Raw genomic sequence first — 53,454 nt, 5'->3', positions numbered from 1 at the left:
CGGGTACTTCGGTTTGTTCATCGAGTTCAAGGCGACCCCGCCGCATGATGCTGCCGTGTCGGCGAGCCAGAAAGAGATGGTTCAGCTGCTGACTGCTGAGGGTTATCTGGCAGTGGTATGCAAAGGAATGGCGGCTGCAATGGAGCAGATCACGGCTTATCTGGCTCTGCCACCGACGGAGGTGGTGCGTGCCGCGTGATTTCTTTGGGCTGGTTGAGTGCACGGGGTGCAATGGGCAGGGCTACACGCTCGGGATCTTTCACCAGTTCCAGTGCCCTGGGTGCTTCGGCAGTGGGTACCAGCTTGAGCGGGGTGGTGACGGGTGCGGGGTAGAGGTTCTGACGGCGGCGCTAGGAAGGGCGCTCACGCTGGCTCGCCGTGAGCTGGCCAGGCGGCCGGCTCCAGCAAGCGGAGCAGCTGCAGACTATCAGGGCCCGGCAGGTAGCCGGACTGGCGATTAGAAGTAGGGGCAGAGGGAAGCATGGTCTATCAGAATGTGTTGAGTGCAGTGGTTTCGGCATTAGCAGCGGAGTGCATCGATAACACGGCCAAGCAGGCCTGGCAGCGTTTGTATGCCGCCGGCGATGCTCGTCCGGCTGGCCCGAGCGTTTCACCAGCGGACCGGTTGAATGCGGACTGCTGGGTGTTTGCTCGGCTCCACAGCCAGCTCAAGGCTCGCCACTGGGCTGCGCTGGTGGCTCGGTACAGTACGCACAAGCTACGAAAGGTCTCGGCGATCCATGCACTGGTTCCGCTGATCGCAAGCCATGCGCCGACGCTCTTTGTTGATCGTGCGGTGACGACTTGGGCAATACCGCAGCTCAAGGGCGCGGAAGGCAAGCGCTCCACGTGTGATTGGATCGTGCTGCCTGCGGGCTGGTACGACATGAACAATTGGGACGAGACGGCCAGCCCGGAGCGTACCCGACGGCACTGGAGGGGCCTGATCATCAAGACGTTGGAGGGCATGGTCAGCGAGGCGCTGATCGAGGCTGAGCAGATATTGATAGCGGAAGGAGTGCTGCGCGCCGAAGCCGCTTGACATCCTTTGCCGGATTGCCGAGTATTTGCCCATCCTGTCATTCCTGCGCCCGTGTAGGAGTGACGCCAAGAACCCCGGCCATCGTGTCGGGGTTTTTTGTTTCCGAGCCCAGCCACTGCGCTGGGCTTTTTCGTTTTCGGCTCCCGCGCCTGCCTCTTTGCTCTGGCGGACCGCATAGCGCTGGTGAGCCGACCTAACACGACACACCAGGCAAAAGCCGGGAGTGCCTTATGAAATCAACAGGAATCACCATGTCCGAACCAGGCCCCCTGACTGCAGCTGGTGGCATTGCTCTTTATAAGCTCGGGGCGTTTGGCTTCGTGTCCGGGTTCGCAATGGTGCTGGTTGCTGCTGTTGTAATGGCAATGACGCTGCCCAGAACGGTTCGTGAATTCTGCGTTGCACTGATAAGCACACTCGCGTTCAGCGCTGGAGGCGGCGCATTTGTAGTTCGCTGGCTGGAGATAGGTCATTGGGCGCAGGACGACGTGGGCATGATCGCGCTGTCTGGGGTGGTGTTCATTTGCGGCCTACCGGGTTGGCTGCTGGTTCGCTCGTTGTTCGCCTGGAGCGAGGCAAAGAAGGACCGGCAGATCACTGAGATTGTAGATGCGGTGCTTGAGGCAAAGCGCAGGGCAGGCGTATGAGAGCAGTCAGGGTGTTATTGCAGCTCATGGCGCTCTTGGTTGGCTGGGTGATTCATCTGATTGGCTGCGCGCTTATTCTATGGGTCGTTGCTATCACTGCAAGCGGGGAAGGGTGCGTGAGGCTGCACACGAAGCTCGGCGGGTATGAGTCGTCCGGGTGCGCAGCCTCAATCGCCTCGGGAAAGTGAAACGGGAGCAACTACCAAATGGTTAGCGAGCCATGAAGCACAGCTGATCATTTTTGATGCGGCCAGTCCCTGGGCTCACAAAGAGCCTCAATTGGCCCTCTGGATGTTCAATGCGAATCTGCTCTGCCTTCTCCCATGCCTGGAACTGGTCCGTGGCTAGCAATAGCTCTCCAGGCTTGCGTAACTCATTTACAACGCCTGCTGTCTGAGTGCGGTTGATAACGGGGTAGAAGCTGCCAGCCACATCATTTGCGACATGAGCCTCTTCGAAGTGGCAGGACATAAAGATCACTGTTGCGTTCTTGAATTCCATTTGCCGTCTCCTCAGTAATGAAGGCCGTAAGCTCGCAGTAACACATTGCCAGCACAACCCCTACGAAAGCAAAACAACCCCATGTAACCCTGTGAGGTCGATATGGCCGAATGCGGCGCCAAAACCCGTGAGGGTTGTGAGGTGAAGTCGCGGGGCCACCGGACCATAGATGCTGTCCAGCTAGGCCGGGGCCCCTGGGGCTATTGATGCACTGCGGGTACGAAGGGGCGCGATCCTTCACTACATACGAGCTTTTTCCAGATGAACCGCTTCCGGTTCCGTCAGCGGTGAACTATGGCCACTCAAGTCGAAGTCGCTGCGCATCTCGATCTGAGTGATAGGCAGGTGCGCAATCTGCTCAAAGACGGCGTCATGCCTGGCTCCAAGGGGATCGGTGGACTTGATGTTGACGCATGCCGGATTGCCTATATCGGCTATCTGCGAGGCCTAGCCAGCGGTCAGGTGAAACGCCCGGAAGCGAGCGACACTCCTGACGACATTGACCCTCTTGCCGAGATGAAGCTGCTGCAAGAGCGCCTGCGGCTCACTGCAGCCCAGGCTGAAGGTCAGGAGCTAAAGAACGACATCACGCGCCGCCAGTCGGTGCCGACCGAATTTGCAACTTTCGTCATGTCGAAGCTGGCCGCCGAAGTGGCCTCAATACTCGACACCCTGCCGCTCACCCTGAAGCGCCGTCACCCCGACCTCGAAGTGCGACATATCGAATCCGTCCAGCGCGAGCTGGCCAAGGCACGCAACCGGGCATCGGAGCTGGATGAGCGCCTGCCCGGACTGCTGAATGAATATCTCGATACCGCAGATTGACGAGCTAGCAAAGGCGTTGCGTCAGGGGCTGCGCCCACTGTACCGGCCAGTTCCGCAGACGCCTGTCGAGTGGGCAGACGAAAATTTCTACCTGTCCAGCGAGTCGAGCTATCAGGAAGGCCGCTGGGAGACCCTGCCGTTCCAGGTCGCCATTCTCAACAGCATGGGCAATGACGAGATCCGCACCGTCAATGTCATCAAGTCGGCGCGAGTCGGCTATTCCAAAATGCTGCTGGCCGCCGCCGCGTACCAGGTCGAACACAAGCGCCGTAACATCCTGATTTTGGTACCCACCGACGGCAGCGCCTCCGGTTTTATGAAATCGCAGATCGAAACCATGATCCGCGACGTACCGTCGGTGCGTGACCTTGCGCCCTGGTACGGCAGCAAACACCGCGACAACACGTTGGACACCAAGCGCTTCACCCACGGCAAGCAGCTCTGGTGCCGTGGCGGAGCGGCGGCGAAAAACTACCGCGAGCTGTCTGCCGACACCGTCATTTATGACGAACTGGCCGCGTTCGACCAGGACGTCGAGAAAGAGGGCAGCCCGACATTCCTCGGCGACAAGCGCATCGAAGGTTCAACGTTCCCTAAGAGCATCCGGGGCTCGACACCCAAGATCAAAGGCCAGTGCCAGATAGAAGCGGCGGCCAGCGAGTCGCCGCATTTCTTCCGGCTGCATGTCCCGTGCCCGCACTGTGGAACCGAACAGGCACTCAAGTGGGGTGGAAAGGATTGCGACTTCGGTATCAAGTGGGACCGCGACAGACCTCAGGCCGCCTGGTACGTCTGCGAGCACCACGGCTGCATTGTCCAGCAGCATGAAATGCAGGCACAGCAGTCATCCGGCCGCTGGATCTGCGACAGAACGAGTTTTTGGACCCTGGATGGTATCGACTACCACGATGACGCCGGCGAACCGATTCCGGCGCCTGAGTCTGTCACCTGGCACATTTGGACGGCCTATTCCCCGTTTACCACATGGGGACGGATTGTTATCGACTTTCTCAAGGCCAAGGACGACCGCAACAAGCTCAAGACCTTCTGTAATACCACTCTGGGCGAGACCTTCGAGGAAGATGAAGGCGAGAAGGTCGAATGGGAACATCTGCACGCCCGACGCGAAGTCTGGCAGCAGTTGCCTGAGCGCGTCGTTGTGCTTACGGGTTTCATCGATACCCAAGACGACCGCTTCGAGGGTCGCGTCTGGGCTTGGGCTCCTGGCGAGGAAAGCTGGCTGGTGGATCGCTGGATTCTTTATGGCGACCCAGGCGGCGAGGAACTGCGCCGCAAGGTGGGACAACGTCTGCATGACCTGTACCCGCGGGAAGACGGACAGCGGCTGCGCGTCGCTTTGTGGGGCTGGGACTCGGGTGGCCACTACACCGACGAGGTGTATGCCGAGAGCCGCAAGCATGGCGTGCATTGGGTTATCCCCACCAAAGGCCACAGCATCTACGGCAAGCCCATCGCGGACTTCCCGAAGACCAAGCACAAGGCAGGGGTGTACTTGACCATGATCGGCACCGATAACGCCAAGGAGCTGATCTACAGCCGCCTGCGTCTGCAACCGCAGCCCGGCGCGATCATCCCCGGCGTCATCCACCTTCCTGCAGACGACGCCGTCTGTGACGAATCCGAGCTCAAGCAGCTCACCGCTGAGAGCAAAGTGCTCAAGATCGAAAAGGGCCAGCGCGTCTACCGCTGGGATGCCAGAGGCCGGCGCAACGAAGCACTCGACTGCGCCGTCGGCGCCTTGGCCATGTTGCGTATTGCCCAGCAGCACTTTGGCCTCGATCTCGACGGACCGACCGCGAGTCGCGCGTCACGCCGCGAAACGCGCAGTTCACGCAGCAGTTACCTGACCCGACGCTAATCCAAAACGAGGCCACCATGAGCACAGCGCAGCAACGCTTGAACGAAGTTCGGGCGTCGATCAAGGACATCCTCGAAACCGGGCAGTCCGTTCGCAAGGGCGACCGCCAGGTTGACCGTGCCGCCTTGGCCAGCCTCCGCGTTCTGGAAGCCGAGTACGCCAAGGCGGCGGCCATCGAGGCTGCCGCACAATCCCGGCGGCCTCGGGTTACGCGGCTCTATAGCAGGGGCAAGGGCATCTGATGACTCGCATTCGAAATACGCCCACGCGCATCCGCAACAGCTACGAGGCTGCGGGTACCGGTCGCCGCGCCAAGGATTGGGACGCACCGCAAGCGGCCCTCAATGCGGTGGCCATCCCAGCGCTGCCGGCCCTACGCAAGCGTTCGCGGGCGGCGGTGCGCAACGACCCCTACGCTTTCAACGCCATCGACCGGCGCGTCAGTAGCCTGATAGGCAGCGGCATTACGCCTCGCGCACGAATCAAGGATGCTGACTTGCGCTCAGCGCTGAATCAGCTCTGGGAGGACTGGGTTGACGAGTCCGACGCCGATAGCCTGACCGACTTCTACGGCCAGCAGGCGGTGATCGCCCGCATGGTGGAAGAGAGCGGCGAATGCTTTGTGCGGTTGCGCCATCGCAAGGCTGATGATGGGCTGGCGGTGCCGCTGCAACTGCAGGTGCTGGCACCGGAGTTCGTGCCCACTGAAAAGAATTTCAAGACCCGCGCTGGCAACATTGTTCGGGCCGGCATTGAGTTCAACGGCATCGGTCAGCGTATCGCCTACTGGATGTACAAAACCCACCCAGGCGACGCCACGGCCAATGGCTACAGCTACAACGAACTGCACCGCATCCCGGCCGACCAGGTACTGCACATCTTCGAGCCGCTGGAAGGTGGCCAACTGCGCGGCATCCCGCGCTTGGCCCCGGTGTTGTTGCGGCTCAAGTCGCTGGACAACTACGACGATGCCGTACTGTTTCGCCAGGAGGTTTCCAACCTGTTCGCGGGTTTCATCACCAAACAGGGGATGGACGGGCCACCGCCGCTGGACCCGCTGACTGGTCAGCCGATCGAAGCTGACGACGATGGCGCGCCGATGGTCGGCCTGGAGCCGGGCTCCATGCAGGAACTGATGCCGGGCGAAGAGGTGAAATTCTCCGACCCGCCGGATGCCGGCAACACCTACGTCGATTTTATGCGGCAACAACTGCAAGCCGTTGCTGCGGGTGTTGGGCTGCCTTACGAGCTGCTTACGGGCGACATGGCCGATATCAGCGACCGGGTGCTGCGCGTTCTGCTCAACGAGTTCCGCCGGCGCATCGAACAGCTGCAGTTTTCCGTGTACGTGTTTCAGCTCTGCCGCCCGGTGCGCACCGCCTGGATGGATACGGCGGTGCTCGCCGGTGCCATCCATTTGCCGGACTACACCGCCAAACGCCGCGATTATCTGCGCACGCGTTGGGTACCGCAGGGCTGGGCCTACATCCACCCCGTGCAGGACGTGCAGGGCAAGCTGCTGGAAATCAAAGGCGGCCTCGCCAGCCGCAGCGAGCACGTACTACGTACCGGCTACGACGCGGAAGTCATCGACGACGAAAACGCCCAGGACAACGCCCGCGCTCGCACGCTCGGGCTCAACTATTCCACCGACACCCTCGCCGAGGCGGTCGACAAAGAGGATCAGCAATGAACCGCAAACGACACTACGCCCTGGCGTTGGCCGTCTCGCTGGCGGCCATGGGCATTTGCACTGCCGCCCAACCGCGCATTCTGAACAAGGCCGGTGTGCCGGACCTGAAAGCCGAGCACTGGTACAGCATTCGTGCGGTTGGCGAGGCCGAGCAGCAGGTGATCGAGATCTACGTCTATGGCGAGATCGGTTATTGGGGGATCACCTCCGGCGATTTTATCCGCGACCTTAAGGCCAAGGATGACGGCACATCTCCGGTGCATGTGTACTTCGACAGCATTGGCGGCGACCTCTTCGACGGCATTGCCATCCACAACACTTTGCTTGGCCTGGGCGAGCGCTGCACGGCCAAGATCGTTGGCGCCTGCTTCAGCTCGGCCAGCATCGCCGCCTGCGGCGCGCACCGCGTGGAAATGGCCGACAACGCCCTGTTCATGATCCACAACCCTTGGACCTTCGCCGCCGGTAACGCCGCCGAACTGCGCCAGGTGGCGGACATGATGGACAAGGCGCTGGAAGGCATCGTCGCCAGTTACCAGCGCCGCCCGCTGGCCATCGATGACACCGAATTGCGCCGTCTGATCGACGAAGAAACCTGGCTGACACCCAGCGAGGCCAAGGCCCACGGTTTCGTCGACGAGATCCTCGCGGGTGAACAGGCCAAGGTCAGCAACCACGCCCACGGCAAGATCCTCAACCGCTACCGCAATACCCCGCAAGCGGCCTTGGACCTACTGGCGAATAGCGACCCGGAACCTGATCCCGATCCGACCCCAGCCGAGCCGGAGCCCGAGCCTGACGCCGCCACCCTGGCCGTCGAGCTGGCCGCCGCCTGTAAAGATGCCGGTCTGAGCAACTACACCGACGTGTTGATCAAGGCCAGTGGCCTCAAGAATCGTGCCGCTGTCCAGGCCGAGGTGGTACGCGCCAAGGCGGTTCGCGACCTCTGCGTCATGGCCAAGCTGCCAGCCGAAGCCGAGCAGCTGATCAAGGACGGCCTCGATGCCGACGGCGCCAAGCTCAAGCTGTACGACAAGATCGTGGTCAACAGCAGTCAGGTGCAGATCAACAACCAACCCCCGCTGGACGATCACCAACCGGTGGTCGCCAACAAAGCCGCAGACCCTGGCGCCATCTACGCCAGCCGTAAGCCCAACGCCTCGAAAGGAGCGCATAAATGAGCATCAAAACCGAAGGCGTCCACGCCGGCGAATTTCTCCTTTCGGAGGCCAACGGCACGCGCAGCCGCGAAGAGATTATCGTGGTCGCCACAGCGGGCACCCTGCCTGCCGGGCAAGTGCTGGGCAAGCTCACCGCAACCGGCGAGTACGCACCCTACAACCCGGCCGCTGAGCCGATAGACGGTAGTGAAACCGCAGCCGCCATTCTTTACGCGCCGGTCGGCGCCTCGACCGAGGCGCAGCGCAGCGTCGGGGTTGTTCGTGATGCCGAGGTTATCGAACGGCTGCTGACCGACCTGGACGCTGACGGCGCCGCCGATTTGCTGGCCCAAGGCATCGTCATTCGCCCCTAACCGCCACAGCCAACCCGACACCTAAACCCCGCTTCTGCGGGGTTTGTCATTTTTAGGAGCCCACCATGGCCGAGATTTCCATTTTTGAAGACGAGGCGTTCAGCGTCCCGAACCTGGTTGCCACCATCAACGAAGAGCACGCGGTGCCGGGGCAAATCGCCGCCTTGGGCCTGTACAACGAAGAAGGCAGCCTCAGCGTTACTCAGCAAATCGAAAAGGACGGCGACGTGCTGGCCCTGGTTCCGGCAGCTCCGCGCAGCGCGCCTGGTCATGTGGTCATCGGTAGCAAGCGTGAACTGATCCCGTTCAACACCGTGCACCTGCCGCAGCAGTTCACCATCCTGGCGGATGAGATTCAGGGTATCCGTGCTTACGGCTCGCGCACCGAGCTGCAAGGTGTGCAGGACGTGGTAAACACCCGCATCGAGAAGGCCCGCAAGCAACTGGAACTGACCCACGAATTCCAGCGGATCGGCGGCATCAAGGGGCTGATCGTCGACGCCGACGGCACCACTCCGCTGGTCAACTTGTTCCAGCGCTTCGGTATCACCCAGCAGAAGCTGCCCATGCAGTTTGGCACTGCGGATGTCAGCGCGACGGCGGGCGAAGCGCTGGACATGCAAGACGATGCATTGGGTAACGCCACCGGCACCGGCGCCATTGCCCTGTGCGGCAAGACGTTCTGGACCAAGCTGGTCAGCGACGACACGGTCAAGGAGGTCTACCTGCAGTCCACCAAGGCCGATGCGTTGCTCGGCGATCGCCGTCAGGCCTTCACCTTCGGCGGGGTGCTCTGGGTTCGCTATCGCGGCAAGGTCGGCGACAAGGCGTTCATCGGCGACAACGAAGCCTACCTGGTACCGGAAGGCGTCGAGGATCTGTTCATGTCGATCTACGCCCCGGCCAACTACATGGAAACGGTCAACACCCTGGGCGTGCCGCATTACGCCAAGCTGGATCGTCTGCCGTTCGACAAAGGTGTAATCGGCGAGGCGCAGTCCAACCCGCTGCACATCTGCACGCGCCCGCGCGCTGTCATCAAGCTGACCGCCTGATGAACTGGCGGCGCAGCGTAGAAGCCATCGACGAGGCGGTATTCGCCGTCCTCGGCGATGCCGCCATTTTGGACGGTGTGCCTGTTAACGGGATGTTCGAACTCAGCGGCGACCAGCCGCAGCTCGGGCGTCTCAACACGGGTCTTGCCGAACCCACCCTGCTGCTGCGCACCCGCGATGCTGGGGACGCAGTACGCGGCTCCGTTGTCATCATCGATCTACCCGCGCCTGATGGCGGCGAATACGAAGTCGTCGATGTCGAAGCGCCGGAGGCCGGCATGACGCTGCTCAAGCTGAGACCGACTGAATGAGCGTAGGCACCCACTTCAAGTCCCGCCGCAGCGATGCCAGCCTCTTCGTCCAGGTGGGTGAAGAGGCTCTCAAGCCATGGCGAGAACTGGCCAAGCTTTCACCGAAAGCGCTGCAGGCCGCACAACGCAGCGCTATCAACAAGACGCTCGGCTGGCTGCGCACGCATGTCAGCCGGGCGGTCAGTCGCGAGGAACAAATTGCGGTGCGCGCGGTGCGTGAGCGCTTGCGCATTCGTGGTGCCAAGGGTGCTGCCGCAAAGGGCGAGCTGTGGTTCGGCATCAACGCGTTGCCGGCCAGCAAGACAGGACGCCCACGTCAAACTGCGGCAGGCGTTACCGTCGGCAAGCGTAGCTACCGGGGGGCGTTTTACCAGCGTGTTTATGGCGCTGATCCAGATATCTGGATTCGCACGCATAGCCCCCACTTTCGAGCCCAGAACTACCCGGACCTTCAGCGCGGCGGGGGCAACCTTGACGGCAGCATGGTAGGCCGCTTTCCGGTGGCCAAAGCCAAGATCAGCCTTGAGGGCGTGCGGCCGCATTTCCAGCGCTGGGTCGCCCAGGCCGAGCAGCGCTTGCTTGAACTGCTGCGTCAGGAAGCCACTTACGAGCTTCACAAATTAATGGGTAACGCTCGATGACCGAACTCAACCTGGAGCAGATGTATAGCGCAATTGGCGCGACCATCCTCGCTGAGATGCCCGCCATTCGTTTTGCCGAAGCTTGGCCCGACATCAAGCGTCGTGTGACCCTGCCGGCCGTGCTGATCGAACTGGATGAGCTGGAACCGGGCGTCGAGCCCGGCACCGGCGAAACGGCGCTGATCGGCCGCTTTCAGGCGCGCATCGTCGTGGACAGCCGCCCCGAAGTCGGGAACCTCGCGGCATCAATGCTCGCGTCACAGCTGGCAGTTCTGCTGCATGACCAGCAATGGGATCTGCCTATTGGCACAGCCCAGTTCATCCGAGCTTCGCCCGACTTCATGAAGCCTGAACTGGACAGCTACTGCGTCTGGCTGGTCGAGTGGACCCACGAATTCAGCCTTGGCCAATTCGAATGGGTCTGGGAGGACGATCAACCGGGCACATTGGTTTTCAACCTCGGCGATGAAGACGTGCTGCCGGAGGAGCTGCAGTGAGCTTTGCCCTCGCCGAGCATGACCGCATGATCGCCAACCTGGCGATTGAATGCTTCGTCGTGGCGGTCGACACCACAGCCACCCCACCGGTGTGCCGGGTGTCGGATGGCGAGTGGACCAGCGCCTGGGTGCGCTGGCATGCCGTCGCCGCGGGCAGTGCCCGACATTGGCGGGCACCGAGCATTGGCGAACAGGGCGTGTTGTTCAGCCCGAGCGGCGACCCGGCCAGCGGCACGTTCGTGCCGGGGCTATACGGCGAAGCAGGTGAGGCGCCGGATGATCGCGACCATGTCGAGGCGTGGCATTTTCCAGACGGTGGAAAACTGCTCTACGACTGGACGGCCAAGCGCTACAGCATCTCGCTGCCGACCGGTACGGTGGAAATCGCTGTCGGCGGGACGGTCGCGGAGGTCACGGACAGCAAGGTCACCGTCACCGCCGGCGCGATCGGCCTGGTGGGTCCCACGACCATCGACGGCCCGCTCACCGTAAACGGCCCCGCGACCCTCGCCGAGACTCTGGCCGTAGCTGGCTCAGCCGCACTGAACGGAGGCGCCGCCTTGTCTGGTGACTCAACCGTAACTGGCAAGCTGAACGTCTCCGGCGACATCCTGGGCGGTGGCCGGATTATCGACACCTTGGGGAACACGCCAAACCATAAGCATTGAAGGCTGGGCTATTGGCTGTTGCGGATCAGTTCGGCCGCTGTGGTGTAGGCCAAGGCGAAACCGCGCTTAAGGGCGTTGTTGGAGAGCTCCCTGACCTGGCCCGCTACTCCGCTCTTGGTCGCTTCGATGAGCTGTTCGCCAATTGATGCGCTGTCGTCAAGGCTCCTGGGTACCGCCTTCAGCGTCTCCAGCCCCTTAGCGGTCAATACGGCTTCATAAACCACGAGGTAATCGCCTCCATTTATACGCAGGTAGTCGGCATCAGCCAGCCATCGCACGCAGGCAACGAAGAACTCGGCCTCCTGGCTAGGGAGATCCATGCCGCTTTTCTCGTGGTAGTAAGTTGCAGGCTCGACAAATTTTTCAGCGTGCAGGGTTACCGGGACGGGAAACGATTCGTACAGCGTGCCAAGTACCTTGCCGGTGATTTCATCGAAACGCTCAATATTGGAGGAAGTCATGTCCATGGCTCCTGAAAGTAAATTGGTAGAGCAAGAGCGTGAGGATCAGCTCCGTGCCGTATCTCAAGTCATCCAGCATCAGATCAGCAAGCAAATGGATGGTATCCGAGCGAGAGCTTACTGGTTAAAGGCTCTGGAAGGCATCCCGAACGAGATTTTGGCGGAAGCGCTAGCCATGGGACTTTCCAGCAATAAGTATCAGGAAGTGCCTCGATGTCGCTGCTGCTGTCGTCGCTGACGGCGGCAATCAATAACCCGAACACCACCTACAGAAGCCCGCCATTGCGCGGGCTTCTTCGTTTTTCCGAGGTATCGACATGAGCAAGAAAGAAGAAACCGCCACCTCCGAGGCCGCTGTGGCCCCTGCCGATCGCGTCCCTGCTTTGGCGCCGGTCGCGGTCTTTCGCGACAAGGCCTACACCTCGCGCACCCTGGTGCTGCCCAGCGGCGAGACGACCAAGGTGACGGCGGGGCGGATTACGGCAACTTCCCCTGAGCTGCGTAGCTACCTCGACAAGCACTCCGAGTTCGAGCGCATCGAGGACTGACCATGGTCGGAATGGATCGCCGCACCGGGCTGCCGCTGGCAGGCATTGCGCATCTGCGGCAGTCCATCGAAGACCTGTTGGGTACCCCGCTGGGCAGTCGCCGGATGCGTCCGGAGTACGGCACCCGCCTGCGCCGCATGGTTGACCTGCCGGTCAATGAGGGCTGGAAAAGCGCGGTACAGGCCGAAGCGGCCCGAGCGATTGGGCGCTGGGAACCGCGCATTCAGCTGCAGCGTGTGCGAGTGGTTTCGGTGGTCGGAGGCCGGGTGTGCTTCGAGCTGACCGGCAAATACCTGGGCAACAGTGTGACCTTAGAGGTGGCCGCGTGAGCGTAGTGGACCTGTCGGCGCTGCCGCGCCCGAACGTGCTGGAAGAGCTGGACTTCGAGGCCACCTTCCAAGAAAAGCTCGATCAATTTCGTGACAGCATGGGCGAGGCCTGGACGGCCCAGCTGGAGTCCGATCCGGTGCTCAAGTTGCTGGAGGTGGCGGCCTACAGCAAGGTCACCGATCGCGCCCGTGTGAATGACGCCGCCCGCGCGGTGTTGCTGGCATTCGCACAAAAGGGCGACCTGGATCAGGTGTGCGCGGGCGTCGATGTTAAACGCCTAACTGTCGTTGCAGCAGATCCGCTGGCGGTGCCGCCCATTGAGGCCGTGATGGAGGACGACGAGTCGTTACGCAGCCGCGGGCAGATGGCCTTCGAGCGCCTGTCGGTGGCCGGCCCGCGCAGCGCCTACAAGGCGCACGCGCTGGCCGCCGATGGGCGCATTGCCGATGTCAGCGCGGAAAGCCCAGCACCCTGCGAGGCGCTGATCAGTGTGCTGTCGCGCCAGGGCGATGGCACGGCGGGAGAGGATATCCTGCAGGCGGTACGCGCTGCCCTCAACGATGAGTCGGTGCGCCCGATCGGTGATCGGGTCACGGTGCAGTCGGTTGAGGTGGTGCCATACAGCGTGGACGCCGTGCTGTACCTGTTGCCAGGACCCGAAGCCGAGGTGGTGCTGGCTGCCGCACAAGCCTCGCTACACGCGTACATCTCGACTCAGCGGCGCATCGGTCGCGACATCCGCCGCAGCGCCTTGTATGCCGCTCTGCATGTGTCGGGCGTGCAGCGTGTGGAATTACTGGCCCCTGCCGCCGACGTGGTCATTGACTACACACAGGCGGCCTATTGCGCGGAGTACCGCGTGACCGAGGGCGGCGAGGATGAGTAGCCAACTGCTGCCCAGCAATTCGACGCCGCTCGAGCGGGCGCTGGCGGACGTGATGGCCAACGACCTGCCGGTGCCCATCCGTGACCTGATTGATCCGGACCGTTGTCCACCAGCGTTCTTGCCGTACCTGGCCTGGGCCTATTCGGTCGATCGCTGGGACATCGCCTGGAGCAACGAGGTCAAGCGCGGCGTGATCAAGGCGTCCTGCGACGTGCATCTGCACAAGGGCACGATCTCGGCGCTGCGGCGCGTCGTCGAGCCGTTGGGCTACCTGATCGACATCGTCGAGTGGTGGCAGACCGAACCGCCGGGCCCGCGCGGCACGTTTCAGCTGCGCCTCGGCGTGCTCGAGCACGGCATCACCGACGAAATGTACCGGGAGGTGGAGCGGCTGATCGACGACGCCAAGCCGCTAACCCGCCACCTGATTGGCCTCAGCATCAACTTGGAGTCCCACATCCCTGCCTATTACGGCGTCGCCGTGGTCGAGGGGGATGTGCTGGAAACCTACCCCTGGCAGGACACCAACAATGGCTAACGCAACATCGCGATTTGGCGGCCTCCTTACCCACGTGGGGGTCGATAAACAGACCCAGGCAAACGCGCAGGGCATCCCCTGGAAGATCACCCGCATGCAATTGGGAGACGCTGGCGGAGACCCGGCGCAGCACCCCGACCCGACCCCTGATCCCAGTCAGACCGCGCTGATTCATCCGGTCTACACGGCGGACCTGAATGCGCTGTATCCATCACCTACCGATCCTGGTGTGCTGATTGCCGAGCTGGTATTGCCACCGGAGGTGGGCGGGTTCTGGATTCGTGAGGGGGCCCTTTTTGATGCCGATGGTGCCTTTGTGGCAGTCGCATCGTTAGCCCCAAGTTACAAACCGCTGCTTGCACAGGGATCGGGTCGCGTGCAGGTTATTCGCATGCATATCCTGTTCGGCAACATTGCCAATGTGCAGCTAAAGATCGACCCCTCGGTAGTGCTCGCAACCCGCGATTACGTCGATCCGCTGTTGGGCGGCAAGCAGCCTCTGGATGCCACACTGACCGCTCTGTCGAAATTGGCCACCGCCGTCAACCAACTGATCTACTCGACCGGCGCCGACCAGTTCGCGCTGACGGAGCTGAGCGCATTCGCCCGGTCGCTGCTCGATGATGCCGACGATGCTGCTGCTCGTGCCACGCTGAAAGCCGCGCCATTGGCCTCACCAGCGCTCACTGGCACACCGACGGCGCCCACCGCGGCAGCCGGCACTAACAACACGCAGATCGCCAACACGGCGTTTGTGCGCGCAGCGATTGCCGCCCTGGTGGGCTCGTCGCCAGCGGCGCTGGACACGCTCAACGAGCTAGCTATCGCGCTCGGTAACGATCCGAACTTCGCCACGACGATGATGAATGCCCTGGCGGGAAAGCTCGGCGTTGGCGCTACGGCGGCGGCCGCCACCAAGCTGGCCACCGCTATCATCATTAACGGGGTATCGGTTAATGCCGGCTCTAATGTAACCATCGGCGCGCCGGCGACTGCTGAGTCGGTTCTCGCAGCGATAGCAGCAGCGCCACTCGGCAGTGTCGGAACATACGGTTGGTGCAAAGTGCTCAGTGGAGTGCATGAGCCGGGCGCACTGGTTGCCGGATCAAACCTTGAGTATGCAACGTCTGAGGGGAACACTGCGTCATCCCCCAAACCGACAGGTACTTGGCGTGTCATGGGTCGTTTTAGCGGCATAAACACCCGCTCGCTCGTATTGAGGGTTGCATAGATGGAAGTTAGAAAATTACGATTTATCGCCACTGGCGCCATCGACTGTGAAATTAATCATCCAGGGCTGGGGTGGATACCGTTCACCGCGTCAGCAGACGATAGCGAGGATTATGGGTGTGACCTCTACGCCCGAGCGATAGCTGGCGAATATGGGGAAATTCCACTTTACGTCGCACCCGAGGCGGTACCGCTGACCCTAATGCAGGTCCAGGCCCTGCGCCGCGCGGCATATGCCGCGAATTCGGATCCACTGAAAAACGAGGCCGATTACGACGCCCTGCAGTTAGGCTCCGAGCCCGATTACACAACCTGGCTGGCCGCTGTAGCCGAGATCAAAAAGCGGTATCCACTGCCCACCACCTAGCAAACCACGCAATACATTCCCTTACCTGCCGACCCGCCCTGTGCGGGTTTTTTCGTTTCAGGAGAGCCTATGAGCTTCTTTCACGGCGTGACCGTCACGCTTTTGGATGTGGGGGCACGCACCATTGCGTTGCCGTCGACGTCGATCATTGGCTTGGTCGATACCTTCACGACCGGCCCTTATGCCGACGGTGTGCCCACGGCATTGCCGGATGTGCCGGTGCTGCTGACCAGCGAGCGCGAGGCGGTGGCGGCGTTCGGTCCGGATGCGGCCATCACCAAAGCGGCCAAGGCAATCTACAAGCGGGCCAAGGCGGTGATCGTCGCGGTCGGCGTGGTCGCGCCGGAAACGCCCGAGGCGCTGACGTCGGCCATCATCGGCGGCGTCAAGTCCGACGGCACACGTACCGGCCTGCAGGCGCTGCTCGACGGCAAGTCGCGCTTCAACGCGCAGCCGCGGCTGCTGGTTGCCCCGGGCCATTCGGCCACCCAGGCGGTGGCCACCGAGATGGATGCGCTGGCCGGCAAACTGCGTGCCGTGGCAATCATCGACGGTCCTCGCACGACCGATGAAGCGGCCATGGCCTACGCGGGAGAGTTCGGCTCCAAGCGTCTCTACATGGTCGATCCGGGCGTGCAGCAGTGGGATACCGAGGCCGATGCCACGGTCGATGCACCGGCCTCGGCCTGGACGGCGGGGTTGTTCGCCTGGACGGATACCGAGTACGGCTTCTGGTCCTCGCCCTCGAACAAAGAGTTCGTCGGCATCACCGGCACCACGCGGCCCATCGAGTACCTGGACGGTGACGAGACCTGCCGCGCCAACCTGCTCAACAACGCCAACATTGCCACGATCATCCGGGACGATGGCTATCGCCTGTGGGGCAACCGCACGCTGTCCAGCGATCCGAAGTGGGCGTTCGTCACCCGCGTGCGCACGCTGGACATCGTCATGGACGCGATCCTCTACGGCCACAAATGGGCGGTCGACCGAGGGATCACCAAGACCTACGTCTCGGATGTGACTGAGGGGCTGCAGAACTTCATGCGTGACCTGCGCAACCAGGGCGCGGTGATCAACTTCGAGGTCTACGCCGATCCGGAGCGCAACACGGCCAGCCAGCTGGAGCAGGGCAAGGTGTTCTGGATGATTCGCTTCACCGACGTTCCCCCGGCGGAAAACCCCACGTTCATGGTCGAGGTCACCAACCAGTGGCTCACCGAAGTGCTGGATAACTAAGGAGCCAGGCAATGGCAATGATCCCTGAAACGCTGTTCAACATGACGATGTTCCTGGACGGCACCAACTTCGCGGGCGACGTGCTGAGCGTCACCCTGCCCAAGCTCAAGGTGAAAACCGAAGAGCACCGCGCCGGCGGCATGGACGCGCCCATCGATATGGACATGGGGCTGGAAAAGCTGGAGGCGGGTTTCAGCTGCTCCGGCGCCCGCAGCGAGGTGCTCGGCAAGTTCGGCCTGGCTGACCAGAGCGCCTTTTTCGGCAACTTCCGGGGCGCTTTCAAGGGCCAGAAAGGCAAGGTCAAGAAGGTGATCGCGACGTTTCGCGGACAGCTGATTGAGGTCGATCCGGGCGACTGGAAGCCGGGCGATAAGGCCGAGTTCAAATACGGCGTGTCGCTCAGCTACTACAAGCTGGAGATCGACGACACCCTGGTGCATGAGATTGATCCGGCCAACGCGGTGCGGGTCGTCAATGGCGTGGATCAATTGGCGGCAGTGCGTACTGCCCTGGGCATGTAAGGAATGACCATGACAACGAAAGAAGCCCAGCCAGCCTGGCTGAAGATCACCGACGACGGCGCGGTGATCACCCTCAAGACCCCGTCGATGGTGTGCGGGATTACGGTCGATCAAGTGACCATGCGTGCCCCGACCATCAAGGACGTGCGCGCGGCGCGCAAAGTGGGTGGCGATGATGAAGACGCCGCCGACGATGTGTTGTTCGCCAGCCTGATCGGCGCCTCGCAGGACGACGTGGAGGGCTTGAAGGTGTGGGACTACAACCGCATCAACAAGGCCTACTTTCGCCTGGTGCGCGACGACGGGCTTTAGCCCGTCCATTCAACGCAGGCTGGCCCGGCGGCTCGCCCAAGAGTTGCATTTTTCGGCGGCCGAGCTGGAAAGCATGCCGTTCAATGACATGGTGTGGTGGCTCACCGAGTGAGCCGCCGGCCGGGCTGAGGGTAGATAAATGGCCGCGGGTAAACTGGCGCTAGGGGTGGTGATCGGCGGCGCGGTGAGTGCCAGTGTGGGCTCGGCGTTCCGTGACGTGGAAGGGCGCATCAAGCGCCTGGACGCGCAAGGGGCCAAGGCGCGTGCCCTGCAAACCACCATCGGGGAAACCATCAAGCTGCGCGAAGAGTGGCGCCGTACCCACCTTGAAGGCGGTGCAGCGGCGGACGGAATGCGCCGCAAGCTGGAATCCAATCTAAGTCAACTGAGCCGCCAAGGCGTGGCGGTCGGTAACTTGGCCAAGGCCTATAAAGACCTGGGCCGCGAAGCGCGCGCGTCGGAACTCAAGAGCACGGGTGCCGCGCAGATTCAGGAAGGCAAACAGGGGCTGAAAAGCAATCTCGGGCGCGCCACGGCGCTGGCAGCCGCCGCCGCCATCCCCACCAAAGTGTCCGGTGATTACCAAGCCAACATTCGCCAGATGGCGCTGTGGGCACACATTGCCGGTACCGAGGAAGAAGCCGCCATGGCCAACCGCATCGCGGCGGTGGCAGCCGAGAAGGGCATGGGTCAGCAAAAGCTGGCTGGGGCGGTGGCGGGGCTGATCGAAAAGGGCATCGACTGGGAAGAGTCGGTGGACTATGCACCGCTGGTGGCCGACCTGATCGACGGTCAGGGCATGGAAGCCGGCACGGTGGCCACCCTGTTTCACGCCTTCAAGGAAGCCGGCGTCAAGCAAGCGGACATGGCCGGCATGATCGGCCAGGTGGCGGCTGCCGGCGACATCGGCGCCTTCGGTCCGAAAGAGATGGCGCGCTATCTGCCGAGCCTGCTGGGCACGATCCGCAAGCTGGGCATGGAAGGCCCGGAAGCCGTGCAGTTCCTCGGCGCGAGCCTGCAGTCGCAGTACAACCAGACGCAGGATGCGGCGGCTGCGGCGACCAACATGGACAACCTGCTGAACGCGGTGATCAGCAGCACCAGCCAGAAACGCTTCGCCGACGAAGGCTACGACCTCGCCGGCTCGCTGACGGCGGCGGTGAGAAGCGGCAAGGCAGCCAACCCGGTCGACGCGTTCATCATGCTGTCCGAGAAGATGCTCGCGCAGAGCAACCCGGAACGTGCTCAGGAAGTCGCAGCGCTCAAGGAGCGCATCCGGGCGGCGGCAGACGGCAGCGCCGAGGAAGATCAGGCGATGGTGTCGCTGCTGGAGGCGGCGGGCCTGGCTGATATCGTCAGCGACAAGAGCGCCAGTGCCGGCCTGCTCGCGCAGATCAAGTACGGCGACAAGATCAAGGCCGACATCGAGGGCATCAAGGCCACCGACGGCAAGGCCAAGATCGAGGCCGATGCCGCCAAGCAGCGTGAAACCTCCAATGCCCGCTGGGCCAGTGCCACAGCCGGCATCGAGGCGTCCATGACGAGCATCGGTGATGCGATTCGACCGATCACCGACCTGGCGGCCGACGGCCTGACCAAGCTGACCTATGGCATTGCCAGTCTGGCCGAGAGCTCGCCGGGCGCCATTCGATCCGCTCTGCTACTGGGCGGCGCCGTGACGGCAGCCGGTGCCGCGTTCAGCGCATTCAAGATCGCGAAAGGCGCGCTCAACGTGGCGCGCGGCACGCTGATGGGCAACCCGAACGTCGTGCAGCGGGTGTTCGTCACCAACTCGCCAACTGCAGGCAAGGGTGGCGGAGCCTCTGCCACTGCGCGGCGCGGCGGTGGGGTGAGCGTCGGCAAGGTGGTCAAGGCCGGCGGGGCGCTGGCGGTGGTGGATGCGGGCCTGAAGGCCGTGGACACCTACCAGAACGCGACGACCACGCGCGAGAAGGCCGAGGGCTATGGCGATGCGGCCGGCGGATTGGGTGGGGCGCTGGCGGGGGCTGCAGCCGGCGCTGCGCTGGGCTCGCTGGTGCCTATCGTGGGCACCGCCATTGGGGGCGTCATCGGCGGCATTCTGGGCAGCATGGGTGGCAGCGCGTTGGGCGCTGCGGCGGGGCGCGCCCTGGCGGGTGACGAGCCAGTGGCGAAAACCACTGAGCCACTGGCGGCGGTGCTGGCCAAGGCGCCCGAACGAAGGGAAGTCGCTCAGGCGTTCAGCTTTAGTCCGCAGGTGCAGCTGACCGTGCAAGGGGATGTCAAAGATCCTCAGCAGTTGATCGACCAGCTGATGCCGCGCCTGCAGCAGCAAATGCGCGACTACGCCGAAGAGCAGCAACGCCGGCAAATGTTCGACGCACCACACATTTAAAGGGGGGAGCGATGGCTCTGGACGCGCTACAAAGTGGCATGCAGAACCTGGCCCAAGCAGGGGAGGCGGGGCGCCGCGATTCGGACTCAATGGCTGGGCCGTTGAATGGCGCCATGGGCGATTTCAGCGGCGCCCTCGGGGACCTGACGAACATGCCCGGGGTGTCGTCAGCGGACGCTGCGAAACTCCAGCGGGCCATGCGGGGAATTTCGGCCGCCCAGTCCAAGGTCAACAAGGTGGTGACCACCTACAACCGCGCCTCTCGCGTCGCCACCGAGGTGTCGCAGCGCGTGACCGCGATGAACGAGCAGGTCGGCAAGCTCAAGCAGGCGGTCAATGCGGTGACGGGCAAGACCAGCCCAACGAAGAGCGACATCCAGTCCACCGCTGCGCTGGGCGAGGGGGCTACTCCGGCCCCGGCGGCGGTGCCGCCCTTTCCCCACCTGCTGATCGCCACCCCGCACGGGGGAGGCCAGCCGTTCTATTTCAACTTGGACACCCTGGCCTTTAACGAGCTGATGCGTCAGTCGGACTACAAGTGGGTTGGCCAGGAGCGCCTGACGCGGCGCGCCGCGCAGCAGGCGGTTGGCCTTGGCGATGAAAAGATGACCCTCAAGGGGGCGGTATTCCCGCAGTGGCGCGGCGGCCTCGGCCAGCTCGAGGCATTGCGCGCCTTGGCAGCGCGGCTGGTGCCGCTGGATCTGGTCACCGGTGCCGGCCATGTGCTGGGGGCCTGGTGCTTGCGCAGCATTCAGGAAGATCAAAGCGCGCTGCTGCGCGGCGGCATCCCGCGCAAACAGGGATTCTCATTGGAGTTTGTGCGCTATGGCGACGATGTGCAGAACCATTGACGGCGACCTGCTGGACTCCATTTGTCACGCTCATTACGGCCACCTCAACGGCTGTCTGGAGGCGGTGCTGGAGGCCAACTATGGGCTGGCCGCCGAGCCGCAACCCTTCCGCGCGGGGGTAGTGATCACCCTGCCGGATCTGCCGGTGCAGGATGGCCATACCCTGCAGCTGTGGAGCTGATATGAAACCGGACTTCAGAATAGTGGCCAACGGCGAAGACATTACCGCGCTGATCAACGACCGGCTGTTGACCCTGCGCACAGTCGACAAGGTGGGTCTGGAAACGGATGAATTCGAGCTGCGCCTGGACGACCGCGACGAAGTAATCAGCTTGCCAGGCCGTGGCGCGACCATCGAGGTGTACCTGGGCTATGACGGCGTGCTGAGCAAAATGGGCCGCTACACCGTGGACGAAGTGGCAGTATCCGGCCCGCCCTCAACCATCGTCGTCAGTGGCAAGGCGGCTGATATGCGCGGCAGCGGCAAGACGGTGCGCAACGGTGCCTTCGAGGACATGAGCCTGGCCGCAGTGGTGCAACAGATCGCGGCACGCAACGGCTGGGAAGCGGTGTGCACCATCACCGACCCGGTGCCGCGCCTGGAACAGCGTGCGGAAAGTGACCTCAACTTCATCACCCGTGTGGCACGGTTGTACGACTGCACGGCGAAGGTCGCCGACGGCAAGCTGCTGGTGCTGCGCCGCGAAGATGGCGTGACAGCCAGTGGCCAGACGGTCAAACCGCTCAACCTGCATCGCCGTGATCTGTCCCGCTGGCAGTTTCGATTCTCCGATCGCTCGGCCCAGTCGGCCGTAAAGACCCGCTATCAGAACAAGAAGACGGGTGCGTTGGAGGTACTGACCCTGGATAACGGCAATGCCCCGGATGGTTTGCCACCGGTGCATACGGACCGGCACATCCACCCCAACAAAACCGCCGCCGAGGAGGCCGCCAAGGCCAGGCTGCGAGCATTCAATCGCAGCACGGCGGCAGTGCGTCTGGAAATGCCCGGGCGCACAGACTTATTTGCCGAGCGGAAGATCAACGTCATCGACCTGAAAGATGGGCTCAACGGCGAATACCTGTGCGACTCGGTGGAGCAGGTGTTTACGCAGGCCGGCTGGTCGACCACGGTCGAGTGCAACGGCGGGAAACAAGGCAAAGCCCAGGCAGAGCCAAAAAAGAAAGACAAAACAATGACGGTATTAGAGCTGTAGCGAGCCGATGGTCGTTCGTGGTGAACGACGCTACCATCGAGTCAGCCATATTTGGAGAGCTTATATGCGTCTCGATGACATTCGGGTTGGTTTGCGAGTCATGGTTCCTCCGTCAAAGGTGCATGACAGTTGGCCTTGGGAGGAGCGCTATGGGGTGGTCTCGCATTTTGATTACTTCCTTGGCATACCGGAGATCAGCGTCACGCTGGATGGTGAGCTGGGGTCGGTAGTTCCATGTACTGCCGATGAGCTAGAGCCGGAATAGCTTTCGTTTTACCGATACTTTTTTAGAGCCCGCTTCGGCGGGCTTTTTTGCGCCCGGAGAAACCAATGATCGAAACTATCCGCGCCTCGGCCATCGCCCAGGCGCTCAAACTGCTGCCCGCGAAAATGACCAGCCCGGAAGCCGAGGTGCTGCTTCTCGCCATTGGCCTGCAAGAATCCCGACTGACGCACCGGCGACAAATCGGCGGCCCGGCACGAGGCCTGTGGCAATTCGAGCGCAATGGCGGGGTTCGCGGAGTGCTCGAACATAAGGCCACCCGAGGCTACGCCGTGTCGGTCTGCAAGATGCGCGGCGTCGAGCCTTTGGCTGATGCTGTATACGCCGCGCTCGAGCATGACGATGTGCTGGCCGCGGCGTTCGCGCGCCTGCTGCTGTGGACCGATCCCAAAGCCTTGCCCGCAGCGGGCGAAATAGGCGCTGCCTGGGATTACTACCTGCGCACCTGGCGGCCTGGCAAACCTCATCGTCACACGTGGGACGGGCTGTATGCGCAGGTCATGGATGCCGTGCTGGAGGCTGCATGAATCTAGTGAGCCTGATTCCGGCTAAGTATCGGCTGATTGCCACGGGCCTGTTGTTGGCAGCGGTTGCCGGAGCCGGCGCCGCCCTCGTCTGGTGGGGCCTGGCACCGCGCATCGATCTGCATGCCGAGCGGGCAGGGCATGCCGAGCAGTCCCTGGCCGAAGCCCGGCAGTTGATCAAGCTGCAAGCCGGCGTGCTCGCAACCCAGCAAAGCCAGATCGGCGCGGTCACCGAAATCGAGCGGCAAATGCGAGCGCTCGGCCAGGACATCACACGCAACGCGCAGGACCATAGCCGCGCAATCGAGGAGCTGAAACGAAATGACCAGGTTGTCGCTGACTATCTGCATGGTGTTGTGCCTGCTGCTCTCGGCCGGCTGTACGAGCGACCCGAAACAACCGACCCCCGGACCTACCGTGGCCCGGCATTACTGCCCGCTGGTAGCGTGCCGGCTGCCGGCCCGGCCAGCGGTGCTGGTCAATGATGAATGGCGGCGCGCGGTCGATGAGCTGGAGGGGGAGCTAGTGAGCTGTGCTGTGCAGGTGCTGGACTGTATGGAGCGGCAAGGAGCAGAACAAGAAGTCCAGACGATGGATCACTCTGGGTATTCCCAGGTCAAAGAATGAGCCAGTAATCGGATGAGGTATATGTCATGGCTCGTAAGCCCATTGATCCGGCCGACAACAGCTCAAACATGCGGAACCGCAATAAAGGAACGAAGGGGACCAACCTGCAATACGACCAGGTGCAAGGGAACAGGAGCAAACAGCTTCAACAACAGAAAGTCGAGTGATCGAAGGGGTCTGGTTATGCAGGAGTTCGCTGGATAAGGCCAGGCCCCTCATTTCTAACGTTTCCGATCTCTTTCCCTACCTGGTGCCACACGAACATTTCCACCGGCTCGGCGTGCTCATGCACGACATCGGCGGCCTCTTCAGGCGTCAGCTCCGGATCCAGCCAGTGAGCCGCACATTCGGCTGATAGCACGACTGGTCGTCGGTCGTGGATATCGAGCATTCCCTCGTCACTGTCAGCTGTGATGATCGCGAACCCGTCGCCTGGCTTGGTTTCCATGCCGCCGCGGCGGTCGAATTGCCCAATAGCTGCAAAGTACAAAGGACCGCCATCGGCTTTGCGAATGTAGTAGGGCTGCTTGGCCTTGGGGTTGTCCGGATCGGCTACCCACTCATACCAGCCATCCGCCGGCACAATGCAGCGGCCAGACAGCCATATGTCGCGGAAAAACTTGGAAGTGGCGGCTGTCTCAACACGCGCATTAATAGCCGGCGGGCGTTTGCCTTGAGCCCAGAACGGGGCGTAGCCCCAGGGCAGCGGCTCGAGTAGGAGGCCATCACTGTTTTGGTGAATGATCTGTACTTTGGAGGTCGGCGCTACGTTGTAACGCCCGATGGGCTCAGGACTGACTCCGCTGAGTAGCGGCACGTCCAGACCGATAGGGTCGAGATATTCCCAGGCTATTTTGTACTGAGCAAACCGTCCGCACATGTGACCTCCGCGCGTCGCAAGGGCTACACAAAATGGCAATTTTCGAGTTACTGTATGGATATACAGCAGCCGAGTTTTGCCATGCGCGTTTTTCTCCTTGGGCCAGCTGCCGAGTCATCGGTGCTGCTGCCGTTTTATACCTTCCGTATTCCTGCCGGCTTTCCCAGTCCGGCGCAAGATCACATCGAGGGACCGATATCGCTCGATGAGCTGATGGACCTCCGCGCCCCGCATACATTCCTGGCCAGGGGTTCCGGTCACAGCATGGTCGGCGTCGGGATCTACGACAACGATATTCTGATCATTGACCGTTCCCGCATGCCCGAGCCAGGCCAAATTATCATTGCCGAGCTCAACAACGATCCTCTGGTGAAGATTTACGACGTGCAGCAAGGGCAGGTGATATTGCGCTCGGCCAATCCGAAATATGCCCCCAGGTATCTACTTGAAGGCGATGAGCTGGGCGTGTGGGGCGTCGTTCGGTACAGCATCCGTTGCCATGGTCACTACTGACCGTGCGATCGCACTGATCGACTGCAATTCGTTTTATGCGAGCTGCGAGCGGGTATTTCGCCCGGAGCTGCGCAAGCGTCCGGTTGTCGTGCTGTCGAATAACGACGGCTGCGTGATCGCTCGGAGTGCTGAGGCCAAGAAGTTGGGCATCGCTATGGGCGCACCGTACTTCCAGATTCGCCGTGACCTGGAGCGCTGGGGCGTGGTCGCCTTCTCTTCAAACTACGCCCTGTACGGTGACATTAGCGAGCGCGTCATGGCCGTGATCGAAAGCCTGGTGCCGGCCGTTGAGGTTTACAGTATCGACGAGGCGTTTGCCGATCTGACCGGCATCGCCGATCCCGAGACGCTTGGGCGCACGATCCGCCGTGAGGTTCTGCAGCGCACCGGTATTCCTGTGGGCGTGGGCATCAGCACGACCAAAACCTTGGCGAAGCTGGCGAACCATGCGGCCAAACGCTGGCAAAGCCAGACCGGCGGAGTTGTTGATCTGCGCGAATCCGTGAAGCGCGAGAAGCTGCTGCGGGCCTTGCCGGTGGAGGAGGTGTGGGGTATCGGCCGGCGCATGACCGCGCATCTGGAAGAGATGCAGATCAAGACTGCGTGGGACCTGGCCAGCGCCGACGCCTGGACGCTGCGAAAGAAATTCAGCGTCGTGGTGGAGAAAACCGCCCGGGAGCTGCGCGGCATTAGCTGTCTCGACCTGGAAGAAGTGGCGCCGCCGAAGCAGGAAATCTGCTGTAGCCGCATGTTCGGCAAGCGTCTGACTGAGCTACCGCCGATCCGCGAGGCTGTGGCCAGCTACGCCGCGAGAGCATGCGAGAAACTGCGCGCCCAGCAGTCGATGTGCAAGCGGGTCAGGGTGAGCATCCGGACCGGCATGTTCAATCCTGACGAACCGAAGTTTGCCCGCGGCGTGATGGTGGAGCTGCCGTACCACACAGACGACACGCGGCTGATCACCAAGGGGGCTTTGGCTGGCCTGGAGCAGCTGTTTCGGGAAGGGTTCGGATTCGCCAAGGCCGAAGTTCTTTTGGTCGATTTACGACAGCGCGGCGAGTTTACCGATGACCTGTTCGCACAGGTGCAGCCTGAGGCATCCGAGCGCGTGATGGGAGTGCTGGATCAGATCAATGCGAAGTGGGGCAGGGGAACGCTCCGGCCTGGCCGAGTGCCAACGGAACCGGACTGGGGCATGCGGCGGGAAATGCTGAGCCCAAGTTTCACGACACGGCTTGACCAGCTGTGGGTAGTGAAGTGCAAGTGAGCGTCAGGCGACCCTTTGCTCAACATAGGAATCGTATACGATGGTGGGGCGTCCGAATCGAAGCCGGATTGCCCGGCTGGACTAAGTTGTTGCCGTGTCAGATTGCACGCAGACTGGATTTGGAATGACTACTGAGCGAGGCGGCAAATCCTAGGACAAATTTAGGACAAAATGCCCACCGGTCTACGCCACTGCACGCCGTATCGCAAAGCGGAATGACTGGAATAATGCGGCCTAGAGCGGTGCATGGTTTAGGCGCGAAGGGTTCAAATCCCTATCTTCCCGCCATATTGCACGTTAAAGCCCCTGAAGCTTTTGGAGTTTCAGGGGCTTTTTCGTTTCAGGTCGGCCAAGTGTCGAAGTAAGTGCGTGCGGGCCGCGCCGCCGGTTACTTAATCCTCATCCAGCGTCTGGAACTCCGCGACCAGGAAGTCGAGCAGGGCGCGCACCGACGGCAGTTGGCCTCGGCGCGAGGGGTATACAGCATGAAGGATCTCGCGTTGTGGCTCCCAGCCTGGCAGTACATGGGTCAGCTCGCCGTTGGCCAGCCAGTCGCGCACCATCATCCGAGGCAGTTGCACGACGCCAACGCCCAGAATGGCTGCCTTGCGCAAGGCGGGCATGCTGCGCGTGACCAGTCGCGGAGAGTGGCGGATAGTGGCCTGAGCCCCCTCGGGGCCTAGCAGGTGCCAGCTGTATTCACTCTGCGGAGAGCGCAGCACCATACTGGGCAGCTCGGCCAGATCGGCTGGCGATGCCGGCAGGCGGCTGCGGCGTTCGAGCAGAGCAGGGCTGGCCACTAGGCATTGACCACGCTCAGCGAGCACGCGCAGCACCAGGTCACTGTCCTCCAGCGGCGGCGTACGCACGCGAATGGCGATGTCGACGCCTTCGCCGATCACGTCTACACGTCGATCGGTGGCCTCCACATGCAGTTCTACACGGGGGTATCGAAGCATGTAGACGGCCAGCATGTCGCCCACGCGGGATTCGAGCAGGGCGATTGGGCAGGTCACGCGGACGATACCTCGCGGTTCGGCCTGGTTCATGGCGATCGCTTCGTCGGCGGCATCGGCTTCAAGCAGCATCGCCTTGCAGTGGTTGTAGTAGGTTCGACCCGCCTCGGTGACGATGAAGCGCCGTGTCGAGCGCTGGATAAGACGCGTACCCAGTCGCTCCTCCAGTAATGCGATGCGTCGGCTCAGTTTGGACTTGGGGATCCCCAGGGCGCGGCCCGCCGGGGCGAAGCCGGCGTGGTCCACCACCTGCACGAAATAGTAGAGATCGTTGAGGTCTCGCATGGGCATCGTTCACCTAATAGGACGCTGCGTCAGATTATCACCCTCTAGCGTCCTTTTACCCGCCGTATTAACATCAGTTCATCGCTTCAGCAGTGCGGTCTCATGCCTCCGCCTCACCCAGTGCGTGCCGGCACCATCGAAATGGCCCAGAGGAATCAGGACGTTTCCGCCCATCCGCGTCTCTGGCAAGCCAACCTGGCGGTCCCATTCCCAGAATGATTCGGCGAGTCAACGCGCCCGAATGAATTCATATACCTATGAGGAAGTAATAGATGTCGAATCAAGCCATCGAAATTTTCAAGAAGCGCCGTAGCCAATACGCCCTGGGCAAGAACGTGGATATGGGCATCGAACAACTCACCGAGCTCATCAAGGAGGGCGTGCGCCAGGCTCCTTCCTCCTTTAACTCGCAAAGCTCGCGGGCGGTCATCCTGTTCGGCGAACAAAGCGAGAAGTTCTGGCAACTGGCCAAGGACGCCTTGCGCCCGCTGGTTCCAGCAGACACGTTTGCCGCCACGGAAGCCAAGCTGGACAGCTTTGCGGCCGGGGTTGGCACGGTGCTGTTTTTCGAAGATCAGAACGTGGTGAAGGGGCTGCAGGAACAATTTGCCCTGTATGCCGACAACTTCCCGGTCTGGTCCGAACAGGCGTCCGGCATTGCACAGTTCGCCGTGTGGACGGCCCTGGCCGAAGCCGGCATCGGCGCCAGCCTGCAGCACTACAACCCGGTGGTGGATGACGCCGCGGCCAAGGCCTGGAATGTGCCTGCGTCCTGGAAGCTGCGCGCGCAGATGCCGTTCGGCTCCAATGAAGCGCCTTTTAGCGAGAAAACCTTCATGGACGACGAGCAGCGCTTCCTGACCTTCGCCTGATGCAAGTGCGCCCCACGGCGCACCACGATGGTCGACTTGAAGTGAAACGGCGCCCTGCTCAGCAGGGCGCTCTGCTGTCTGGCTGCGAGAAGTCCTACTTATCGCACGTTGCCGAACGCTCGCTCGACACCCGGTAATTGTGTGTGCACCTCGCAGTTATGTGGGGCTCACAGTCAACGTAGGCCAGCCAGCGGGAGAATTGATCGCCGGTGGGCTGACAGCGCGTCCCACGCCGAATGGGTATTGAACCGGTGGGTCAAGGGCTCGAGACGCGCAGCCTCCGGAGCCGTGGGGGCTTTTCCGAAAAACATCGAGCCAGCCGGTAGGGTCGACGCTAGCGCGACGCGGGCCAGAGTGTGCAGGGCTGGTCCCCCAGGTTGCGGGTTGTGTATTCACTGCTTATGTTCCAAGTGAGGCATTTCCTGCGACGGGCACGCCACGATTCGCTGCAGGTTGCCGTTCATCCAGTGCGATTTACCGCAGCGAGGTGACGACATGCCGAACGACTCCCGTCCCGCCGTGCTCGAACTAATCGGCAATACGCCGCTGGTGCGCGTCAGCCGCTTGGATACCGGCCCATGCACGCTGTTTCTCAAGCTCGAATCGCAAAACCCCGGCGGTTCAATCAAGGATCGCATCGGTCTGGCGATGATTGACGCGGCCGAGCGCGACGGCCGCCTGCGACCCGGCGGCACCATCGTCGAGGCCACCGCCGGCAACACCGGCCTCGGCCTGGCCCTGGTCGGCCGCGCCAAGGGTTATCGGGTGGTGTTGGTGGTGCCGGACAAGATGTCCACCGAGAAAATCCTGCACCTGAAGGCGATGGGTGCCGAGGTGCATATCACCCGCTCCGACGTCGGCAAGGGCCACCCCCACTACTACCAGGATGTTGCAGCGCGGCTGGCGCAGGAAATTCCCGACGCCTTCTTCGCCGATCAGTTCAATAACCCGGCCAACCCTTTGGCCCACGAATGCAGCACCGCTCCGGAGATCTGGTCGCAGACCCAGCATGACCTGGATGCCATCGTCGTCGGCGTCGGCTCAGCCGGCACGCTGACGGGGTTGACCCGCTTCTTTCGCCGCGTGCAGCCAAACCTGACCATGGTGCTGGCCGACCCGCTCGGATCGGTGGTCGCCGAATACAGCCGCAGCGGCAACCTGGGTACGCCCGGCTCCTGGGCGGTGGAGGGCATCGGTGAGGACTTCATTCCGTCTATTGCCGACTTTTCCAGCGTACGCCAGGCGTATTCCATTAGCGATGAGGAAAGCTTCGATCATGCCCGCCGACTGCTGCGCGCCGAAGGCATTCTGGGCGGCTCTTCAACCGGCACTTTGCTGGCGGCGGCACTGCGCTACTGCCGCGAGCAAACCGAACCGAAGCGGGTAGTCAGCTTCGTCTGCGACACCGGCACTCGCTACCTGTCGAAGGTCTACAACGACCAGTGGATGACGGATCAGGGCTTGCTTGCGCGCAAGCGCTACGGCGATCTGCGCGACTTGATTGCGCGGCGCTTCGAGGATGGCCGGGTGATCAGCGTAGGCCCGGACGACACCCTGCTCACCGCCTTCCAGCGCATGCGCCTGGCTGATGTGTCGCAACTGCCGGTGCTGGTGGGCGGACAGCGGCTGGTCGGGGTGATCGACGAGTCCGATATCCTGCTTGGCGTGCACGAAGACGCTTCGCACTTCCATATGAACGTAGCCAGCGCGATGACCGTCAAGCTGGAGACCCTGCCTCCCAGCGCCAGTCTGGCGGAACTGCAGGCCGAGCTGGACCGTGGGCTGGTGGCGATCATCAAAGACGCCTCGGGCTTCCACGGCATCATTACCCGCGTCGACATGCTCAATCACTTACGCAGGTCACTACCATGAGCCAGCACGATGAAATCGCCGCGCCACGCGCCTTCGCCACCCGAGTAATCCATGCTGGACAGGCGCCGGACCCTTCCACCGGGGCATTGATGCCGCCGATTTACGCCAACTCCACCTATGCGCAGCAGAGCCCCGGTGTGCACAAGGGCCTCGACTACGGGCGTTCGCACAACCCCACGCGCTGGGCGCTGGAGCGTTGCGTGGCGAACCTGGAGGGCGGTGCCCAGGCTTTCGCCTTCGCCTCCGGGCTGGCGGCGGTCTCCACCGTGCTCGAACTACTCGACGCTGGCGCGCACATTGTCTCCGGCAATGACCTGTACGGCGGTACTTTCCGACTGTTCGAGCGCGTGCGCCGGCGCAGCGCCGGGCATCGTTTCAGCTTCGTCGACCTGGCTGACCTGGCGGCATTCGAAGCGGCGCTGCAGGAAGACACGCGGATGGTCTGGGTAGAGACACCGAGCAATCCTTTGCTGCGCCTCACTGACCTCGCCGCCGTTGCGCGCTCCTGTCGCGAGCGAGGAATCATCAGTGTGGCTGACAACACCTTTGCCAGTCCTTGGATACAGCGCCCGCTGGAGTTGGGCTTCGACATCGTGCTGCACTCGACAACCAAGTATCTGAATGGCCACTCTGACGTGATCGGTGGTATCGCGGTGGTCGGGCAGAATGCAGAACTGGCCGAGCGCCTGGGCTTTCTGCAGAACTCGGTGGGCGCTATCGCCGGACCGTTCGACGCTTTCCTCACTTTGCGCGGCGTTAAGACCCTGGCACTGCGCATGGAACGCCATTGCAGCAATGCGCTGGAGTTGGCGCAATGGCTCGCGGCTCAGCCGCAGGTTGCGCGCGTCTATTATCCGGGCTTGCCGTCGCACCCGCAGCACGAACTGGCGCGGCGGCAGATGCGCGGATTCGGCGGGATGATTTCCCTTGACCTGAACAGCGATCTGGCTGGCGCCAAGCGCTTCCTCGAAGGTGTGCAGGTCTTTGCCTTGGCCGAGAGCCTGGGCGGGGTGGAAAGCCTGATCGAACATCCTGCGATCATGACCCACGCCAGCATCCCCGCAGAAACCCGCGCGCAGCTCGGCATCGGCGATGCGTTGGTGCGGTTGTCAGTGGGTGTTGAAGCTGTCGAAGACCTGCGCACCGACCTGGCCCAAGCGCTGGCGCGCATTTAAGCAAGGGATGACCAGCAATCCCTGCAAAAACGCCTGGTCGATAATCCCGTCGGCGGTATCGACAGCGGCAGAGGGTCGCCCAGCGACACGTTGCGGTAGCGGGGTCGAGCATGCTCGAGTTAACCCAGAGGTTCCGTTCGGAGAGATTCGGGCAGCAGCACGGGCATTGATGGGATAGGGTTCGGATTCCGAAAGGCAGTCCGTTCCAACATGCAGGTGACACTCTGTGAACACAAACGATGCTTTCACCTTTCCAGTCGAAGCCCTGGCATCGCTTCAGTCTGCAAGACACGTAGTGGTTTTCACCGGTGCCGGCGTTTCGGCGGAAAGCCACATTCCCACGTTTCGCGATGCATTGAGCGGGTTGTGGGAGCGCTTCGATCCAGCCGAGCTGGCCACGCCCCAGGCGTTTCGTCGTGATCCGGCGTTGGTCTGGGGCTGGTACGAGTGGCGGCGCATGAAGGTGTTGCAGGCGCAGCCCAATGCGGCGCATCGGGCCCTTGTCGAGCTGGCGCGGCGGGTGCCGAAGCTCACGCTGATCACCCAGAACGTCGATGACCTGCATGAGCGGGCTGGCAGCACGCAGGTGATTCATGTGCACGGCAGCTTGCATGCGCCACGCTGTTTCGCGTGCGCCCGGCCCTATGTCGGGCTGGTGGACATGCCAGTCGAGCCCGACGAGGGGCGCCGCATCGAGCCGCCCCGTTGCCTGCATTGCAATGGCAAGGTGCGGCCCGGCGTGGTCTGGTTTGGCGAGATGCTGCCCGAAACTGCCCTGCGTCAGGCTTTCGCTGCAGCACGCGATTGCGATTGCCTGCTCTCGATCGGCACCTCCGGTGTGGTGCAGCCGGCGGCTCAAATTCCGTACTTGGCTCTGGAGCATGGCGCGACGGTGCTGCATATCAACCGGCAAGCTGTTGCCAGCCAGCATGCGCGTGAAATCAGCCTGGCCGGGCCGGCAGGCGAGCTGCTGCCTGTGCTGCTGCGGCAGGCTTTTACCGACCTGGCGGGAGCCGAGTAACCCCTGCGCTCCAGGTTGAGAAGGTGGGGCAGGACACGACTGGCTACCTTGCCTATATGCCGCCGATCTGAAATCAGTGGGGCAGAGAAACTAAGCGAAAATGGCTGTTATCCTTCGATCGTTATTCATTGGACGATGGAACGCCCATGGACCGCGCCTTGAAAAAACTGCACCGGACGCTCGATTCGGTGGCCTGTCACAATGAATCGGCCGCGCTTGAAATCATGCGGGCTGCCGAGAAGATTCCCGACGACCTCATGCGCCAGCGTTTGCTGAGCGTTATCCATCATCTCAACCATGATGCCGACGTCTTGCGGCTGGTCAGGGATGACGTGGAACGTGTGAGCAGGTTGGGCTGATCTCCCGCTTAAACCGTCTTCTCGATCAGTTAATACCTTTGGGTTCTGAGGTGCGTCGGCTGCCTGCGGTGAGAATGGCCAGCGTCAGCAGGCCGGCGACGATGCCCCAGAATGCCGAGCCGACGGAAAACAGGGACATGCCGGAAGCGGTGACCAGGAAGGTGACCAGCGCGGCTTCCCGCTCCCGAGGTTCGCTCATGGCCTGGGTGAGGCCGCCGATGATCGAGGCGAACAGCGCCAGGGCCGCGATGGACAGGATCAGCGCTTTGGGCAGGGCGGCGAACAGAGCAGCGAGGGTGGCGCCGAAGATGCCGGCGACGCCATAGAACACTCCGCACCACACCGCTGCCGTGTAACGTTTTTTCGGGTCTTCGTGGGCTTCGGGACCAGCGCAGATCGCTGCACTGATGGCAGCCATGTGGAGGCCGTGGGAACCGAAGGGCGCAAGCAGCACGGACGTCAGGCCACTGACCGTGAGCAGAGGCGAGGCCGGCACGTCATAGCCGTTGGCGCGCAACACGACCATGCCCGGCAGGTTTTGCGCGGTCATCGCGACGATGAACAATGGAATCCCGATGCTGATAGCAGCCGAGACGGAGAATGCGGGCGTGGTCCATTCCGGGATCGCCAGCTGCAACTCGAAACCGCGGAAGTCCAGCAGGCCGAATACGCCCGCCAGCACACAGCCGACCAACAGGGCGGCGAGTACTGCATAGCGAGGCAACAGACGTTTGCCCAGCAGATAGGCTACGAGCATGGCGATCACCAGCAGCGGTTGCTGCTCGGCGGCTACGCCGATTTCCAGGCCGATCTTGAACAGCACGCCAGCTAACAGCGCGGCGGCGAGTGAGGCGGGAACGTGACGCATGATGCGATCAAAGCTGCCGGTCAGGCCACACAGCGCAATCAGCGCCGAGGCGAGGATATAGGCGCCGATGGCCTCGCCGTAGGGCACGCCGGGCAGGCTGCTGATCAACAGGGCGGCGCCGGGGGTGGACCAGGCGATCATCACTGGCGCGCGGTAGCGCAGCGACAAGCCGATGCAGGTGATGGCCATGCCGATCGACAGCGCCCAGATCCAGGATGAAATCTGTCCGCTGCTGAGCCCGGCGGCCTGACCGGCCTGAAACATCAGTACCAGCGAACTGGTGTAGCCGGTGAGCATGGCGATAAAGCCAGCGACGATGGCAGAGAGCGAGGTGTCGCGCAAAAAATGAGCGGTCGGCTGGGGCGGGTTGTTCATTTTTATTCCCGACAAGGTTTATGCCTGATCTAGTGAAGAATCAGCCGAGACTTTTGCACATCACCTGATTCACCGCCAGCCAGCCGGCGACAGCGTCTTCGCCGACTTCGGCAAATACTCGCTGCAGCACGCGAATCTGTTCGCGACGCAATGTCTGCTCGAGCTTGATGCCGGCCGCAGTCAGCCCCAGCAGGCGTTTACGTTTGTCGTCGGCCGAGGTGACGCTTTCCACCAGTTGCATTTCCACCAGTTGACGCAGTGGAATGTTCAGGGCCTGTTTGCTGACGCCGAGCAGGGTCAGTAATTCGCTGATGCTCAGCCCAGGCTTATGGGCAATGAAGAACAGAATGCGATGGTGTACCCGGGATAATCCGCGGCGGGCAAGCATTTCGTCCGGCTTGGCCGTAAAGGCCCGGTAGCTGCCGAAAAAGTCTTCCATGACCTGGCGCTGGTCCGTACTTGTTTTTAGGTCAGTCATATTGACGTTCCTGTTATCAAAGGCGTAATTTGGGTCAATCAATTTGACCCAAATCTACTCTTTTTCGGCAGCGGTGGCATCCATGGCTTTCTCTGAACGTATCGCACGTTTAAAAGGTTCTCTGATTCGTGAAATTCTTGCCGCTGCACAGCGTCCGGAAGTCATGTCTTTCGCCGGCGGTTTGCCGGCCGAGCCCATGTTGCCCAAGGTCGACTGGAGTGCAATGCCCACGTCCGTCTCCCAGTACGGCATGAGCGAGGGCGAGCCGGAGTTGCGCGAGCTGATCGCCGCCGAGGCGCGCAAGCTGGGCATCGACTGCGACGCCTCCCAGGTGCTGGTCACCTGTGGTTCACAGCAGGCCCTGGACTTGGCCACCAAGTTGTTCGTCGATCCGGGCACGCAAGTGCTGGTGGAGTCGCCGACCTACCTGGCCGCACTGCAATCCTTCCAGCTGTTCGGTGCCGATTGCCTGGAAATCCCCCAGGAGACCGACGGCCCGAATATCGACTCCCTGCGCACGCTGCTGGAGCGCAGCAAGCCGGCCTTCGCGTATCTGATTCCGACCTTCCAGAATCCGTCGGCGGTGCGTTACAGCGATGCCAAACGCGATGCCGTGGCCGCGCTGCTGGACGAATTCGGCGTGACCCTGATCGAAGACGAGCCGTACCGCGAGCTGGTGTACGACGACCAGCAGCCGACATCGATCACCAGCCGTCTGCGCAAAACCGCCTGGATCTATACCGGCACCGTCTCCAAGACACTCTTGCCAGGCTTGCGCGTGGGCTACCTGATTTGCAGCAAGGAGCTATACCCCTACCTGCTGCGTCTGAAGCAGGCCGCCGACCTGCATACCAACCGCGTCGGTCAGTGGCAGGCGGCGCAGTGGCTGGGCACCGAGAAGTTCCAGCAGCATCTGGTCGAGCTACGCAGCTTCTACAGGGAACGCCGCGATACCATGCAGAGCGTCCTGGAAGAACACTTCGGCGATCTGGCCGACTGGGAGATTCCCCAGGGCGGGCTGTTCTTCTGGCTGAAACTGAAACAACCGTTCGATACCCGTACGGTCATGCAGAAGGCCCTGGATGTGGATGTGGCGTTCATGCCCGGAGAGGCGTTCTTTATCGATCCGGAGAAGAATCCCGGCTATATGCGGCTTAACTTCAGTCATGTGCCGCCGGAGCGCCTGGACGAGGGTGTGCGCCGCCTGGCCAAGGTGATTCGGGACGGACAAGCCTGCGCCCTGGCTTAGGGCGCTACTACTCGGAGATCAGGAGCGCGTTATGTACAAGGTCTACGGCGATTACCGTTCGGGCAACTGTTACAAGGTCAAGCTGATGCTGCATCTGCTGGATCGGCCCTACGAATGGATTCCAGTGAATCTCTTGCATGGCGCGACCCGCTCCGAGGAGTTCCTCAAGAAGAACCCCAACGGCAAGATTCCGGTGCTGGAGCTGGAAGACGGCACCTGCCTATGGGAGTCCAATGCGATTCTCAACTTCCTGGCCGATGGCAGCGAGTTTTTGCCCAGCGAGCCGCGCCTGCGTACTCAGGTGTTGCAGTGGCAATTCTTCGAGCAGTACAGCCATGAGCCGTATGTTGGCCTGGCGCGCTACATCAAACTGTTCCTCGGCTTGCCCGAAGATCGCCTGGCCGAATACAAGGCCCGGCAGTTGGATGGTTACCACGCGTTAAACGTAATGGAGCAGCAGCTGAAAAACACGCCGTATCTGGTGGGTGATCACTATTCCATTGCGGATGTGGCGCTGTACCCCTTCACACATGTTGCGCAAGAAGGTGGCTTTGAGCTCAGCGACTATCCGGCGATTCGCGCCTGGTTGCAGCGGGTGGCCAGCCATCCCCGGCATGTAGGCATGCTCGATCGTTAAGCTGAATCGCTATCTCCAGTGGCGATAGCGATTTCACGGTGGGTTGGCCACCCTACGAAGCGGCGCTGCTTGGTTAAAGTGCGGCCTCGTTCGTTGCCGAGAGTGGGGCTGGAGATCAATAGCTGAACGAGCATCCCGCCCGTAGCGTCACGATCCCATGGTGGTGCCCGAATCACTCCGCATTTCCTGCACAAAAACTCTGCAACGGGCGAGGCCACCCTACGGCATGGCGTAGCCCTACATGACGTGTAGGGCTACGCATCATCCGCGCAGGAAGTGCGTTTTGTTTAGAAGTGCACCTTTACCAGCAGGCTGGCGGTGTTCTGGTCGGTGCGGAAAGCGTTGCTGTCTTCGATGCCGTACTTGTCCTTCCAGTAATCGTATTCGATGCCGACGTACAGTTGTTTTTCGCCCAGGCTCAGCGCCTTGCCCAGGTCATATTTGATCTGCGGGTTGAAGTGCAGGTTGGCGTGGTAGCCCTTGTCGTTATCCACGACCCAGTCCATGAAACCGTCAATCACCAGATCGGAAGAGCCGACGGGGATGGTGTAGCTCCATGCCGGGGTGATCTGCCACACGCCGTCGCCATCGCGGCCGCTCTCGGTATGGCGGCGGTAGAAGTTCAGCTGGAAAAAGTCGAAACCGGGCAGGGCCAGATCAAAACCTGGACCGATCAGGTAGGTCTCCACGTCGCCCTCACCAAATTCATAGGTGGTGGCCAGCAGTACATCCTTGACCGGGCCGACGGAGACGTCGCTGCCGCTCAGTTTGCCCAGCGACAGGCGCGGTGAAAACTCACCGTACAGCGTGCTGTCGTCGCGGCCATTGTCGTTGCCCTTGCCATTGAAATGGATCGAGTCAACGAACACGAACAGATCGCCCATGCTCCAGCCGCTGACGTGTTCAAAGGTCAGTGTTTGCTGGATGGGCGCATCCACCTTGAAATCCTGGCCATACAAGTAGGTCAGGCTGTTGTTGTGCCATTGCAGCAAGTCGGATGCATTTGCCTGGGCACAAGCCAGGGTGCTGCCGGCCAGCAGCAGGGCAGTAAGCGGACGGAACATGGTGAACTCCAGGGTGGGGACTTCCGGGTTTTATTCGGCAGCAGCCGCTGCCATGGAAACGGCGCCGCGCATTATAGAGCGGCGTCAGTAATCGAAAAGAGGGCGATGTCCCACAGTGCGCAAGGTCACTGGCCGGCTTACCGACTGATGACCAGCTTGATGCCAAAGCCGATCAGGCAGACACCGGCGAGCTTTTCCAATGAGCGGGTGACGGCCGGAAGACTGCGCAGGCGCTCGGCCAGGGTGTGGGTGAACAGGGTCACGATCAGACCATAGGCAAAGGTCAGCACCGCAACGGTCACGGCCAGGAAGCCGAAGGTAACCAGCCCCTGGTGACGGGCAGGATCGACGAACAACGGCAGGAATGCCATGTAAAAGATGATCGCCTTGGGATTGAGCAAGGTGATCAGCAGGGTCTGGCGCATAAAGTGTTTCGGCTTGATTTCCAGCGCCGGCGCATCCCCCGGTTTGCTCAGCAGCATCTTGCCGCCCAGCCAGGCCAGATAGGCTGCGCCAAGCCACTGCATTGCGTTAAACGCAGCAGGGTAGGCGGCCAGCAGCGCTGCCACGCCGGCGACCGCCAGCCACATCAGGACCTGGTCACCCACTATGATCCCGAAGGTGGAGGCCAGGCCACCCTTGATGCCGCCTTTGCCGGTGGACGTGATCAGAGCAAAGTTACCTGGACCGGGGATGGCCAGCAGAACAATGAAAGCGATGACAAATGCACCGTAGTCGGTCACGCCGGGCATGGGGAACTCCTTGAATGGGTGCGCGATTTTACTACGGTCCGGGTGGCAGGCTTGCGCAGGACTGCATAAATCCGTAGGTGCGCACTGCCTGTCAGGCTGTATTCAGCTGTACCTGCGCTCCGCTCAGGGTACGGTGAGAACCTGCCCGTCCAGCCACTCCAGAAGTTGTGCTCGCCAGTGCTGGCGGGAGAGCATTTCCTGATGCCGAGCTTCGGGAGAAAGCCACAACCAGGCGGGCTCGCCCGCCAGCTGATGAAGTCGTTTGCCATGGGAGCAGGGCACGACGAGGTCTGCGCAGCCATGCATGATCAGTACAGGTATGGCCGGGCGCTGGGCCAGGTAATGCTCGGGACTGAAGTCGTCGCGAATGGTCCAGGCCAGCGGGTAGCGAAACAGTGTGGTCAGCCAGGGCTCCGCCAGCTTTTCGCGGGCGATGCGTCGGTAGCTGGAGAACGCGCTGTCCAAAATCAGCGCGCTGACCTGATCTGGCGGGCTTTGCGCAACGAGGGTGGCGGCAACCGCACCGCCAAGGCTTTGCCCAAGCACCACCAGAGGCAGGTGCTGGGTTTGCGCTTGCTGGGCGGCCCATTCAAGCCCGGCTTCAGCATCCTGATACACGCTGGGTATGTCCGGCGAGCCTTGCGACAAGCCAAAGCCGCGATAGTCGAGGATGAACAGGTCCCAGCCGGAAAACGTTATCCAGCTTATGGCGCCCAGGTGCGTGCTGATATTTTCCGCATTGCCATGCAAAAAATAGATCACCCCTTTGGTGCGCTCGTTATCACTCAATCGCGCGGGCAACCACCAGCCGTGCAGGCGTGTGCCATCCGCTGCTCGCAGATGCACGTCCGCATACGGCATGCCGAGCTGGTCGGGAGTGCCGCGCAAGCCAGGTTCGGGCAGGTAGAAGAAATGGCCGCAGCCGGAAAGCAGGCCCATCATCAGGCCCAGCAGCAAGGTGCGGATCAGGGGAGGCAGGAGCATCGAAATGCGCATCGCTGGTGAGGGATGGAGCAGCCTGCATGTCCTAGCGGCATGCAGGCTGCTCGACAGGTTCAGGCTTGATCAGACTGCGGTGCGCTGCTTGAGGAAGCTGAGGATATCGTCGACAGCCACGGCCTGGGTTTCGCTGTCGCGGCGACCCTTGTATTCCAGGGTGCCTTCGCCCAGGCCGCGATCGCTGACCACGATGCGGTGCGGAATGCCGATCAGTTCCATGTCGGCAAACTTCACGCCGGGGCTGGTCTTCTTGTCGCGGTCATCGAGCAGGACGTCGTAACCGGCTGCGGACAGCTGTGCGTACAACTGATCAGTGGCCAGTTTGACCGCTTCGTTCTCGTACTTCATCGGCACGATGGCGATCTGGAAGGGCGCCAGGGCGTCCGGCCAGAGAATCCCGCGATCGTCGTAGTTCTGCTCGATGGCAGCGGCTACCACGCGAGAAACACCAATGCCGTAGCAGCCCATGATCAGCGTGATCGGCTTGCCTTGTTCGCCCAAAACCTTGAGGTTCATGGCCTCGCTGTACTTGGTGCCCAGCTGGAAGATGTGCCCGACTTCGATGCCGCGCTTGATCTCCAGAGTGCCTTGGCCATCAGGGCTCGGGTCACCGGCCACCACGTTGCGCAGGTCAGCTACCAGCGGCAGGGGCAGGTCGCGTTCCCAGTTGATGCCGAAGAAGTGCTTGTCGTCCTCGTTGGCGCCCGCGCCGAAATCGCTCATCAGCGCCACGGAGCGGTCGATGATGCAAGGAATCGGCAGGTTGACCGGGCCAAGGGAGCCTGGACCGGCGCCAATGGCGGTGCGAATTTCGGCTTCCGAGGCGAATACCAACGGATCGGCGACCTGCTCCAGGTGGGCGGCCTTGATCTCGTTCAACTCGTGATCACCACGGACGATCAGGGCGACCAGTTGGCCTTCTTCGGCGCCATGCACCACCAGAGTCTTGATGGTCTTCTCGATCGGCAGGTTATAGCGCTCTACCAGTTCGGCAATGGTCTTGGCATCAGGGGTGTCGACCAGGCGCATGGCTTCGGTGGCGACGCCGCGCTCTTTCTCACGCGGGATGGCTTCGGCCTTCTCGATGTTGGCGGCGTAGTCGGAGCTGTCGCTGAAGGCGATGTCGTCTTCACCGGACTCGGCCAGTACGTGAAATTCGTGGGAGCCGGTGCCGCCGATGGAGCCGGTGTCGGCTTGTACCGGACGGAAGTTCAGGCCCAGGCGGGTGAACACATTGCAGTAGGCCTGGTGCATGCGGTCGTAGGTTTCCTGCAGGGAATCCTGGGACAGGTGGAAGGAGTAAGCATCCTTCATGATGAATTCGCGGCCGCGCATCAGACCGAAGCGCGGACGGATTTCGTCGCGGAACTTGGTCTGAATCTGGAAGAAGTTGATCGGCAGTTGCTTGTAGCTGTTCAGCTCGTTGCGTGCCAGATCGGTGATGACTTCTTCATGGGTCGGGCCGACGCAAAAATCCCGCTGATGGCGGTCTTTCAAGCGCAGCAGCTCAGGGCCGTATTGTTCCCAGCGGCCGGATTCTTGCCACAGTTCGGCGGGCTGGATGGCGGGCATCAGCACTTCCAGTGCACCTGCCTTGGTCATTTCATCACGTACGATGGCTTCCGCCTTGCGCAGGGCGCGCAGGCCCAGTGGCAGCCAGGTGTACAGACCGGAGGCGAGTTTGCGGATCATCCCGGCGCGCAGCAGCAGTTGGTGGCTGATGACCACTGCATCGGACGGGGTTTCTTTCAGGGTCGAGAGCAGATACTGACTGGTACGCATGTTTGGCCGTTTTGTCCGTTGCGAGTGCGAGAGTGAGCTGGGCATTGTACGGCGCCAGTATAGTGCCGTACAGGCGACAGAGCCGGAGGGGTGAAGATGACGGTGTTGACTGCCGAGCAGGTGCAGGACTTGATTCGTGGGGGGGTGCCGATGGCCGAGGATATCGATTTGCGTATCGAGCGTCTGACTGCGGAGTGTGCAGTGGCGCGGGTGCCGTTTCAGCCGCGCCTGGTGCGTCCTGGCGGTACGCTGTCCGGGCCGACGCTCATGGCCCTGGCCGATGCCGCCATGTACGCAGTGGTGCTCGGTGCCTTGGGACGGGTGGAGATGGCGGTGACCAGTAACCTGAATATCAACTTTCTGGCCCGTCCAGTGCCGGTGGACCTGCTGGCCGAGGCGCGCATCCTGCGTTTGAGCAAACGCCAGGCCGTGTGTGAGGTATCGTTGCATTCGGCCGGCAACGAAGACGTGTTGGTGGCTCATGTCACCGGAACCTACGCTTTGCCATTGTGAGGCGTGGCTCCTGCCGGCGCATACCCTGTGGCGCGCTGTCTTTGTGGGGCCGATTTCATATCGGCCGACGGAGCCTGCGCTGCCGGCACAAGAAATAAGAAGCCCGGCTGATGCCGGGCTTCTTCATATAGGAGCGAGTGGGTTACAGAATGCTCAGCGGGTACTCGGCGATCAGGCGGATCTCGTCGATGCTCGGCGAGCCGTAGTAGACACCATCGCTGCTGCGGTAGGTGGCTTGCCGGATACGCAGGTTCAGGTCCTTGGCCGGGCCGTCCTGAAACACATACCTCACCTGGATATCACGTTCCCATTCCTTGCCATTGTCGGTGGTGGCCGTTTTGGCATCACTACCATGAACGTAGCGGGCCATGAAACTCAGGCCTGGAACACCGAACGCGGCCATATCGAGATCGTAGCGAGCCTGCCAGGATTTCTCATCATAGGAGTTGAAGTCGGAGCGCTGCACCGAGTTGGCGAGGAAAACGGCACCACCGCCATCAATACCGTAATCATAGCCAATGGTATACGGGTCTCCGTCTGAGTCCACTGACCGATAACCACCAATGGATTTCTGATAGGCCAGCATGAACGTATGCGCGCTCAGCGTATAGGCGGCAGACAGGCTCCAGATAGTGTTGTCTTCATCGCTGCCGGTGCCGGTGTATTCGGCGTCGTAGTCGGTCTGGTAGATGTTGAAGTCGAAGGCCAGGGACTGTTCATCGGCGAGGCCCATTGTGTAATTCAGATTGCCATACCATTTTTGGAAGGCATCTTTCAGATCCGAGTAATACAGCGTGGCGCTCATCACGTCGCTAAAGGTGTAAGTACCACCAATGAAGTCGGCGCGTCTAAGTCCTAGGCTGTCTTCACCGGTCTGGGCTTGTGCATTCAATGCTGTGAAGTGACCGGCATTTAACTCCAGCCCGGCAAGTTCGCTGCTGGTCAGCATGAAGCCCGTGGCGGTTTCCGGCAGCAGGCGGCTGTCATCAGTGGCAAATACCGGCAAACCCACGAATTGCTCACCGTATTTCAAGGTAGTGCTAGAGACGCGCGCCTTGATGGCGCCGCCCGCCTCGGAATAGTCGTCCTGGGAGCGCCCATCGCTGCCGGTAGGAAACAGGCCGCTGCCTGTGCGACCACGACCGCTGTCCAACTTCAGGCCCAGCAGGCCGAAGGCGTCCACGCCAAAACCGACCGGCCCCTGGGTGAAACCCGATTCGAAGGTGGCGATGACGCCATGGCCCCATTCCTGCGGGTCATCATCACGAGCCGGGTCGTTACGGAAATCGCGAAAGAAGTACAGGTTACGGTTGAGAATGTTCAGGCTGCTGTCTTCGACAAAGCCCTGGGAGTCGGACTGGGCGCTGGCCAGGGCCAACTGCGAGGTGCCTGCGGCCACGGCCAAGGCGATTACACTCCACTTCATCACGTGCATGTGACTGCTCCTTTGGTTGTATTCAACGCCGCCTGAGAAACGGGTGGCTTTTTTTAGCTGTTTTGTGTTGCCGCTTCGGTATTGGTTATTTATTTATAGCGAATAAAAACAGTAGCCACATTTATCCGTTGTGACTGTGATGTCGAAAGCAAATGTTTCCAATCTGTCTATGGGTAAGTTGAAGGACTGCCATTGTTTGGCCATTACGCAATGATTGCTTTTTGATATCGCTAGCTACTGATTGGTGGCTCTTTGATATCAAGTCAGATAGATATCCATTGCATTCACTCATAGCAATAAATACGAACAAGTCAAAGGTGCTAGTGGTTTATCTTGCAAACTTAAACCGGCTTCGCAGAAAACGTATCCAACATTGGTCCGGTGCCTGTCGCGTGGCTACGCGTTTCGAACAATGAAAATCCGGAGGGGAGCGGGTATTCTGCGTGGCATCGCCTGACCCCAAGGGAAAGGCATCACTACAGGAGATAAGCGATGTTTGCCTTGGCCGAGCAACTACAACGGGACACGGTGCTATTAGGAGATTTCTCGCTCTGCAGCCTGTTGTTGATGAATGACGCGCAGTACCCCTGGTTCATCCTGGTGCCGCGTCGCGAGGATGTCAGTGAGCTGTTCCAGCTGGACGCAGACGATCAACTGCAGTTATGGACGGAAGCCACCTCGCTGGCGGAGATACTCAAAGACACCTTTGCCGCCGACAAGATGAACGTGGCCACCCTGGGCAACATGGTCAGCCAGCTGCATATGCACGTGATCGTGCGTCGCAAGGGGGATCCGGCCTGGCCTGCACCGGTGTGGGGGCAGCATCCGGCTCGCCCTTACACAGCTGAGGATATTCAGACCATTCGCGAGAAGTTGAAGCTGGTCTTGCCCGATGACTTCCGTTTTGCCGGGGAGAGCGCATGAGCCTGGAAGCGCGTATCGCCGATCTGGAAACCCGCCTGGCTTTTCAGGACGACACTATCCAGAGCCTGAACGACGAATTGGTGCAGCAGCAGCGGGTCCTCGAGCGACTGCAGATTCAGGTAATGGCGCTGTCGCGGCGCCAGGAAGAGCTGCAGGGCCAATTCGGCATTGATCAGGATGACGTGCCGCCGCCGCATTATTAACTGACTGGGCTGCACCGCGTGCAGCAAGCAGCTACAAGTTCAAGTCGCTGTGGAACGCGCGCTGCCGCCCATCCAGTGGGTCCTGAAAGCTCAGACCCTGGGCCAGAAGCTTGAGCGGCCGCTGGTAATCATCAGTGGTGTCGCCCAAGTCGGGATACAGTGGGTCATTGCAAATGGCGGCGCCCAGGCCCGCCATATGCAGGCGCAGCTGATGCTTGCGGCCGCTGACCGGATACAGGGCATAGCGCCAGCAATTGTCGAGTTCGGCATCAACCTCGATGCGCGTCTCGCTATTGGGCGTGCCGGCTGCTTCCTGCATGCGGAAGAAGGGTGTGCCGGGTTCCAGGCGAGACTGATGCCGCAAGGGAAATTCCAGGTGCGGCAGGGCGGGTGCCAGGGCCAGGTACCGCTTGGCGATACGCTGCTGGCGAAACAGCTCCTGATAACGGGTGCGGCTGTGCGGGTTGCAAGAGAATAGCACCAGGCCGGCGGTCAGCCGGTCGAGTCGGTGCAACGGCACCAGATCAGGATTGTCGAAGCGCTCGATCAGTCGGTTGAGCAGCGTCTCGCGCACATAGGCACCGGCCGGGATGACCGGCAAGAAGTGCGGCTTGTCGACCACCAGCAGATGCTCGTCGTGGAACAGCACGTTTTCCTCGAAAGGAATCGGTACTTCATCGATCACTTCGCGAAAGTATCGAATGCGCAACCCTTCGCGATGGGGATGCTCGGCGCCGATAGTCCGATGTTGCTCATCCAGCACACGGCCACGGGCAAACCGCTCGAGCCAGGTTTCGCGGGAAATGGCGGGAAGATGGGCGCACAGGCAGTCGAGTACCGTTGTCCAGGGACCGGCGGGCAGATGCAGGGTGCTGGGTTTCATAATGGGCAGTAGCGGCCTGCCGGGTTAACCATGCAGGCCGCGAGTGGCTCAGGCTTCTTGTTCGGAGAGTTTGCGTTCTGCGGCGATGCAAGCCGCTGCGGTGAACAGCACGTCGGTAGAGGAGTTCAATGCGGTTTCCGTGGAGTCCTGCAAAATGCCAATCACGAAGCCGATGGCAACCACCTGCATGGCGATTTCGTTGGGAATACCGAACAGGCTGCAGGCCAGCGGGATCAGCAGCAGCGAACCACCTGCCACGCCAGACGCACCACAAGCGCTGACCGAGGCCACGACGCACAGCAGGAGGGCGGTGAGGAAGTCTACCTGGATACCCAAGGTATGGGCCGCAGCCAGGCTTAGAACGCTGATGGTAACGGCGGCGCCGGCCATGTTGATGGTGGAGCCCAGCGGAATGGCCACCGAGTAGGTGTCTTCATGCAGGCCCAGGCGTTCGCAGATCTGCAGGTTGACCGGCACGTTGGCCGACGAGCTACGGGTGAAAAACGCGGTCACGCCACTCTCGCGCAAGATCATGAACACCAGTGGGTACGGATTTTGGCGAGTCTTCCAGAATACGATGGCCGGATTGATCACCAGTGCAACGAACAGCAGGCTACCAATCAGAACCACCAGCAAGTGGCCATAGCTGTACAGCGCCTGAATACCCGAATCGGCCAGCGTCGTGGCGACCAGGCCGAACACGCCCAGCGGGGCGAAGTGGATGACGATCTTGACGATCAGCATGACGCCCTTGGACAGATCACTGATTACGGTGCGCGTGGTTTCGCTGCCGTTGCGGATGGCCAGGCCCATGCCGATGGCCCAGGCCAGGATGCCGATGTAGTTGGCTTCCAGCAGAGCCTTGACCGGATTGCTCACCGCACTGAATAGTAAGGTGTTGAGTACTTCACCAATGCCTCCGGGCGGGGTAACGCCGGTGGCGGTGTCGGTCAGCGGCAGGGTGGTCGGCCACAGGCTGCTGGCAACCACAGCGACAACAGCGGCGGCCAGGGTGCCGATCACGTAAAGCACCAGAATCGGGCGGATATGGGTCGGTTGTCCTTGTTTGTGGTTGGCGATGGCCGAGGTAACCAAGAAAAACACCAAAACCGGGGCGACGGCTTTCAGCGCGGTGACGAACAGGTCGCCGAGGATGCTGACGTTGTCAGCGGCCTGGGGCAGCAGCAGGGCAAGCAGGATGCCTGCAACCAGGCCGGCGGTGATCTGGGCAACCAGACTGGTCCGTGTAATCAGATGCAAGAGCGGACGTTGAAACATGATGGATGAATTCCTGGTTTTGCGAATGGCTTGAAGGCCAAGCGAGGCAGATGCACGTGAAGCCGGGATTCGGTTCAAAAAAACCTGCCGCCGGTGATTAGCATCTGGGCTGGCTTTTAACTGAGTTCGGGGGCGGTAGGAAAAAGGCCGCGAACGGCATTTGTCATACAGAACCAGAACGGGCTTCTGAATAGAGTAATTCCGCAGAGCGGATGGCATCGTCTGAATAGGCGGCGATTACCGGCTCCGAAGGCCCTGGCTCGGGCGTTCAAGCAGCAGTCGAGGCAGGGGTGGCGCGGCGACGGAGCTGGAGCGCGGGCGATTTTAATGGTTTTGCCAGAATTTTGCGGCTTTTTCCCCAACCGCTAGTCATGAACGCCGGGGAGCCTGGAGATAGTGTTGGAAGAGCGGTAGGCGGAATACGTGCGGCACGGCCAAAAAACAAGGCTGTGTCTGCGTTAAGTGTTGCTAGCCGAAGGGCGGGCGCAACGACTGCGCCGCGCCTTCCCCTCGGCGCTGCAGGACATGATTTTGTAGGGGCGAATTCATTCGCCTGGCGCATGACTCCCAGGCCATATAGCCGCCACGACCAACGCAAAGGCATCAGCCGCGTAGTCCGTCGCCTCCCCGCAGGTGTCGGAAGACTCGGTGCTAGGCGAATGAATTCGCCCCTACCAGAGCCTGTGCCAGGCACGGTTTTCAGTGCGGGAGTCACGCCCTCGCGACGAATGCGGGGTAGTAGCCGTTGCAACAACTAACGCAGACGCAGCCAAAAAAACGCCACGTTGCTTAGGCAGACGTGGCGTTTTTTTCGTTTAAGGAGCAGGTGTGACGATCAGCGCCGGCTGGGCGAGGCGGCAATCACGTCTTCGGCCTGCAGGCCTTTGTCGCGTTGCATTACGGAGAACTCCACGCGCTGGCCTTCGATCAGGACCCGATGGCCTTCGCCGCGGATGGCTCGGAAGTGCACGAAGATATCGTCGCCCGAGTCGCGGGAAATGAACCCGAAACCCTTGGACGTATTGAACCACTTGACCGTGCCAGTTTCGCGGTTGCCCAGTTCCGAACTGGCGAAGCCTTGTGCAGGGCGAGTGTGCGATTGCGGCCAATGAATCACCACGTTCAGCAGTACGCCGAGGGTGGCAAGCAGCAGCCCTGCGGCAACGGCAGGTTGGCCGGCAAGGAAGTCAAGCGGGGCAAGCACAACCACGGCCTGGCAAACGACGCTCAAAATCAGCAGCACCGAGACCACGGCTTGCAGGGCGGGGTGTTTTTCACTCTCTCTGTAGATCACGAACGAGCCAAGCAGCAGGTTAAGCAGGCCGAACAGGAGCAGAAGTAATGCATCGGTTTGAAGGAGATAGGGCAAAGCCTCACTGCGCAGGCTTGGAGTGAAGGACAGCAGCAGGGCGGCTAGGCCCGTTAGCAAATGAAGGATTCTCAGCATGGGGATGAACTCATTTTGGTAAAGGCAAGAGAAAGAGCCAGCCAGCAGCGGCACTCTGATAAGGATGTGGAGAGGTCGTGTCTGACTAGCCTATGCATCGCAAATCCTGTTGCGCGGTGCACAGGCGTATTTAACCGCAAAGCGCGGACTCTCTCAAATCGATGCGAAGACGAAAGGGAAATGGTTCGAGTTGTGGCAGGTAAGTGGTCTGGAACGGGTTCGCCAGGCGCTGAGTCTGCCAGGGGCACGGTAGTCGGGAGGCCAGGCTGGCCTCCCGGCTCTCGGTCAGGCGGCCAGAAGGCTGCGCAACATCCAGGCGGTTTTTTCATGCACCTGCATGCGCTGGGTCAGCAGGTCGGCGGTGGGTTCGTCGCTGACTTTTTCCAGCAAGGGGAAAATGCCTCGGGCGGTCCGCACCACGGCTTCCTGGCCCTGGACCAGGAGTTTGATCATGTTTTCGGCGGCCGGAATGCCCTCGTCTTCCTTGATCGAAGACAGGCGCGCATAGGCTGCATAGGTGCCTGGCGCCGGGAAGCCTAGGGCGCGAATGCGTTCGGCTATGGCGTCTACCGCCAAGGCGAGCTCGGTGTATTGCGTCTCGAACATCAGGTGCAGGGTATTGAACATCGGCCCGGTGACATTCCAGTGAAAATTATGGGTTTTCAGGTAAAGCGTATACGTGTCGGCGAGCAAGCGAGACAGGCCTTCGGCGATTGCCGAGCGGTCTTGTTCGGAAATTCCAATGTTGATGTCCATGATGGCTCCTCCTGTGAATGGGAATGCTGCCTAACATAGAGTGCTGGTGCGCCCCGTGGTGCCCGGTGGGGGAGAACCGATGGGGATGAAGCCGTTGGCGTGCGTCGCCGTCGGCTGCGCGATGGCGATTAACCCTATATAATCTCGCGCTTTGCCACCTTTGCCCGAGCGTACGTGAGTCGTCCGGGTACGCGTGGTCGGCCAAGACGAATCCAGACTCAAGAGAAGCGAAAAACACCATGATGCGCAGCCACTATTGCGGCCAGTTGAACGAGGGCCTCGACGGCCAGGAAATCACTCTTTGCGGTTGGGTTCATCGTCGCCGCGACCACGGCGGGGTGATTTTTCTCGATATCCGCGACCGTGAAGGTCTGGCCCAGGTGGTATTCGATCCGGATCGCGCGGAAACCTTCGCCAAGGCCGACCGGGTGCGCAGCGAATATGTGGTGAAGATTACCGGCAAGGTGCGTCTGCGTCCGGAAGGCGCGCGCAACCCGAACATGGCCTCCGGCGCTATCGAAGTGCTGGGTTATGAGCTGGACGTGCTCAACGAAGCCGAGACCCCGCCGTTCCCGCTGAACGAATACAGCGACGTCGGCGAGGAAACACGTCTGCGTTATCGCTTCATCGATCTGCGTCGCCCGGAAATGGCCGAGAAGCTCAAGCTGCGCTCGCGCATCACCAGCAGCATTCGCCGCTACCTGGATGAAAACGGCTTCCTGGACGTCGAAACGCCGATTCTCACCCGCGCCACTCCGGAAGGTGCTCGCGACTATCTGGTGCCGAGCCGCACCCATGCCGGCAGCTTCTTCGCCCTGCCGCAATCGCCCCAGCTGTTCAAGCAGCTGCTGATGGTTGCCGGCTTCGACCGCTACTACCAGATCGCCAAATGCTTCCGCGACGAAGACCTGCGCGCCGACCGTCAGCCCGAGTTCACCCAGATCGACATCGAGACCAGCTTCCTCGATGAGGCGGACATCATGGGTATTACCGAGAAGATGATCCGCCAGTTGTTCAAGGAAGTGCTCGACGTCGAGTTTGGCGAGCTGCCGCACATGTCCTTGGCCGAAGCCATGCGCCGCTTCGGTTCCGACAAGCCGGACCTGCGCATTCCGCTGGAACTGGTGGATGTCGAGGATCAACTCAAGGACGTTGAGTTCAAGGTGTTCGCTGGCCCGGCCAACGACCCCAAATGCCGCGTTACCGCACTGCGCGTGCCGGGCGGTGCGAGCATGCCGCGCAAGCAGATTGACGACTACACCAAGTTCGTCGGCATCTACGGTGCCAAGGGCCTGGCCTACATCAAGGTCAACGAGCGCGCTGCCGGTGTGGAAGGATTGCAGTCGCCGATCGTCAAGAACATCCCGCTGGACAACATTAATGTGATCCTCGATCGCGTCGGTGCGGTGGACGGCGACATCGTATTCTTCGGTGCTGACAAGTCGAAGATCGTGTCCGAAGCACTGGGTGCGCTGCGCATCAAGCTGGGCCATGACCTGAACCTGCTGACGTGCGAATGGGCGCCGCTGTGGGTCGTCGACTTCCCAATGTTCGAAGAAAACGACGACGGCAGCCTGACTGCCATGCATCACCCGTTCACCGCGCCCAAGTGCAGCCCGGCCGAACTGGAGGCCAACCCGGCCACCGCGTTGTCGCGCGCCTACGACATGGTGCTGAACGGTACCGAGCTGGGCGGCGGTTCGATCCGTATCCACGACAAGAAGATGCAGGAAACGGTCTTCCGCGTACTGGGCATCAGTGCCGAAGAGCAGCAGGAGAAGTTCGGCTTCCTGCTCGATGCCCTGAAATTTGGCGCGCCGCCGCACGGTGGTCTGGCTTTTGGTCTGGACCGCCTGGTGATGCTGATGACCGGCGCGGATTCGATTCGCGAGGTCATTGCCTTCCCCAAAACCCAGAGTGCGGCCTGTGTCATGACCCAGGCGCCGGGCGAGGTGGACAACAAGGCGCTACGCGAATTGCACATTCGCTTGCGCGAGCAACCCAAGGCCGAATAAGCCTACCCCTGGAGCCTGGTTTTGCCAGGCTCCTTCGTCTCGGGCATGCTCGGACGAATAATCGTTGTCGGCTGACAGGCTATTACACGCCTAGGCTCGACAATCGATGCATTTCATAGGGTGGTGAACATTCACCCTAGGTTCTGGTTACACGATTAGACAGGAGCGAGTCATGGCTGGTCATTCCAAATGGGCCAATATCAAGCACCGTAAAGAGCGCCAGGATGCCAAGCGCGGGAAGATCTTCACCAAGCTGATCCGCGAGCTCACCGTAGCTGCCAAGCACGGTGGCGGCGTACCGGCTGACAACCCGCGCCTACGCCTGGCTGTGGAAAAGGCACTGACCGCCAACATGACCCGCGATGTGATCGATCGCGCCATTGCCCGTGGTGCCGGTACCAACGAAGCCGACAACATGGTCGAGCTGAGCTACGAGGGGTATGCACCAAGCGGCGTGGCGATCATCGTCGAGGCCATGACCGATAACCGCAACCGTACCGCGGCCGAAGTGCGCCATGCCTTCAACAAGCACGGCGGCAACCTGGGCACTGATGGCTCGGTGGCCTACATGTTCGATCGCAAGGGGCAGATCAGCTATGCGCCGGGTGTCGACGAAGACGCACTGATGGAAGCTGCGCTGGAAGCCGGAGCGGACGATGTGGTCGGCGAGGAAGACGGTTCCGTGCAGGTTTACACCAGCTTTGCCGATTTCCTGGGCGTCAACGAGGCGTTGACCACCGCCGGCTTCAAGGGTGACGAGGCGGAAGTGGCCATGATTCCCTCAATAGCCGCGCCGGTCGCCGATCTGGAAACTGCGCAGAAGGTGATGCGCCTGATCGATGCCCTCGAAGATCTGGACGACGTGCAGAACGTCTACCACAACGCGGAAATCCCCGACGAGCTCATGGAGCAGCTCGGCTGATCCTGATTGCATGACGCGGCCGGAAGATCGCTATGGCGCGCTTCCGGCTTTTTTTTATGGAGGCGTCATCTGCATTTTGCGGCCTGGTGCGTAGGCCGACTGCCGCTAGCGCCAGCCAGGCACGGTCCGTATACTCGCTCGCTGGATAAATAAACAGTACGGCGACAGGCATGACGCTGATTTTGGGGATTGATCCCGGCTCGCGTATCACCGGCTATGGCGTGGTGCGCGACACCGGGCGGGGTTGCGAGTACATCGCCTCCGGGTGCATTCGCACCGGCAGCGGCGAGCTCTCGGATCGTTTGAAAATGGTGTTTCGTGGCGTTAGCGAAGTAATCCAGACCTACGGGCCCGTGACCATGGGCATCGAGCAGGTGTTCATGGCGCGTAACGCCGATTCGGCATTGAAACTGGGGCAGGCGCGCGGGGCGGCCATCGTCGCTGGCGCCGAAGCGGGGCTGCAAATCGCCGAGTACACCGCCACCCAGGTCAAGCAGGCCATCGCCGGCACGGGTGGTGCGGACAAGCAGCAGGTGCAGATGATGGTCATGCATCTGCTTAAGCTGATACAAAAACCACAGATTGATGCCTCCGATGCGCTGGCCATTGCTTTGTGCCATGCCCATCATCGCCAGAGCCTGATACCCCACGGACTGACCACGGCCAAGCGCCGCGGCGGACGTTTGCGGTTGTAACGCACTGGCTTCAAGGCGCACGGTAAAAATAAATTTGCTTGGTGCGGGAGGCAGTCCCGCTTCGTGGAGGATGCAGGGCAGTGATAGGACGATTGCGTGGAACTCTGGCGGACAAACAGCCGCCCCATGTGCTTCTGGATGTAAATGGTGTGGGCTATGAGCTGGAAGTGCCGATGAACACGCTTTATCGTCTGCCGGCCCTGGAGCAACCCGTCACACTGCATACTCACATGGTGGTGCGCGAAGATGCCCAGCTGCTGTATGGCTTTTTTGAAAAGCGCGAGCGCGAGCTGTTCCGTGAGCTGATCCGCCTCAATGGCGTAGGGCCCAAGCTGGCACTGGCGCTCATGTCTGGGCTGGAAATCGATGAGCTGGTGCGCTGCGTGCAGGCTCAGGACACGTCCACGCTGATGAAGATTCCCGGCATAGGCAAGAAAACAGCCGAGCGTCTGCTGGTGGAATTGAAAGACCGTTTCAAGGCATGGGAAAACATTTCAGGTATTTCCACGCTGGTTACGGAACCCCTTAACGTAACGGCAGTCTCAAGCGCGCAAAATGATGCCGTCAGTGCGCTGATCAGTCTGGGGTTCAAACCGCAGGAAGCCAGTCGTGCAGTAACCGCCGTGCAGGAGGATGGTTTGAGCAGTGAAGAATTGATCCGTCGCGCATTGAAGGGAATGATCTAAGTGATCGAAGCCGATCGTTTGATTACCGCCACCGGCCGCGACCGCGAAGAGCAGCAGGATCGCGCCATTCGACCGCTGAATCTGGCCGACTATATTGGCCAGCCGGTGGTGCGCGAACAGATGCAGTTGTTTATTCAGGCGGCGCGGGCGCGCAGCGAAGCGCTGGACCATACCTTGATCTTCGGCCCGCCAGGGCTGGGCAAGACGACGCTGGCGAACATCATTGCCCAGGAAATGGGCGTGTCGATCAAGAGCACCTCGGGGCCGGTACTCGAGCGGCCTGGCGATCTCGCCGCCTTGCTGACCAATCTGGAAGCCGGCGATGTGTTGTTCGTCGATGAGATTCATCGTCTGTCACCCATCGTCGAAGAAGTGCTGTACCCGGCCATGGAAGACTTCCAGCTGGACATCATGATCGGCGAAGGCCCGGCTGCGCGTTCGATCAAGCTGGATCTGCCACCGTTCACCCTGGTGGGTGCCACCACGCGTGCCGGCATGCTGACCAACCCGCTGCGTGACCGCTTCGGCATTGTGCAGCGTCTCGAGTTTTATTCCACCGAGGATTTGACCACCATCGTCATGCGCTCGGCCGGCATTCTCGGCCTGCCCATTGAGGTTGAAGGCGCGTTCGA

62 protein-coding genes and 2 pseudogenes (2 of these 64 cut by a window edge) are annotated in these 53,454 nt (G+C 61.3%); 48 read left to right on the top strand and 16 right to left on the bottom strand.

Annotated elements, in window-relative coordinates:
* From ACTV8E_RS04190 to ACTV8E_RS04180, 3 genes are all read left to right on the top strand, one after another.
* Window positions 1-199, top strand: the 3' portion of a protein-coding gene (locus ACTV8E_RS04190; protein ID WP_443198597.1) for a VRR-NUC domain-containing protein. It extends 239 nt beyond the left edge of the window; the window shows 199 of its 438 coding nt (coding positions 240-438); its start codon lies beyond the left edge, outside the window; its stop codon occupies window positions 197-199.
* Between the two features lie 282 nt (window positions 200-481).
* On the top strand, window positions 482-1,042 hold the full coding sequence (locus ACTV8E_RS04185; RefSeq protein WP_443198596.1) for a hypothetical protein: 561 nt from the start codon (window positions 482-484) through the stop codon (window positions 1,040-1,042).
* Between the two features lie 230 nt (window positions 1,043-1,272).
* Window positions 1,273-1,689 (top strand): hypothetical protein, encoded by a 417-nt coding sequence (locus ACTV8E_RS04180; RefSeq protein ID WP_443198595.1) that lies wholly within the window; start codon window positions 1,273-1,275, stop codon window positions 1,687-1,689.
* 210 nt (window positions 1,690-1,899) lie between these two features.
* Here ACTV8E_RS04180 and ACTV8E_RS04175 read toward each other — a convergent pair whose 3' ends face one another.
* Entirely contained in the window at window positions 1,900-2,190 is a 291-nt protein-coding gene (locus tag ACTV8E_RS04175) for a hypothetical protein (protein WP_443198594.1), read from the bottom strand.
* Window positions 2,191-2,484: 294 nt separating this feature from the next.
* Between ACTV8E_RS04175 and ACTV8E_RS04170 the strand changes: the two genes are divergently transcribed.
* From ACTV8E_RS04170 to ACTV8E_RS04120, 11 genes are all read left to right on the top strand, one after another.
* The gene (locus ACTV8E_RS04170) at window positions 2,485-3,015 is read left to right on the top strand and encodes a terminase small subunit (protein WP_443198593.1); all 531 of its coding nucleotides are present in this window, start codon (window positions 2,485-2,487) and stop codon (window positions 3,013-3,015) included.
* Window positions 2,990-4,894 (top strand): phage terminase large subunit family protein, encoded by a 1,905-nt coding sequence (locus ACTV8E_RS04165; protein WP_443198592.1) that lies wholly within the window; start codon window positions 2,990-2,992, stop codon window positions 4,892-4,894. The genes ACTV8E_RS04170 and ACTV8E_RS04165 overlap by 26 nt, the downstream gene beginning before the upstream one ends.
* Window positions 4,895-4,911: 17 nt before the next feature.
* On the top strand, window positions 4,912-5,136 hold the full coding sequence (locus ACTV8E_RS04160) for a hypothetical protein (protein WP_443198591.1): 225 nt from the start codon (window positions 4,912-4,914) through the stop codon (window positions 5,134-5,136).
* Window positions 5,136-6,587 (top strand): phage portal protein, encoded by a 1,452-nt coding sequence (locus tag ACTV8E_RS04155; RefSeq protein WP_443198590.1) that lies wholly within the window; start codon window positions 5,136-5,138, stop codon window positions 6,585-6,587. The genes ACTV8E_RS04160 and ACTV8E_RS04155 overlap by 1 nt, the downstream gene beginning before the upstream one ends.
* Window positions 6,584-7,768, top strand: coding sequence for a head maturation protease, ClpP-related (locus ACTV8E_RS04150; RefSeq protein WP_443198589.1), 1,185 nt, complete (start codon window positions 6,584-6,586; stop codon window positions 7,766-7,768). Before ACTV8E_RS04155 ends, ACTV8E_RS04150 begins: the two co-directional genes overlap by 4 nt.
* Window positions 7,765-8,121, top strand: a complete 357-nt coding sequence (locus tag ACTV8E_RS04145; protein WP_443198588.1) for a head decoration protein — start codon at window positions 7,765-7,767, stop codon at window positions 8,119-8,121. The genes ACTV8E_RS04150 and ACTV8E_RS04145 overlap by 4 nt, the downstream gene beginning before the upstream one ends.
* A 65-nt stretch (window positions 8,122-8,186) precedes the next feature.
* Entirely contained in the window at window positions 8,187-9,176 is a 990-nt protein-coding gene (locus ACTV8E_RS04140) for a major capsid protein (protein WP_443198587.1), read from the top strand.
* A complete protein-coding gene (locus ACTV8E_RS04135) occupies window positions 9,176-9,487 on the top strand; it encodes a head-tail joining protein (RefSeq protein WP_443198586.1) in 312 nt (103 codons plus the stop codon). The genes ACTV8E_RS04140 and ACTV8E_RS04135 overlap by 1 nt, the downstream gene beginning before the upstream one ends.
* Window positions 9,484-10,128: a phage tail protein gene (locus ACTV8E_RS04130; protein WP_443198585.1), complete on the top strand. Its 645-nt coding sequence runs from the start codon at window positions 9,484-9,486 to the stop codon at window positions 10,126-10,128. The genes ACTV8E_RS04135 and ACTV8E_RS04130 overlap by 4 nt, the downstream gene beginning before the upstream one ends.
* Complete coding sequence (locus ACTV8E_RS04125; protein WP_443198584.1) at window positions 10,125-10,625, top strand: hypothetical protein; 501 nt, start codon at window positions 10,125-10,127, stop codon at window positions 10,623-10,625. The genes ACTV8E_RS04130 and ACTV8E_RS04125 overlap by 4 nt, the downstream gene beginning before the upstream one ends.
* Entirely contained in the window at window positions 10,622-11,293 is a 672-nt protein-coding gene (locus tag ACTV8E_RS04120; RefSeq protein ID WP_443198583.1) for a phage baseplate assembly protein V, read from the top strand. The genes ACTV8E_RS04125 and ACTV8E_RS04120 overlap by 4 nt, the downstream gene beginning before the upstream one ends.
* Window positions 11,294-11,301: 8 nt before the next feature.
* On the opposite strand, the gene ACTV8E_RS04115 is transcribed toward ACTV8E_RS04120, so the two are convergent.
* Entirely contained in the window at window positions 11,302-11,754 is a 453-nt protein-coding gene (locus ACTV8E_RS04115; protein WP_443198582.1) for a hypothetical protein, read from the bottom strand.
* A 317-nt stretch (window positions 11,755-12,071) separates the two neighbouring features.
* Between ACTV8E_RS04115 and ACTV8E_RS04110 the strand changes: the two genes are divergently transcribed.
* The 17 genes and pseudogenes from ACTV8E_RS04110 to ACTV8E_RS04030 all read left to right on the top strand — a co-directional run.
* On the top strand, window positions 12,072-12,302 hold the full coding sequence (locus tag ACTV8E_RS04110) for a hypothetical protein (protein WP_443198581.1): 231 nt from the start codon (window positions 12,072-12,074) through the stop codon (window positions 12,300-12,302).
* Window positions 12,303-12,304: 2 nt separating this feature from the next.
* Entirely contained in the window at window positions 12,305-12,631 is a 327-nt protein-coding gene (locus ACTV8E_RS04105; protein WP_443198580.1) for a GPW/gp25 family protein, read from the top strand.
* A complete protein-coding gene (locus ACTV8E_RS04100; protein WP_443198579.1) occupies window positions 12,628-13,518 on the top strand; it encodes a baseplate assembly protein in 891 nt (296 codons plus the stop codon). Before ACTV8E_RS04105 ends, ACTV8E_RS04100 begins: the two co-directional genes overlap by 4 nt.
* Window positions 13,511-14,056, top strand: a complete 546-nt coding sequence (locus ACTV8E_RS04095) for a phage tail protein I (RefSeq protein WP_443198578.1) — start codon at window positions 13,511-13,513, stop codon at window positions 14,054-14,056. The genes ACTV8E_RS04100 and ACTV8E_RS04095 overlap by 8 nt, the downstream gene beginning before the upstream one ends.
* Entirely contained in the window at window positions 14,049-15,287 is a 1,239-nt protein-coding gene (locus ACTV8E_RS04090) for a phage tail protein (protein ID WP_443198577.1), read from the top strand. Before ACTV8E_RS04095 ends, ACTV8E_RS04090 begins: the two co-directional genes overlap by 8 nt.
* The gene (locus ACTV8E_RS04085; protein WP_443198576.1) at window positions 15,288-15,653 is read left to right on the top strand and encodes a hypothetical protein; all 366 of its coding nucleotides are present in this window, start codon (window positions 15,288-15,290) and stop codon (window positions 15,651-15,653) included.
* Window positions 15,654-15,722: 69 nt separating this feature from the next.
* Window positions 15,723-16,892, top strand: coding sequence for a phage tail sheath subtilisin-like domain-containing protein (locus ACTV8E_RS04080; protein WP_443198575.1), 1,170 nt, complete (start codon window positions 15,723-15,725; stop codon window positions 16,890-16,892).
* An 11-nt stretch (window positions 16,893-16,903) separates the two neighbouring features.
* Window positions 16,904-17,413 (top strand): phage major tail tube protein, encoded by a 510-nt coding sequence (locus ACTV8E_RS04075; protein WP_443198574.1) that lies wholly within the window; start codon window positions 16,904-16,906, stop codon window positions 17,411-17,413.
* A gap of 9 nt (window positions 17,414-17,422) precedes the next feature.
* Complete coding sequence (locus ACTV8E_RS04070; RefSeq protein WP_443198573.1) at window positions 17,423-17,725, top strand: phage tail assembly protein; 303 nt, start codon at window positions 17,423-17,425, stop codon at window positions 17,723-17,725.
* A gap of 139 nt (window positions 17,726-17,864) precedes the next feature.
* Window positions 17,865-20,099, top strand: a complete 2,235-nt coding sequence (locus tag ACTV8E_RS04065; RefSeq protein WP_443198572.1) for a phage tail tape measure protein — start codon at window positions 17,865-17,867, stop codon at window positions 20,097-20,099.
* Window positions 20,100-20,110: 11 nt separating this feature from the next.
* Entirely contained in the window at window positions 20,111-20,950 is an 840-nt protein-coding gene (locus tag ACTV8E_RS04060) for a phage tail protein (protein WP_443198571.1), read from the top strand.
* On the top strand, window positions 20,925-21,131 hold the full coding sequence (locus tag ACTV8E_RS04055) for a tail protein X (RefSeq protein ID WP_443198570.1): 207 nt from the start codon (window positions 20,925-20,927) through the stop codon (window positions 21,129-21,131). Before ACTV8E_RS04060 ends, ACTV8E_RS04055 begins: the two co-directional genes overlap by 26 nt.
* Window position 21,132: 1 nt before the next feature.
* Window positions 21,133-22,167 carry a phage late control D family protein gene (locus ACTV8E_RS04050; protein WP_443198569.1) on the top strand — a complete coding sequence of 345 codons (1,035 nt, stop codon included), beginning with the start codon at window positions 21,133-21,135 and terminating at the stop codon, window positions 22,165-22,167.
* Window positions 22,168-22,231: 64 nt separating this feature from the next.
* Window positions 22,232-22,432 carry a hypothetical protein gene (locus tag ACTV8E_RS04045; protein ID WP_443198568.1) on the top strand — a complete coding sequence of 67 codons (201 nt, stop codon included), beginning with the start codon at window positions 22,232-22,234 and terminating at the stop codon, window positions 22,430-22,432.
* Window positions 22,433-22,497: 65 nt separating this feature from the next.
* Window positions 22,498-22,977 (top strand): hypothetical protein, encoded by a 480-nt coding sequence (locus ACTV8E_RS04040; RefSeq protein ID WP_443198567.1) that lies wholly within the window; start codon window positions 22,498-22,500, stop codon window positions 22,975-22,977.
* Window positions 22,974-23,459, top strand: a complete 486-nt coding sequence (locus ACTV8E_RS04035) for a hypothetical protein (protein WP_443198566.1) — start codon at window positions 22,974-22,976, stop codon at window positions 23,457-23,459. The genes ACTV8E_RS04040 and ACTV8E_RS04035 overlap by 4 nt, the downstream gene beginning before the upstream one ends.
* Window positions 23,383-23,601, top strand: a pseudogene (locus ACTV8E_RS04030) (hypothetical protein); the annotation flags it as partial. The gene ACTV8E_RS04035 and the pseudogene ACTV8E_RS04030, both read left to right, overlap by 77 nt.
* A gap of 181 nt (window positions 23,602-23,782) precedes the next feature.
* Here ACTV8E_RS04030 and ACTV8E_RS04025 read toward each other — a convergent pair.
* Window positions 23,783-24,481 (bottom strand): SOS response-associated peptidase family protein, encoded by a 699-nt coding sequence (locus ACTV8E_RS04025; RefSeq protein WP_443198565.1) that lies wholly within the window; start codon window positions 24,479-24,481, stop codon window positions 23,783-23,785.
* Window positions 24,482-24,562: 81 nt separating this feature from the next.
* On the opposite strand from ACTV8E_RS04025, the gene ACTV8E_RS04020 reads away from it, so the two are divergent.
* Together ACTV8E_RS04020 and ACTV8E_RS04015 are read left to right on the top strand one after the other, a co-directional pair.
* On the top strand, window positions 24,563-24,994 hold the full coding sequence (locus ACTV8E_RS04020; RefSeq protein WP_443198667.1) for a LexA family protein: 432 nt from the start codon (window positions 24,563-24,565) through the stop codon (window positions 24,992-24,994).
* Window positions 24,981-26,261: a Y-family DNA polymerase gene (locus ACTV8E_RS04015; RefSeq protein ID WP_443198564.1), complete on the top strand. Its 1,281-nt coding sequence runs from the start codon at window positions 24,981-24,983 to the stop codon at window positions 26,259-26,261. Before ACTV8E_RS04020 ends, ACTV8E_RS04015 begins: the two co-directional genes overlap by 14 nt.
* A gap of 392 nt (window positions 26,262-26,653) precedes the next feature.
* Here ACTV8E_RS04015 and ACTV8E_RS04010 read toward each other — a convergent pair whose 3' ends face one another.
* Window positions 26,654-27,562 (bottom strand): LysR family transcriptional regulator, encoded by a 909-nt coding sequence (locus ACTV8E_RS04010; protein ID WP_251836743.1) that lies wholly within the window; start codon window positions 27,560-27,562, stop codon window positions 26,654-26,656.
* A 272-nt stretch (window positions 27,563-27,834) separates the two neighbouring features.
* Between ACTV8E_RS04010 and ACTV8E_RS04005 the strand changes: the two genes are divergently transcribed.
* The 5 genes from ACTV8E_RS04005 (at window position 27,835) to ACTV8E_RS03985 (ending at window position 32,861) form a co-directional block, all read left to right on the top strand.
* Entirely contained in the window at window positions 27,835-28,434 is a 600-nt protein-coding gene (locus tag ACTV8E_RS04005) for a nitroreductase family protein (protein WP_443198563.1), read from the top strand.
* Window positions 28,435-28,929: 495 nt separating this feature from the next.
* Window positions 28,930-30,306: a cystathionine beta-synthase gene (locus ACTV8E_RS04000; RefSeq protein WP_273535745.1), complete on the top strand. Its 1,377-nt coding sequence runs from the start codon at window positions 28,930-28,932 to the stop codon at window positions 30,304-30,306.
* Window positions 30,303-31,481, top strand: coding sequence for a trans-sulfuration enzyme family protein (locus ACTV8E_RS03995; protein WP_443198562.1), 1,179 nt, complete (start codon window positions 30,303-30,305; stop codon window positions 31,479-31,481). Before ACTV8E_RS04000 ends, ACTV8E_RS03995 begins: the two co-directional genes overlap by 4 nt.
* 226 nt (window positions 31,482-31,707) lie before the next feature.
* Window positions 31,708-32,502 carry an SIR2 family NAD-dependent protein deacylase gene (locus ACTV8E_RS03990; RefSeq protein WP_443198561.1) on the top strand — a complete coding sequence of 265 codons (795 nt, stop codon included), beginning with the start codon at window positions 31,708-31,710 and terminating at the stop codon, window positions 32,500-32,502.
* A 146-nt stretch (window positions 32,503-32,648) separates the two neighbouring features.
* Window positions 32,649-32,861, top strand: coding sequence for a hypothetical protein (locus ACTV8E_RS03985; RefSeq protein ID WP_443198560.1), 213 nt, complete (start codon window positions 32,649-32,651; stop codon window positions 32,859-32,861).
* Window positions 32,862-32,886: 25 nt separating this feature from the next.
* Here ACTV8E_RS03985 and ACTV8E_RS03980 read toward each other — a convergent pair whose 3' ends face one another.
* On the bottom strand, window positions 32,887-34,104 hold the full coding sequence (locus ACTV8E_RS03980; RefSeq protein ID WP_443198559.1) for a benzoate/H(+) symporter BenE family transporter: 1,218 nt from the start codon (window positions 34,102-34,104) through the stop codon (window positions 32,887-32,889).
* Window positions 34,105-34,144: 40 nt separating this feature from the next.
* Window positions 34,145-34,582: a MarR family winged helix-turn-helix transcriptional regulator gene (locus tag ACTV8E_RS03975; protein ID WP_443198558.1), complete on the bottom strand. Its 438-nt coding sequence runs from the start codon at window positions 34,580-34,582 to the stop codon at window positions 34,145-34,147.
* An 82-nt stretch (window positions 34,583-34,664) separates the two neighbouring features.
* Between ACTV8E_RS03975 and ACTV8E_RS03970 the strand changes: the two genes are divergently transcribed.
* On the top strand, window positions 34,665-35,831 hold the full coding sequence (locus ACTV8E_RS03970) for an aminotransferase-like domain-containing protein (protein ID WP_443198557.1): 1,167 nt from the start codon (window positions 34,665-34,667) through the stop codon (window positions 35,829-35,831).
* A 31-nt stretch (window positions 35,832-35,862) separates the two neighbouring features.
* Complete coding sequence (locus tag ACTV8E_RS03965) at window positions 35,863-36,468, top strand: glutathione S-transferase family protein (protein WP_251836735.1); 606 nt, start codon at window positions 35,863-35,865, stop codon at window positions 36,466-36,468.
* A 287-nt stretch (window positions 36,469-36,755) separates the two neighbouring features.
* Here the strand turns inward: ACTV8E_RS03965 and ACTV8E_RS03960 are convergent, their stop codons facing one another.
* The 4 genes from ACTV8E_RS03960 to ACTV8E_RS03945 all read right to left on the bottom strand — a co-directional run bounded on the left by ACTV8E_RS03960 (window position 36,756) and on the right by ACTV8E_RS03945 (window position 41,065).
* The gene (locus ACTV8E_RS03960; RefSeq protein ID WP_443198556.1) at window positions 36,756-37,532 is read right to left on the bottom strand and encodes an outer membrane protein OmpK; all 777 of its coding nucleotides are present in this window, start codon (window positions 37,530-37,532) and stop codon (window positions 36,756-36,758) included.
* A gap of 137 nt (window positions 37,533-37,669) precedes the next feature.
* Window positions 37,670-38,284: a LysE family translocator gene (locus ACTV8E_RS03955; protein WP_443198555.1), complete on the bottom strand. Its 615-nt coding sequence runs from the start codon at window positions 38,282-38,284 to the stop codon at window positions 37,670-37,672.
* Window positions 38,285-38,407: 123 nt separating this feature from the next.
* Complete coding sequence (locus tag ACTV8E_RS03950; RefSeq protein ID WP_443198554.1) at window positions 38,408-39,268, bottom strand: alpha/beta hydrolase; 861 nt, start codon at window positions 39,266-39,268, stop codon at window positions 38,408-38,410.
* Window positions 39,269-39,349: 81 nt separating this feature from the next.
* Complete coding sequence (locus tag ACTV8E_RS03945) at window positions 39,350-41,065, bottom strand: proline--tRNA ligase (protein ID WP_443198553.1); 1,716 nt, start codon at window positions 41,063-41,065, stop codon at window positions 39,350-39,352.
* 105 nt (window positions 41,066-41,170) lie between these two features.
* On the opposite strand from ACTV8E_RS03945, the gene ACTV8E_RS03940 reads away from it, so the two are divergent.
* Complete coding sequence (locus ACTV8E_RS03940; protein WP_443198666.1) at window positions 41,171-41,578, top strand: PaaI family thioesterase; 408 nt, start codon at window positions 41,171-41,173, stop codon at window positions 41,576-41,578.
* A 142-nt stretch (window positions 41,579-41,720) separates the two neighbouring features.
* Here the strand turns inward: ACTV8E_RS03940 and ACTV8E_RS03935 are convergent, their stop codons facing one another.
* Window positions 41,721-43,013 carry an OprD family porin gene (locus tag ACTV8E_RS03935; protein ID WP_443198552.1) on the bottom strand — a complete coding sequence of 431 codons (1,293 nt, stop codon included), beginning with the start codon at window positions 43,011-43,013 and terminating at the stop codon, window positions 41,721-41,723.
* A gap of 492 nt (window positions 43,014-43,505) precedes the next feature.
* Between ACTV8E_RS03935 and ACTV8E_RS03930 the strand changes: the two genes are divergently transcribed.
* Window positions 43,506-43,937, top strand: a complete 432-nt coding sequence (locus ACTV8E_RS03930) for an HIT family protein (RefSeq protein ID WP_251836728.1) — start codon at window positions 43,506-43,508, stop codon at window positions 43,935-43,937.
* On the top strand, window positions 43,934-44,140 hold the full coding sequence (locus ACTV8E_RS03925; RefSeq protein WP_251836727.1) for a SlyX family protein: 207 nt from the start codon (window positions 43,934-43,936) through the stop codon (window positions 44,138-44,140). Before ACTV8E_RS03930 ends, ACTV8E_RS03925 begins: the two co-directional genes overlap by 4 nt.
* A 31-nt stretch (window positions 44,141-44,171) precedes the next feature.
* On the opposite strand, the gene ACTV8E_RS03920 is transcribed toward ACTV8E_RS03925, so the two are convergent.
* From ACTV8E_RS03920 to ACTV8E_RS03900, 5 genes and pseudogenes are all read right to left on the bottom strand, one after another.
* Window positions 44,172-45,023: a pseudouridine synthase gene (locus ACTV8E_RS03920; protein ID WP_443198551.1), complete on the bottom strand. Its 852-nt coding sequence runs from the start codon at window positions 45,021-45,023 to the stop codon at window positions 44,172-44,174.
* 48 nt (window positions 45,024-45,071) lie between these two features.
* Window positions 45,072-46,301, bottom strand: a complete 1,230-nt coding sequence (sstT, locus tag ACTV8E_RS03915) for a serine/threonine transporter SstT (RefSeq protein ID WP_251836725.1) — start codon at window positions 46,299-46,301, stop codon at window positions 45,072-45,074.
* Window positions 46,302-47,136: 835 nt separating this feature from the next.
* Entirely contained in the window at window positions 47,137-47,361 is a 225-nt protein-coding gene (locus ACTV8E_RS03910) for a cold-shock protein (protein WP_251836843.1), read from the bottom strand.
* 114 nt (window positions 47,362-47,475) lie between these two features.
* Window positions 47,476-47,748, bottom strand: a pseudogene (locus ACTV8E_RS03905) (cold shock domain-containing protein membrane protein); the annotation flags it as partial.
* Between the two features lie 285 nt (window positions 47,749-48,033).
* Window positions 48,034-48,504 (bottom strand): Dps family protein, encoded by a 471-nt coding sequence (locus tag ACTV8E_RS03900; protein WP_443198550.1) that lies wholly within the window; start codon window positions 48,502-48,504, stop codon window positions 48,034-48,036.
* Between the two features lie 239 nt (window positions 48,505-48,743).
* On the opposite strand from ACTV8E_RS03900, the gene aspS reads away from it, so the two are divergent.
* The 5 genes from aspS to ruvB all read left to right on the top strand — a co-directional run.
* The gene (gene aspS, locus ACTV8E_RS03895; protein WP_251836723.1) at window positions 48,744-50,519 is read left to right on the top strand and encodes an aspartate--tRNA ligase; all 1,776 of its coding nucleotides are present in this window, start codon (window positions 48,744-48,746) and stop codon (window positions 50,517-50,519) included.
* 172 nt (window positions 50,520-50,691) lie between these two features.
* On the top strand, window positions 50,692-51,441 hold the full coding sequence (locus ACTV8E_RS03890; protein WP_443198549.1) for a YebC/PmpR family DNA-binding transcriptional regulator: 750 nt from the start codon (window positions 50,692-50,694) through the stop codon (window positions 51,439-51,441).
* A 170-nt stretch (window positions 51,442-51,611) separates the two neighbouring features.
* Entirely contained in the window at window positions 51,612-52,136 is a 525-nt protein-coding gene (gene ruvC, locus ACTV8E_RS03885) for a crossover junction endodeoxyribonuclease RuvC (protein ID WP_251836721.1), read from the top strand.
* 80 nt (window positions 52,137-52,216) lie between these two features.
* On the top strand, window positions 52,217-52,822 hold the full coding sequence (gene ruvA / locus ACTV8E_RS03880) for a Holliday junction branch migration protein RuvA (RefSeq protein WP_251836720.1): 606 nt from the start codon (window positions 52,217-52,219) through the stop codon (window positions 52,820-52,822).
* Window positions 52,823-53,454, top strand: the 5' portion of a protein-coding gene (ruvB, locus tag ACTV8E_RS03875; RefSeq protein ID WP_273535720.1) for a Holliday junction branch migration DNA helicase RuvB. 421 nt of this gene lie beyond the right edge of the window; only the first 632 of its 1,053 coding nucleotides appear in the window; it begins with the start codon at window positions 52,823-52,825; its stop codon lies beyond the right edge, outside the window. It abuts the gene before it with no gap.

This window comes from Pseudomonas sp. B392_1p (assembly GCF_052245235.1).
In the GTDB taxonomy this organism is placed as follows: domain Bacteria; phylum Pseudomonadota; class Gammaproteobacteria; order Pseudomonadales; family Pseudomonadaceae; genus Serpens; species Serpens gallinarum.
Note: the sequence above shows the minus strand (reverse complement) of the source record. Positions and strands in the feature narration are given on the sequence as shown.

Excerpts from the sequence above, each read along its gene's own strand:
- ACTV8E_RS04185 (WP_443198596.1), top strand. The coding sequence starts at position 482 with ATGGTCTATCAGAATGTGTTGAGTGCAGTGGTTTCGGCATTAGCAGCG.
- ACTV8E_RS04180 (WP_443198595.1), top strand. The coding sequence starts at position 1,273 with ATGAAATCAACAGGAATCACCATGTCCGAACCAGGCCCCCTGACTGCA.
- ACTV8E_RS04175 (WP_443198594.1), bottom strand. The coding sequence starts at position 2,190 with ATGGAATTCAAGAACGCAACAGTGATCTTTATGTCCTGCCACTTCGAA.
- ACTV8E_RS04170 (WP_443198593.1), top strand. The coding sequence starts at position 2,485 with ATGGCCACTCAAGTCGAAGTCGCTGCGCATCTCGATCTGAGTGATAGG.
- ACTV8E_RS04165 (WP_443198592.1), top strand. The coding sequence starts at position 2,990 with ATGAATATCTCGATACCGCAGATTGACGAGCTAGCAAAGGCGTTGCGT.
- ACTV8E_RS04160 (WP_443198591.1), top strand. The coding sequence starts at position 4,912 with ATGAGCACAGCGCAGCAACGCTTGAACGAAGTTCGGGCGTCGATCAAG.
- ACTV8E_RS04155 (WP_443198590.1), top strand. The coding sequence starts at position 5,136 with ATGACTCGCATTCGAAATACGCCCACGCGCATCCGCAACAGCTACGAG.
- ACTV8E_RS04150 (WP_443198589.1), top strand. The coding sequence starts at position 6,584 with ATGAACCGCAAACGACACTACGCCCTGGCGTTGGCCGTCTCGCTGGCG.
- ACTV8E_RS04145 (WP_443198588.1), top strand. The coding sequence starts at position 7,765 with ATGAGCATCAAAACCGAAGGCGTCCACGCCGGCGAATTTCTCCTTTCG.
- ACTV8E_RS04140 (WP_443198587.1), top strand. The coding sequence starts at position 8,187 with ATGGCCGAGATTTCCATTTTTGAAGACGAGGCGTTCAGCGTCCCGAAC.
- ACTV8E_RS04135 (WP_443198586.1), top strand. The coding sequence starts at position 9,176 with ATGAACTGGCGGCGCAGCGTAGAAGCCATCGACGAGGCGGTATTCGCC.
- ACTV8E_RS04130 (WP_443198585.1), top strand. The coding sequence starts at position 9,484 with ATGAGCGTAGGCACCCACTTCAAGTCCCGCCGCAGCGATGCCAGCCTC.
- ACTV8E_RS04125 (WP_443198584.1), top strand. The coding sequence starts at position 10,125 with ATGACCGAACTCAACCTGGAGCAGATGTATAGCGCAATTGGCGCGACC.
- ACTV8E_RS04115 (WP_443198582.1), bottom strand. The coding sequence starts at position 11,754 with ATGACTTCCTCCAATATTGAGCGTTTCGATGAAATCACCGGCAAGGTA.
- ACTV8E_RS04110 (WP_443198581.1), top strand. The coding sequence starts at position 12,072 with ATGAGCAAGAAAGAAGAAACCGCCACCTCCGAGGCCGCTGTGGCCCCT.
- ACTV8E_RS04105 (WP_443198580.1), top strand. The coding sequence starts at position 12,305 with ATGGTCGGAATGGATCGCCGCACCGGGCTGCCGCTGGCAGGCATTGCG.
- ACTV8E_RS04095 (WP_443198578.1), top strand. The coding sequence starts at position 13,511 with ATGAGTAGCCAACTGCTGCCCAGCAATTCGACGCCGCTCGAGCGGGCG.
- ACTV8E_RS04090 (WP_443198577.1), top strand. The coding sequence starts at position 14,049 with ATGGCTAACGCAACATCGCGATTTGGCGGCCTCCTTACCCACGTGGGG.
- ACTV8E_RS04085 (WP_443198576.1), top strand. The coding sequence starts at position 15,288 with ATGGAAGTTAGAAAATTACGATTTATCGCCACTGGCGCCATCGACTGT.
- ACTV8E_RS04080 (WP_443198575.1), top strand. The coding sequence starts at position 15,723 with ATGAGCTTCTTTCACGGCGTGACCGTCACGCTTTTGGATGTGGGGGCA.
- ACTV8E_RS04075 (WP_443198574.1), top strand. The coding sequence starts at position 16,904 with ATGGCAATGATCCCTGAAACGCTGTTCAACATGACGATGTTCCTGGAC.
- ACTV8E_RS04070 (WP_443198573.1), top strand. The coding sequence starts at position 17,423 with ATGACAACGAAAGAAGCCCAGCCAGCCTGGCTGAAGATCACCGACGAC.
- ACTV8E_RS04065 (WP_443198572.1), top strand. The coding sequence starts at position 17,865 with ATGGCCGCGGGTAAACTGGCGCTAGGGGTGGTGATCGGCGGCGCGGTG.
- ACTV8E_RS04060 (WP_443198571.1), top strand. The coding sequence starts at position 20,111 with ATGGCTCTGGACGCGCTACAAAGTGGCATGCAGAACCTGGCCCAAGCA.
- ACTV8E_RS04055 (WP_443198570.1), top strand. The coding sequence starts at position 20,925 with ATGGCGACGATGTGCAGAACCATTGACGGCGACCTGCTGGACTCCATT.
- ACTV8E_RS04050 (WP_443198569.1), top strand. The coding sequence starts at position 21,133 with ATGAAACCGGACTTCAGAATAGTGGCCAACGGCGAAGACATTACCGCG.
- ACTV8E_RS04045 (WP_443198568.1), top strand. The coding sequence starts at position 22,232 with ATGCGTCTCGATGACATTCGGGTTGGTTTGCGAGTCATGGTTCCTCCG.
- ACTV8E_RS04040 (WP_443198567.1), top strand. The coding sequence starts at position 22,498 with ATGATCGAAACTATCCGCGCCTCGGCCATCGCCCAGGCGCTCAAACTG.
- ACTV8E_RS04035 (WP_443198566.1), top strand. The coding sequence starts at position 22,974 with ATGAATCTAGTGAGCCTGATTCCGGCTAAGTATCGGCTGATTGCCACG.
- ACTV8E_RS04025 (WP_443198565.1), bottom strand. The coding sequence starts at position 24,481 with ATGTGCGGACGGTTTGCTCAGTACAAAATAGCCTGGGAATATCTCGAC.
- ACTV8E_RS04020 (WP_443198667.1), top strand. The coding sequence starts at position 24,563 with ATGCGCGTTTTTCTCCTTGGGCCAGCTGCCGAGTCATCGGTGCTGCTG.
- ACTV8E_RS04015 (WP_443198564.1), top strand. The coding sequence starts at position 24,981 with ATGGTCACTACTGACCGTGCGATCGCACTGATCGACTGCAATTCGTTT.
- ACTV8E_RS04010 (WP_251836743.1), bottom strand. The coding sequence starts at position 27,562 with ATGCGAGACCTCAACGATCTCTACTATTTCGTGCAGGTGGTGGACCAC.
- ACTV8E_RS04005 (WP_443198563.1), top strand. The coding sequence starts at position 27,835 with ATGTCGAATCAAGCCATCGAAATTTTCAAGAAGCGCCGTAGCCAATAC.
- ACTV8E_RS04000 (WP_273535745.1), top strand. The coding sequence starts at position 28,930 with ATGCCGAACGACTCCCGTCCCGCCGTGCTCGAACTAATCGGCAATACG.
- ACTV8E_RS03995 (WP_443198562.1), top strand. The coding sequence starts at position 30,303 with ATGAGCCAGCACGATGAAATCGCCGCGCCACGCGCCTTCGCCACCCGA.
- ACTV8E_RS03985 (WP_443198560.1), top strand. The coding sequence starts at position 32,649 with ATGGACCGCGCCTTGAAAAAACTGCACCGGACGCTCGATTCGGTGGCC.
- ACTV8E_RS03980 (WP_443198559.1), bottom strand. The coding sequence starts at position 34,104 with ATGAACAACCCGCCCCAGCCGACCGCTCATTTTTTGCGCGACACCTCG.
- ACTV8E_RS03975 (WP_443198558.1), bottom strand. The coding sequence starts at position 34,582 with ATGACTGACCTAAAAACAAGTACGGACCAGCGCCAGGTCATGGAAGAC.
- ACTV8E_RS03970 (WP_443198557.1), top strand. The coding sequence starts at position 34,665 with ATGGCTTTCTCTGAACGTATCGCACGTTTAAAAGGTTCTCTGATTCGT.
- ACTV8E_RS03965 (WP_251836735.1), top strand. The coding sequence starts at position 35,863 with ATGTACAAGGTCTACGGCGATTACCGTTCGGGCAACTGTTACAAGGTC.
- ACTV8E_RS03960 (WP_443198556.1), bottom strand. The coding sequence starts at position 37,532 with ATGTTCCGTCCGCTTACTGCCCTGCTGCTGGCCGGCAGCACCCTGGCT.
- ACTV8E_RS03955 (WP_443198555.1), bottom strand. The coding sequence starts at position 38,284 with ATGCCCGGCGTGACCGACTACGGTGCATTTGTCATCGCTTTCATTGTT.
- ACTV8E_RS03950 (WP_443198554.1), bottom strand. The coding sequence starts at position 39,268 with ATGCTCCTGCCTCCCCTGATCCGCACCTTGCTGCTGGGCCTGATGATG.
- ACTV8E_RS03945 (WP_443198553.1), bottom strand. The coding sequence starts at position 41,065 with ATGCGTACCAGTCAGTATCTGCTCTCGACCCTGAAAGAAACCCCGTCC.
- ACTV8E_RS03935 (WP_443198552.1), bottom strand. The coding sequence starts at position 43,013 with ATGCACGTGATGAAGTGGAGTGTAATCGCCTTGGCCGTGGCCGCAGGC.
- ACTV8E_RS03930 (WP_251836728.1), top strand. The coding sequence starts at position 43,506 with ATGTTTGCCTTGGCCGAGCAACTACAACGGGACACGGTGCTATTAGGA.
- ACTV8E_RS03925 (WP_251836727.1), top strand. The coding sequence starts at position 43,934 with ATGAGCCTGGAAGCGCGTATCGCCGATCTGGAAACCCGCCTGGCTTTT.
- ACTV8E_RS03920 (WP_443198551.1), bottom strand. The coding sequence starts at position 45,023 with ATGAAACCCAGCACCCTGCATCTGCCCGCCGGTCCCTGGACAACGGTA.
- sstT (WP_251836725.1), bottom strand. The coding sequence starts at position 46,301 with ATGTTTCAACGTCCGCTCTTGCATCTGATTACACGGACCAGTCTGGTT.
- ACTV8E_RS03900 (WP_443198550.1), bottom strand. The coding sequence starts at position 48,504 with ATGGACATCAACATTGGAATTTCCGAACAAGACCGCTCGGCAATCGCC.
- aspS (WP_251836723.1), top strand. The coding sequence starts at position 48,744 with ATGATGCGCAGCCACTATTGCGGCCAGTTGAACGAGGGCCTCGACGGC.
- ACTV8E_RS03890 (WP_443198549.1), top strand. The coding sequence starts at position 50,692 with ATGGCTGGTCATTCCAAATGGGCCAATATCAAGCACCGTAAAGAGCGC.
- ruvC (WP_251836721.1), top strand. The coding sequence starts at position 51,612 with ATGACGCTGATTTTGGGGATTGATCCCGGCTCGCGTATCACCGGCTAT.